55 protein-coding genes and 1 riboswitch (1 of these 56 cut by a window edge) are annotated in these 55,897 nt (G+C 59.2%); of the genes, 31 read left to right on the forward strand and 24 right to left on the reverse strand.

Annotated elements, in window-relative coordinates:
- Positions 1-78: 78 nt before the first annotated feature.
- Positions 79-1,296, reverse strand: coding sequence for an alanine transaminase (gene alaC, locus PMI01S_RS24645; RefSeq protein WP_084322732.1), 1,218 nt, complete (start codon positions 1,294-1,296; stop codon positions 79-81).
- A gap of 139 nt (positions 1,297-1,435) precedes the next feature.
- Between alaC and PMI01S_RS24650 the strand changes: the two genes are divergently transcribed.
- From PMI01S_RS24650 to PMI01S_RS24660, 3 genes are all read left to right on the forward strand, one after another.
- Positions 1,436-2,098 carry a LysE family translocator gene (locus PMI01S_RS24650; protein WP_084322733.1) on the forward strand — a complete coding sequence of 221 codons (663 nt, stop codon included), beginning with the start codon at positions 1,436-1,438 and terminating at the stop codon, positions 2,096-2,098.
- A 68-nt stretch (positions 2,099-2,166) separates the two neighbouring features.
- Complete coding sequence (locus PMI01S_RS24655) at positions 2,167-2,652, forward strand: GyrI-like domain-containing protein (protein ID WP_084322734.1); 486 nt, start codon at positions 2,167-2,169, stop codon at positions 2,650-2,652.
- A 97-nt stretch (positions 2,653-2,749) separates the two neighbouring features.
- Positions 2,750-3,238, forward strand: coding sequence for a GNAT family N-acetyltransferase (locus PMI01S_RS24660; RefSeq protein WP_084322735.1), 489 nt, complete (start codon positions 2,750-2,752; stop codon positions 3,236-3,238).
- 144 nt (positions 3,239-3,382) lie between these two features.
- On the opposite strand, the gene PMI01S_RS24665 is transcribed toward PMI01S_RS24660, so the two are convergent.
- Together PMI01S_RS24665 and PMI01S_RS24670 are read right to left on the reverse strand one after the other, a co-directional pair.
- A complete protein-coding gene (locus PMI01S_RS24665; protein ID WP_084322736.1) occupies positions 3,383-3,988 on the reverse strand; it encodes a pyridoxamine 5'-phosphate oxidase family protein in 606 nt (201 codons plus the stop codon).
- Between the two features lie 7 nt (positions 3,989-3,995).
- The gene (locus tag PMI01S_RS24670) at positions 3,996-4,481 is read right to left on the reverse strand and encodes a GNAT family N-acetyltransferase (protein ID WP_084322737.1); all 486 of its coding nucleotides are present in this window, start codon (positions 4,479-4,481) and stop codon (positions 3,996-3,998) included.
- Positions 4,482-4,623: 142 nt separating this feature from the next.
- Between PMI01S_RS24670 and PMI01S_RS24675 the strand changes: the two genes are divergently transcribed.
- From PMI01S_RS24675 to PMI01S_RS24685, 3 genes are all read left to right on the forward strand, one after another.
- A complete protein-coding gene (locus PMI01S_RS24675) occupies positions 4,624-5,049 on the forward strand; it encodes a YybH family protein (RefSeq protein ID WP_084322738.1) in 426 nt (141 codons plus the stop codon).
- A gap of 66 nt (positions 5,050-5,115) precedes the next feature.
- Entirely contained in the window at positions 5,116-5,460 is a 345-nt protein-coding gene (locus PMI01S_RS24680; protein WP_084322739.1) for a YciI family protein, read from the forward strand.
- 142 nt (positions 5,461-5,602) lie between these two features.
- Positions 5,603-6,838, forward strand: a complete 1,236-nt coding sequence (locus tag PMI01S_RS24685) for an RNA polymerase sigma factor (protein WP_084322740.1) — start codon at positions 5,603-5,605, stop codon at positions 6,836-6,838.
- Between the two features lie 111 nt (positions 6,839-6,949).
- Here the strand turns inward: PMI01S_RS24685 and PMI01S_RS24690 are convergent, their stop codons facing one another.
- On the reverse strand, positions 6,950-7,804 hold the full coding sequence (locus tag PMI01S_RS24690) for a LysR family transcriptional regulator (RefSeq protein ID WP_084322741.1): 855 nt from the start codon (positions 7,802-7,804) through the stop codon (positions 6,950-6,952).
- Positions 7,805-7,893: 89 nt separating this feature from the next.
- Here PMI01S_RS24690 and PMI01S_RS24695 point away from each other — a divergent pair, with 89 nt between their 5' ends.
- Positions 7,894-8,331, forward strand: a complete 438-nt coding sequence (locus PMI01S_RS24695) for a multidrug/biocide efflux PACE transporter (protein WP_084322742.1) — start codon at positions 7,894-7,896, stop codon at positions 8,329-8,331.
- A gap of 51 nt (positions 8,332-8,382) precedes the next feature.
- Here the strand turns inward: PMI01S_RS24695 and PMI01S_RS24700 are convergent, their stop codons facing one another.
- Positions 8,383-9,999: an inorganic phosphate transporter gene (locus PMI01S_RS24700; protein WP_084322743.1), complete on the reverse strand. Its 1,617-nt coding sequence runs from the start codon at positions 9,997-9,999 to the stop codon at positions 8,383-8,385.
- Positions 10,000-10,127: 128 nt separating this feature from the next.
- A complete protein-coding gene (locus PMI01S_RS24705) occupies positions 10,128-11,150 on the reverse strand; it encodes a transporter (RefSeq protein ID WP_084322744.1) in 1,023 nt (340 codons plus the stop codon).
- Between the two features lie 416 nt (positions 11,151-11,566).
- Here PMI01S_RS24705 and PMI01S_RS24710 point away from each other — a divergent pair, with 416 nt between their 5' ends.
- Positions 11,567-13,192: a methyl-accepting chemotaxis protein gene (locus PMI01S_RS24710; RefSeq protein ID WP_084322745.1), complete on the forward strand. Its 1,626-nt coding sequence runs from the start codon at positions 11,567-11,569 to the stop codon at positions 13,190-13,192.
- Positions 13,193-13,254: 62 nt separating this feature from the next.
- On the opposite strand, the gene PMI01S_RS24715 is transcribed toward PMI01S_RS24710, so the two are convergent.
- Complete coding sequence (locus PMI01S_RS24715; RefSeq protein ID WP_084322746.1) at positions 13,255-13,563, reverse strand: PepSY domain-containing protein; 309 nt, start codon at positions 13,561-13,563, stop codon at positions 13,255-13,257.
- A 180-nt stretch (positions 13,564-13,743) separates the two neighbouring features.
- Complete coding sequence (locus tag PMI01S_RS24720; protein ID WP_084322747.1) at positions 13,744-14,871, reverse strand: glycerophosphodiester phosphodiesterase; 1,128 nt, start codon at positions 14,869-14,871, stop codon at positions 13,744-13,746.
- Here PMI01S_RS24720 and PMI01S_RS24725 point away from each other — a divergent pair.
- The gene (locus PMI01S_RS24725) at positions 14,870-15,064 is read left to right on the forward strand and encodes a hypothetical protein (protein WP_084322748.1); all 195 of its coding nucleotides are present in this window, start codon (positions 14,870-14,872) and stop codon (positions 15,062-15,064) included. The two genes, PMI01S_RS24720 and PMI01S_RS24725, sit on opposite strands and share 2 nt — an antisense overlap.
- Before the next feature lie 28 nt (positions 15,065-15,092).
- Entirely contained in the window at positions 15,093-15,419 is a 327-nt protein-coding gene (locus tag PMI01S_RS24730; protein ID WP_084322749.1) for a DUF2025 family protein, read from the forward strand.
- 125 nt (positions 15,420-15,544) lie between these two features.
- On the opposite strand, the gene PMI01S_RS24735 is transcribed toward PMI01S_RS24730, so the two are convergent.
- Both PMI01S_RS24735 and PMI01S_RS24740 read right to left on the reverse strand, forming a co-directional pair.
- Entirely contained in the window at positions 15,545-15,868 is a 324-nt protein-coding gene (locus PMI01S_RS24735) for an antibiotic biosynthesis monooxygenase family protein (protein ID WP_084322750.1), read from the reverse strand.
- The gene (locus PMI01S_RS24740) at positions 15,865-16,572 is read right to left on the reverse strand and encodes a CTP synthase C-terminal region-related (seleno)protein (RefSeq protein WP_084322751.1); all 708 of its coding nucleotides are present in this window, start codon (positions 16,570-16,572) and stop codon (positions 15,865-15,867) included. Before PMI01S_RS24740 ends, PMI01S_RS24735 begins: the two co-directional genes overlap by 4 nt.
- A gap of 15 nt (positions 16,573-16,587) precedes the next feature.
- On the opposite strand from PMI01S_RS24740, the gene PMI01S_RS24745 reads away from it, so the two are divergent.
- Positions 16,588-17,529, forward strand: a complete 942-nt coding sequence (locus PMI01S_RS24745; protein WP_084322791.1) for a LysR family transcriptional regulator — start codon at positions 16,588-16,590, stop codon at positions 17,527-17,529.
- 6 nt (positions 17,530-17,535) lie between these two features.
- Here the strand turns inward: PMI01S_RS24745 and PMI01S_RS24750 are convergent, their stop codons facing one another.
- On the reverse strand, positions 17,536-18,069 hold the full coding sequence (locus PMI01S_RS24750; RefSeq protein WP_084322752.1) for a DUF1003 domain-containing protein: 534 nt from the start codon (positions 18,067-18,069) through the stop codon (positions 17,536-17,538).
- 89 nt (positions 18,070-18,158) lie between these two features.
- Positions 18,159-18,767 carry a TetR/AcrR family transcriptional regulator gene (locus PMI01S_RS24755; protein ID WP_084322753.1) on the reverse strand — a complete coding sequence of 203 codons (609 nt, stop codon included), beginning with the start codon at positions 18,765-18,767 and terminating at the stop codon, positions 18,159-18,161.
- A gap of 211 nt (positions 18,768-18,978) precedes the next feature.
- Between PMI01S_RS24755 and PMI01S_RS24760 the strand changes: the two genes are divergently transcribed.
- Complete coding sequence (locus tag PMI01S_RS24760) at positions 18,979-20,025, forward strand: MBL fold metallo-hydrolase (protein ID WP_084322754.1); 1,047 nt, start codon at positions 18,979-18,981, stop codon at positions 20,023-20,025.
- A gap of 49 nt (positions 20,026-20,074) precedes the next feature.
- Here the strand turns inward: PMI01S_RS24760 and PMI01S_RS24765 are convergent, their stop codons facing one another.
- Together PMI01S_RS24765 and PMI01S_RS24770 are read right to left on the reverse strand one after the other, a co-directional pair.
- Positions 20,075-20,392: a helix-turn-helix domain-containing protein gene (locus PMI01S_RS24765; protein ID WP_084322755.1), complete on the reverse strand. Its 318-nt coding sequence runs from the start codon at positions 20,390-20,392 to the stop codon at positions 20,075-20,077.
- Positions 20,393-20,481: 89 nt separating this feature from the next.
- Positions 20,482-21,252, reverse strand: coding sequence for an AraC family transcriptional regulator (locus PMI01S_RS24770; protein ID WP_084322756.1), 771 nt, complete (start codon positions 21,250-21,252; stop codon positions 20,482-20,484).
- A gap of 112 nt (positions 21,253-21,364) precedes the next feature.
- Between PMI01S_RS24770 and PMI01S_RS24775 the strand changes: the two genes are divergently transcribed.
- A complete protein-coding gene (locus tag PMI01S_RS24775; protein ID WP_084322757.1) occupies positions 21,365-22,180 on the forward strand; it encodes a sulfite exporter TauE/SafE family protein in 816 nt (271 codons plus the stop codon).
- 6 nt (positions 22,181-22,186) lie between these two features.
- On the opposite strand, the gene PMI01S_RS24780 is transcribed toward PMI01S_RS24775, so the two are convergent.
- Positions 22,187-23,176: a hypothetical protein gene (locus PMI01S_RS24780; protein ID WP_084322758.1), complete on the reverse strand. Its 990-nt coding sequence runs from the start codon at positions 23,174-23,176 to the stop codon at positions 22,187-22,189.
- 288 nt (positions 23,177-23,464) lie between these two features.
- Here PMI01S_RS24780 and PMI01S_RS24785 point away from each other — a divergent pair, with 288 nt between their 5' ends.
- Both PMI01S_RS24785 and PMI01S_RS24790 read left to right on the forward strand, forming a co-directional pair.
- The gene (locus PMI01S_RS24785; RefSeq protein ID WP_084322759.1) at positions 23,465-23,710 is read left to right on the forward strand and encodes a type II toxin-antitoxin system Phd/YefM family antitoxin; all 246 of its coding nucleotides are present in this window, start codon (positions 23,465-23,467) and stop codon (positions 23,708-23,710) included.
- Between the two features lie 11 nt (positions 23,711-23,721).
- Positions 23,722-24,093, forward strand: a complete 372-nt coding sequence (locus tag PMI01S_RS24790; protein WP_235864442.1) for a type II toxin-antitoxin system VapC family toxin — start codon at positions 23,722-23,724, stop codon at positions 24,091-24,093.
- Between the two features lie 151 nt (positions 24,094-24,244).
- Here the strand turns inward: PMI01S_RS24790 and PMI01S_RS24795 are convergent, their stop codons facing one another.
- The 7 genes from PMI01S_RS24795 to PMI01S_RS24825 form a co-directional block, all read right to left on the reverse strand.
- Entirely contained in the window at positions 24,245-24,472 is a 228-nt protein-coding gene (locus PMI01S_RS24795; RefSeq protein ID WP_084322761.1) for a hypothetical protein, read from the reverse strand.
- Complete coding sequence (locus tag PMI01S_RS24800) at positions 24,469-25,647, reverse strand: colicin E3/pyocin S6 family cytotoxin (RefSeq protein WP_084322762.1); 1,179 nt, start codon at positions 25,645-25,647, stop codon at positions 24,469-24,471. The genes PMI01S_RS24795 and PMI01S_RS24800 overlap by 4 nt, the downstream gene beginning before the upstream one ends.
- Before the next feature lie 183 nt (positions 25,648-25,830).
- On the reverse strand, positions 25,831-26,544 hold the full coding sequence (locus PMI01S_RS24805; protein WP_084322763.1) for an HNH endonuclease: 714 nt from the start codon (positions 26,542-26,544) through the stop codon (positions 25,831-25,833).
- Between the two features lie 110 nt (positions 26,545-26,654).
- Positions 26,655-27,188, reverse strand: a complete 534-nt coding sequence (locus PMI01S_RS24810) for a BRO-N domain-containing protein (RefSeq protein WP_084322764.1) — start codon at positions 27,186-27,188, stop codon at positions 26,655-26,657.
- Between the two features lie 411 nt (positions 27,189-27,599).
- A complete protein-coding gene (locus PMI01S_RS24815; protein ID WP_084322765.1) occupies positions 27,600-28,850 on the reverse strand; it encodes a ribonucleotide-diphosphate reductase subunit beta in 1,251 nt (416 codons plus the stop codon).
- Between the two features lie 517 nt (positions 28,851-29,367).
- On the reverse strand, positions 29,368-29,682 hold the full coding sequence (locus PMI01S_RS24820; RefSeq protein WP_084322766.1) for a hypothetical protein: 315 nt from the start codon (positions 29,680-29,682) through the stop codon (positions 29,368-29,370).
- A 235-nt stretch (positions 29,683-29,917) separates the two neighbouring features.
- Positions 29,918-30,181 (reverse strand): DUF2790 domain-containing protein, encoded by a 264-nt coding sequence (locus PMI01S_RS24825; RefSeq protein WP_084322767.1) that lies wholly within the window; start codon positions 30,179-30,181, stop codon positions 29,918-29,920.
- A 464-nt stretch (positions 30,182-30,645) separates the two neighbouring features.
- Between PMI01S_RS24825 and acs the strand changes: the two genes are divergently transcribed.
- From acs to argR, 7 genes are all read left to right on the forward strand, one after another.
- Positions 30,646-32,601: an acetate--CoA ligase gene (acs, locus tag PMI01S_RS24830; protein WP_084322768.1), complete on the forward strand. Its 1,956-nt coding sequence runs from the start codon at positions 30,646-30,648 to the stop codon at positions 32,599-32,601.
- Between the two features lie 701 nt (positions 32,602-33,302).
- Complete coding sequence (gene aotJ / locus PMI01S_RS24835) at positions 33,303-34,076, forward strand: L-arginine-binding protein AotJ (RefSeq protein ID WP_084322769.1); 774 nt, start codon at positions 33,303-33,305, stop codon at positions 34,074-34,076.
- Between the two features lie 91 nt (positions 34,077-34,167).
- Positions 34,168-34,857, forward strand: a complete 690-nt coding sequence (locus PMI01S_RS24840) for an ABC transporter permease (RefSeq protein ID WP_017340229.1) — start codon at positions 34,168-34,170, stop codon at positions 34,855-34,857.
- A complete protein-coding gene (locus PMI01S_RS24845) occupies positions 34,854-35,552 on the forward strand; it encodes an ABC transporter permease (RefSeq protein ID WP_084322770.1) in 699 nt (232 codons plus the stop codon). Before PMI01S_RS24840 ends, PMI01S_RS24845 begins: the two co-directional genes overlap by 4 nt.
- 1 nt (position 35,553) lies before the next feature.
- The gene (locus PMI01S_RS24850; RefSeq protein WP_084322771.1) at positions 35,554-36,678 is read left to right on the forward strand and encodes a M14 family metallopeptidase; all 1,125 of its coding nucleotides are present in this window, start codon (positions 35,554-35,556) and stop codon (positions 36,676-36,678) included.
- Positions 36,679-36,705: 27 nt separating this feature from the next.
- A complete protein-coding gene (locus tag PMI01S_RS24855; RefSeq protein WP_008154324.1) occupies positions 36,706-37,470 on the forward strand; it encodes an ABC transporter ATP-binding protein in 765 nt (254 codons plus the stop codon).
- Positions 37,471-37,704: 234 nt separating this feature from the next.
- Positions 37,705-38,685, forward strand: coding sequence for a transcriptional regulator ArgR (argR, locus tag PMI01S_RS24860; protein WP_084322772.1), 981 nt, complete (start codon positions 37,705-37,707; stop codon positions 38,683-38,685).
- Between the two features lie 33 nt (positions 38,686-38,718).
- Here the strand turns inward: argR and PMI01S_RS24865 are convergent, their stop codons facing one another.
- Positions 38,719-43,434: a dermonecrotic toxin domain-containing protein gene (locus PMI01S_RS24865; protein ID WP_084322773.1), complete on the reverse strand. Its 4,716-nt coding sequence runs from the start codon at positions 43,432-43,434 to the stop codon at positions 38,719-38,721.
- Positions 43,435-43,721: 287 nt separating this feature from the next.
- Here PMI01S_RS24865 and PMI01S_RS24870 point away from each other — a divergent pair, with 287 nt between their 5' ends.
- The 7 genes from PMI01S_RS24870 (at position 43,722) to astE (ending at position 51,621) form a co-directional block, all read left to right on the forward strand.
- A complete protein-coding gene (locus PMI01S_RS24870; protein WP_084322774.1) occupies positions 43,722-44,942 on the forward strand; it encodes an aspartate aminotransferase family protein in 1,221 nt (406 codons plus the stop codon).
- A gap of 237 nt (positions 44,943-45,179) precedes the next feature.
- Complete coding sequence (gene aruF, locus PMI01S_RS24875; protein ID WP_025112905.1) at positions 45,180-46,199, forward strand: arginine/ornithine succinyltransferase subunit alpha; 1,020 nt, start codon at positions 45,180-45,182, stop codon at positions 46,197-46,199.
- Positions 46,200-46,269: 70 nt separating this feature from the next.
- A complete protein-coding gene (gene astA, locus PMI01S_RS24880; protein WP_084322775.1) occupies positions 46,270-47,295 on the forward strand; it encodes an arginine N-succinyltransferase in 1,026 nt (341 codons plus the stop codon).
- On the forward strand, positions 47,292-48,761 hold the full coding sequence (gene astD / locus PMI01S_RS24885; protein WP_167362966.1) for a succinylglutamate-semialdehyde dehydrogenase: 1,470 nt from the start codon (positions 47,292-47,294) through the stop codon (positions 48,759-48,761). Before astA ends, astD begins: the two co-directional genes overlap by 4 nt.
- Before the next feature lie 183 nt (positions 48,762-48,944).
- A complete protein-coding gene (gene astB / locus PMI01S_RS24890) occupies positions 48,945-50,291 on the forward strand; it encodes an N-succinylarginine dihydrolase (RefSeq protein ID WP_084322777.1) in 1,347 nt (448 codons plus the stop codon).
- A gap of 19 nt (positions 50,292-50,310) precedes the next feature.
- Entirely contained in the window at positions 50,311-50,598 is a 288-nt protein-coding gene (locus PMI01S_RS24895; RefSeq protein WP_008033108.1) for a hypothetical protein, read from the forward strand.
- Between the two features lie 12 nt (positions 50,599-50,610).
- The gene (gene astE, locus PMI01S_RS24900; RefSeq protein WP_084322778.1) at positions 50,611-51,621 is read left to right on the forward strand and encodes a succinylglutamate desuccinylase; all 1,011 of its coding nucleotides are present in this window, start codon (positions 50,611-50,613) and stop codon (positions 51,619-51,621) included.
- A 111-nt stretch (positions 51,622-51,732) separates the two neighbouring features.
- Here astE and PMI01S_RS24905 read toward each other — a convergent pair whose 3' ends face one another.
- On the reverse strand, positions 51,733-52,242 hold the full coding sequence (locus PMI01S_RS24905; RefSeq protein ID WP_084322779.1) for a 6,7-dimethyl-8-ribityllumazine synthase: 510 nt from the start codon (positions 52,240-52,242) through the stop codon (positions 51,733-51,735).
- 102 nt (positions 52,243-52,344) lie between these two features.
- Positions 52,345-52,515: riboswitch (FMN riboswitch) on the reverse strand.
- Positions 52,516-52,788: 273 nt separating this feature from the next.
- On the opposite strand from PMI01S_RS24905, the gene ltaE reads away from it, so the two are divergent.
- Together ltaE and alaS are read left to right on the forward strand one after the other, a co-directional pair.
- Positions 52,789-53,793 carry a low-specificity L-threonine aldolase gene (gene ltaE, locus PMI01S_RS24910; protein WP_084322780.1) on the forward strand — a complete coding sequence of 335 codons (1,005 nt, stop codon included), beginning with the start codon at positions 52,789-52,791 and terminating at the stop codon, positions 53,791-53,793.
- Positions 53,794-53,939: 146 nt separating this feature from the next.
- Positions 53,940-55,897 carry the 5' portion of an alanine--tRNA ligase gene (alaS, locus tag PMI01S_RS24915; protein ID WP_084322781.1) on the forward strand. It continues 667 nt past the right edge of the window, so only the first 1,958 of its 2,625 coding nucleotides appear in the window; the start codon lies at positions 53,940-53,942; its stop codon lies off the right edge, out of view.

Genomic DNA, 55,897 nt, shown 5'->3' on the forward strand with positions numbered 1-55,897 from the left:
CTTGCTGGCGATGGAATCGACTCGGTCAGGCGTTAATCCGAGTCGCCTGCATCGCCAGCAAGCCGGCTCCTACAGGTGTCAGGCGTTGGTTTTTGCGATCAGCCCATCCGTGCGGAACATCCCGCGAATCCCGCGCACGGCCTGACGAATCCGGTCCTGGTTTTCGATCAACGCGAAGCGCACATGATCATCCCCATACTCACCAAACCCCACGCCCGGCGAGACGCACACCTTGGCTTCGGCCAGCAGTTTCTTGGCGAACTCCAGCGAGCCCAGGTGCGCATACGCCTCAGGGATCTTCGCCCAGACGTACATCGACGCTTTCGGGTTTTCCACCATCCAGCCCAGTTCATGCAGGCCTTTGACCAGCACGTTGCGACGCTGCCGGTACTGCTCGGCGATGTCCTTGACGCACTGCTGATCGCCTTCCAGCGCCGCAATGGCGGCAACCTGCAGCGGGGTGAAGGTGCCGTAGTCGTGGTAACTCTTGATCCGCGCCAGGGCGTTGACCAGTTCCGGGTTGCCGACCATGAAACCGATCCGCCAACCCGCCATGTTGTAGCTTTTGGACAGGGTGAAAAACTCCACCGCGATGTCCTTGGCGCCCGGCACTTGCATGATCGAGGGGGCTTTCCAGCCGTCGTAGACGATGTCGGCGTAGGCCAGGTCATGCACCACCAGCACGTCGTACTGTTTGGCGAGGGCAATCACCCGCTCGAAGAAGTCCAGTTCCACACACTGCGCGGTCGGGTTGGACGGGAAGCCGAGGATCATCATTTTCGGTTTCGGGATGGACCCGCGAATCGCCCGTTCCAGTTCGGCGAAAAAGTCCACGCCCGGAATCAGCGGCACCGAACGCACCTGGGCGCCGGCAATCACCGCGCCGTAAATGTGAATCGGGTAGCTCGGGTTCGGCACCAGCACGGTGTCGCCCTGGTCCAGGGTGGCCAGCATCAAGTGCGCCAGGCCTTCCTTGGAACCGATGGTCACGATGGCTTCGCTTTCCGGGTCGATGTCGACCGCGTAGCGATCCTTGTACCAGTTGGAAATCGCCCGGCGCAGGCGCGGAATCCCTTTGGACGTGGAGTAGCCGTGGGTGTCTTCGCGCTGGGCGACGGTGACGAGTTTTTCGACAATGTGCGGCGGCGTCGGGCCGTCGGGGTTGCCCATGCTGAAGTCGATGATGTCTTCGCCACGACGACGGGCGGCCATCTTCAGCTCGGCAGTGATGTTGAAAACGTAAGGGGGGAGTCGATCTATGCGCGCAAAGCGGCGCGGCGAACCTGGGTTAGCCATTGTTGCCTCGGATAACGTGAGCGCCCGGAACCGTCCGAGCGACGCTGGTCACTGAGGTGACCTGTTGCGGAAGATAAGGGGTGGCATGGCACACTGTCCAGCGAGTGTGTAAACAAATTTTTCCGAAGGAAATCGGTCGATGGAATTTAGCAGCGGCTTCTTGCTGAGCCTTTCTTTGTGCCTGGACATTGGCGTGGCCAATATTGCGATGATCACCCTGGCGATGCAGCGCGGCTATTTTCAAGGCTTTGCGCTGGGGTTGGGCACCTGCGTCGGCGACCTGATTTACGCGGTGCTGGCACTGGCCGGCATGACCGTCCTGCTGCAATACGAAACCGTGCGCTGGGTGCTGTGGATCGGCGGTTCGGCGTTGCTGGTGTACTTCGCGGCGAAGATGATCTATTCGGCCATTCACCATGAGGCACTGCTGGCAGAAACCGCGGAGGTCGGACACAACTCCCACCGCAAAGAATTTTTACGCGGCATTTTCCTCGCGATGTCGTCACCCAGCGCGATTCTCTGGTTTGCCGCGGTAGGCGGCACACTGATTGCGCGTTCCGGCGGCGGTGGTGCCCTCAGTTCGGCGCTGTTTCTTGGCGGTTTTCTCTGCGCCGGCATCCTCTGGTGCGTAGGTTTGTGCTTCGCAGCGAGCCATGGCGGCAAGTTGCTCGGTGACAAACTGCTGCGTTACTCCTACATGGCATCGGCGGCGATCTTCTGCTATTTCGCGGTGTACGTGATTCTATCGGGTTATAACGAGTTCGTTGGCACGGGCGCCGTCGAGGCGTTGCATGCACTGTAATTGGGCGAATCGGGTTTGGCTTCTATACTCCCAGCCGAACCCACTTTTTTGATCCCAGGAGTCGAGTCATGGATGAGCAACCAGACGTAAAACAGGACGAACCACGTTTTGAACACGGGCACTTTCTGCTCATTGCGGGGCTTGGTGGTCGATTTACTCAGGACACATCCAAACAGATCCCCGATCTTTGGGAGAAATTCATTCCCGAAATCGGTAGGATTCCCGGTCAGAAAAGCGAAGTGACCTACGGCATCTGCTGTAACCCGGATGGCAAGGGCGGTTTTGAATACATCGCAGGCGTTGAAATCAGCAAGCTGGACGACTTGCCCGAAAAGTACCGATGGGTCGAAGTTCAGCCTCAGCAATACGCGGTGTTCGAGCACAAAGGCTCGTTGGATACCTTGCCGCAGACCTTTCAATACATTTGGAAAACCTGGCTGCCACAGTCCGGTAAAGAAGCGGCGGACGCCCCGGAATTCGAACGCTACAGCGAAGACTTCAACCCGAAGCTCAACACCGGCAAGCTGGAAATCTGGTTGCCGATCAAGGCGTAATGTCTGGGTCGAGAGGCGGATCAGCGATTCGCCTCTCGATGTCGTGCCGACGCTGATTTATGATCCCCAGCCTTTCCCCCGCTGATTCCGAGCCGCCATGAACACCGTCATCCGCCACGTCATCCCCGCTGACCTGGACCGCTGCTACGCCATCGAAACCGTTGCCTACGAAGGCGACGAAGCTGCCACCCGCGAGAAAATCGCCACCCGCATCGCCACCTGGCCTGAAGGTTTTATCGTCGCCGAAGTGGACGGCGTCGTAGCCGGTTTCATCAACTCCGGGGCGGCGTTTCAGGTCGAGATGTCAGACGAAGCGTTCAAGGAACTGATCGGCCACGACCCGGCCGGCCCGCACGTGGTGATCATGTCGGTGGTGGTGCATCCGGATTATCAGGGGCACGGCCTGGCGAAACGTTTGATGGGCGAGTTCATCGAGCGGATGCGTGCACTGGGCAAGACCAGCATCAACCTGATGTGCAAAGAGCGGCATATTCCGCTGTATGCCGGGTTCGGGTTTGCCTACGTCAAGCCTTCCGCGTCGGATCATGGCGGGATGGCGTGGCATGAGATGGTGCTGACGTTGTAACCAGATTCCATCGAACATCGAAGATCGAGTGTGGGAGCGGGCTTGCTCGCGAAGGCGGTGTGTCAGTCGACATCATGAGTGACTGAGACACCGCCTTCGCGAGCAAGCCCGCTCCCACATTGGATTGTCATCGTGTGAGCGATATCAGTAGAGGCTATCCCGCACCCGGGCCGGCGCTTCCCGGTCATAAGTTTCCGCATCGAATTGCCCATCATTCAACCGCTTGTGAAACGCCCCTGCCGTCGGCAGCGCCGAGCGATCCAGGTGCTTCTCGGGGTTCCACAAATCCGATCGCACGATCGCTTTCGAGCAGTGAAAAAACGCCGCCTCCACGGTCACCAGCATCACCGTGCGCGCAGGTTTGCCGTTGACCGCGAAGCTTTCCAGTAGCCCCGGTTCATTGCTGATCTGCGCCGAGCCGTTGACCCGCAACGTCTCGCCTATCCCCGGGATGATGAACAACAGCGACACCCGTGAATCGAGCACCACATTGCGCAGGGTGTCGATGCGGTTGTTGCCCGGGCGGTCCGGTATCGCCAGGGTGCGCTCATCGATGATTCGCACGAAACCCGGCGTGTCACCGCGCGGCGAGCCGTCCAGGCCGTCGGGGCCGACCGAGCTGATGATCACCAGCGGCGAGGCGCGAACCATCGCTTGATAGTCCTCGTTCAGAAAGGGGATTTGCTTGCGCACGGCGCGGTCGTGGGGCTGGCCGTAGATCGCTTCCAGTGCTTCGATGCTGTCGAGCATAACCACCTCAGAAAATCAGTCCCATGCGCCGTTCGTGACCGATCCGGCCCTTATACGCTTCGCCGCTGTCGACCCAGCCGAATCTGGCATACAGCGCAATGGCGGCCTCGTTGTCCGCGTCCACCGACAACTCCAGCGCCCTGATTTCGGGAAACGCCTGACGCGCCACCTCGGGCAGGGCTTGCAGGCAGGCCTTGCCATGCCCTTTGCCTTGATGACGCTGATCGACTTGCAGCGCGTGCAACGTCGCGCTGTGTTCATCGGCCCAGGCAGGCAGCACCGGCGGGCGTTTGAGCAGCAGGAAGGCAACGGGGATGTCATCGGCCAACAGGGCAAATCCTTTGACGCCGGGGCCGGGTCTGGACAGCACGGTGTGCAACGCACCGTGGATGTCGCCGGAGAATTTGATTTGTTCTTTGTGAACTTCGATGGCCTCGACCTGTTGGCGCTGGAGCGCGTTCAGGCTTTCGTAAGGCACGAGTCGGGTTATCACGGGAGGGTCCTTTTTCCATCGCAAATGAGCCTTGGATTCTAGCGAGTTTGCGCCCATGGATTATTTTTATTTCGACTGTCGATTCGGCATTTCGCCGAACGACTAAGGGTGTCTTCAAAACAAAAAAACACGGAGAACCACCATGAACGCTACTCACGAAATCGAGACCCTGATCGACACCTATCGCCAGGCGGTCATCGCCAAGGATGTCGAAAAAATCATGGCCCTGTATGGCGATGACATCGTCTCCTACGACGCGGTCAAGGCCCTGCAATTGCGCGGCAAGGCCGCCTACCGCGCGCATTGGCTGGAATGCATGGAAATGTGCCAGGGTGCGCACACGTTCGACTTCGACCACATGAACGTCGTGGCGGACGAGCACATCGCCTTTGCCCACTGGCTGGCCCACTGCGGCGGCACCAACGACAAGGGCGAAACCCAGGCCTGCTGGATGCGCGTGACCGCCTGCTATCGTCGCGAGGCCGGGCAATGGCGCATCGTCCACGAACACTGGTCGGCCCCGTTCGACATGACGAGTGGCACCGCGCTGTTCGACCTGCAGCCCTGATCGTCGGGAAGCAGCGCCAAACCCCCAGACTGCAGCCATAGTTGATCAGTTCGATCGGAGAGCCCCATGAAGTACTTATGCCTGGTTTACAGCAACGAACAGGCGTTGCACTCACTGCCCGAAAGTCCCAACGACGCCGAGTGCATGGCCTACGCCGAATCGATCCAGGGCAGCGGCCGCATGATCGCCGCCGAGGCGCTGGAGTCGGTGCAGACCGCCACCACCGTGCGCATGCGCAACGGCAAAATGTCGATCACCGACGGTCCGTTCGCCGAAACCAAGGAGCAGCTGGCGGGCTTCTACCTGATCGACGCCAAAGACCTCAATGAAGCGCTCCAGGTTGCCGGCAACATTCCGGCGGCTCGGGTCGGCTGTGTCGAGGTGCGACCTGTCCGTGAATTGAACCCCTGATGACAATCACAACCCGGGAGATCACCATGAGTTCGCAGCCTTGCAAGAAACTGCCCGCCGAGTTCGAGTCGCCTTTCCATGATGGCCGGCGGCAAAGCCTGGATCGGCGGGTGACGCTGGTGACCGAAGGCACGCAGGACTGATGCCCGGGGTGTCGGTCAAGGCTCGGGTCGAGCAGGTTTACCGCGAGGAGTCGCGGCGGATCCTGGCGACCCTGATCCGTTTGCTCGGCGATTTCGACCTCGCCGAAGAGGCCTTGCACGAGGCGTTCTTTATCGCGGTCGAGCGCTGGCAGCGTGATGGTGTGCCGGACAACCCGCGGGCGTGGCTGGTCTCCACCGGGCGCTTCAAGGCGATCGATGTGTTGCGTCGCCGTGCGCGGTTTGCCGCGTCCCGGCCGATGTTGATCGCTCAACTGGAGGCGCTGGAGCAGGCCGACTGGAGTGACGAAGACGTGGAAGACGATCGCTTGCGCCTGATCTTCACCTGTTGTCACCCAGCCCTGGCGGCGGATGCTCAAGTGCCGCTGACCTTGCGCGAAGTCTGCGACCTGACCACCGAAGAAATCGCCCGGGCCTTTCTATCCGCACCGGCCACCATTGCCCAGCGCATCGTGCGGGCCAAAGCGAAAATCCGCGACGCGAAAATTCCCTATCAAGTGCCGACCCTGGCGGAATTGCCCGAGCGGCTCGACAGCGTGCTGCGGGTGATTTACCTGGTGTTCAACGAAGGTTACTCGGCGTCCGTCGGCACCGAACTCACCCGGGAAGACCTGACCCGCGAGGCGATCCGGCTCGGGCGTTTGCTGATGGAACTGCTGCCCGAGCCCGAGGTGATGGGCCTGCTGGCGCTGATGCTGTTGCATGAATCACGGCGTCCGGCGCGGACGTCTTCGAGTGGTGAACTGATCCTGCTGGATGAGCAGGACCGTTCGCTGTGGGATGCCGGGTTGATTGCCGAAGGTTGTGCGTTGATCGAGCGGGCGCTGGGTACGCGGCGATTCGGTCCTTACTGTTTGCAAGCGGCCATCGCCGCGGTGCATGCCGAAGCGCCGACGGCGGGGGAGACCGACTGGCTGCAGATTGTGGGGCTGTATGACGTGCTGTTGGCGGCTGTGCCTTCGCCGGTGATCGAGTTGAACCGTGCGGCGGCGATCTCCAAGCGCGATGGGCCGTTGGCGGGGTTGACGTTGGTGGAAGGGATTCTGAATCGCGGCGAATTGCTCGATTACCACCTGGCGCATTCGGCTCGGGCGGAGTTCTGTCGGCAGTTGGGCAGGGTAGAGGAGGCGCGGACGGCGTATGAAAGGGCGTTGGAATTGACGCAGCAGGTGCCGGAGCGGCGGTTTATCGAGGCTCGGATCAAGGCGTTAAAGTGATGTGATCTGACGGGCCTTTTCGCGAGCAAGCCCGCTCCCACATTAGACCGAGTCCTTCCTAAATGAACCGGATCGAATGTGGGAGCGGGCTTGCTCGCGAACGCCTCACCACTATTCCAACATCTTGCTGAGCAACCAACTCCCCGCCGGCCCCGGCGGATGCAGCCGCGACCACAGTGCATCGACGAACAGCGGTTTCGGCCACCCGCGCACGTTCAACTCCTGCAATGTCCCGGCGCCGAACCGACCCACCAGCCATCGCGGTAACGGTGCCCAACCGAACCCGCCCTGAGCCATTTCCAGCAACATCAAATAACTCGGTGCCGACCAGACGCGCCCCTTGGCGCGGCTTTCATATGGATTGACGATGGTCGCCAGACGCAACTCCCGATGCTGTTGCAAGGTGTCCTGATCGATGCTCGCCAGTGCTGCCAACGGATGCTCGCGGGACACGAACAAGGCAATTTCCGTACGCTCCTGCACCGTCGAACTGACCAGGTCCGGCGGGTAACTGTCTTGTTGCTCGGCGAACGCCACATGCGCCCGACCGCTTTGCACCAGCGCCACCAGGTCATCGCATTCAGCGATCAGGCATTCGAGTTCCAGGTCCGGGTAGCGCTGCTCGAACGCACTGAGCGCCGCTTCGAAACGGTCGGATTGATAGGTGTCGGAAATCGCCACGGTCAGCTTCGGTTCAACCCCTTGAGCCAACTGGCTGGCGGTCATTTCCAGACGGCTGGTCGCCGCCAGGATCTCCTCGGCCCGTTGCAGCATCACATGCCCGGCCGGTGTCAGGGTCGGCTTGCGGCTACTGCGGTCGAACAGGATCAGATCCAGATCAATCTCCAGGCTCGCCACCGCGGCGCTGATGGTCGACTGACTGCGCCCGAGTTTGCGCGCCGCTGCGGAAAACGAGCCTTGGGTCGCCGCTTGCACAAACGCCTGCAACACTTCCTGGGATGCCATGAACTATCGCCTTGATCGATGGTTATTGGTTATGAAGTATCGGTGTGAGAGTGGATCATCGCAACCACAGTCACTCAGGATCTCTGCTCATGAACATGCAAAAATCCATCACCGAACGTATTTTCCAGGCCATCGGCTTTGAGCTGTTGGCCATTTTGATCTGCACCCCGTTGCTGGCGTGGATCATGGACAAACCGATGCTCGACATGGGCGTCGTCACCGTCGTGATCGCAATGTTGGCGCTGGCATGGAACGTGGTGTTCAACGGGATTTTCGATCGTGTGCTGCAGCGTTTCGACATCGCGCACAACGCTTGGACGCGAGTCGTTCATGCGCTGCTCTTTGAAGGCGGTCTGGTCGCCGTCGGCGTGCCGCTGATTGCCTGGTGGCTGAAGGTCAGCCTGTGGCAGGCGTTCCTGCTGGATATCGGCGTGTTGCTGTTTTTCCTGCCATACACCTACGTTTACCACTGGGCGTACGACGTGGTGCGGGAGCGGGTCCTTCTGCGCCAGGCGTGTGAAGGATAAATGCAAAAGATCGCCGCCTGCGGCAGCTCCTACACCGGGGGTGTGTTGGGGCTAGAAGATTTGGGTGAACAACCAATACAAACTGCCCGACAGCATAATCGCCGCCGGCAGGGTCAGCACCCAGGCCATCAGCAGATTGCGGATGGTCTTCATCTGCAAGCCGCCGCCGTTGGCGACCATGGTCCCGGCCACCCCCGAAGACAGCACGTGGGTAGTCGACACGGGCAGCCCGAACATGTCCGCCGCGCCGATGGTGAGCATGGCCACGGTCTCCGCCGAGGCGCCTTGCGCATAGGTCAGGTGACTCTTGCCGATCTTCTCGCCGACCGTCACCACGATGCGTTTCCAGCCGACCATGGTGCCCAGGCCCAGCGCAATCGCTACCGCGATTTTCACCCACAGCGGGATAAACCGCGTCGAGTTGTCGATTTGCTGCTTGAACAGTTGCAGCTTGTCGCGGGTGTCGGCGTCGAAGTTGCCGACCTTGTTCTTGTCCATCAGGCGAATGGTTTCGCTGGTCAGGTACATGTCGTTACGCACGTTACTCACGGCTTCGGCGGGCACTTTGGACAGCGAGCCGTACCCCTTGACCTCGGCGCCGATACGGCCGGTAAGCGCGGCGAGGGCCGGGATCAGTTGCGGCGTGACCTCCTTGCTGCGCACGTAGTCGGACAGCACCGGACGCGGGTCTGCCGGTGCCGGCAGCGGCGTACTTTTCACCAACGCTTGCTGGGTGACTTCGGCGACGGCGGCGAACTGCAAGGCTTGATCGGCCGGCATGGTGCGGTTCAGCGCATAAGCCATTGGCAGCGTGCCGACCAGAATCAGCATGATCAGGCCCATGCCTTTCTGGCCATCGTTGGAACCGTGGGCGAACGACACGCCCGTGCAGGTCACGATCAGCATGCCGCGAATCCACCACGGTGGCGGCGTGTTGCCTTTCGGCGCCTTGTACAGCGCACGATTCTTGACGAAGGCGCGCAAGGCCAGCAGCAACAGCGCGGCAAAACCAAAACCGACCAGCGGCGAGAGCAGCAGCGCGTAACCGATTTTTATGGCCTGCGCCCAGTCCACGCCGCTGGTGCCGTCGCGGCCATTCATCAGGGCATTGGCCACACCGACACCAATGATCGAACCGATCAGTGTGTGTGATGAAGACGCGGGTAAACCCAGCCACCAAGTGCCGAGGTTCCACAGAATCGCGGCGATCAGCAGGGCGAAAATCATCGCGAACCCGGCGGACGAACCGACTTGCAGAATCAGCTCCACCGGCAGCAGGGCAATGATGCCGAACGCCACTGCGCCGCTGGACAGCAATACCCCGAGGAAATTGAAGAACCCCGACCAGGCCACCGCGACATTCGGTGGCATCGAGTTGGTGTAAATCACCGTGGCCACCGCGTTGGCGGTGTCGTGGAAACCGTTGACGAACTCAAAACCCAGCGCGATCAGCAGCGCCACGCCCAGCAACAGAAATGGCGTCCAGGTGGTGACCACCGTACCGAGTTCGCTCATGTCGTGCATCAGGCTGTACGCGGTGAACAGCAGTCCGCAGGCCAGCACGCCGAAGAAAATTACCAGGGTGAACAGGCCAGGTTTCTTGTCGAACTGCGGTCTGGCGCCGCTGGCGGGAGCCTGAGTCTGGACGGTGTAGGAAGGCGTAGCCATGACGGGCAATCCTGGGGAGGGAAGGAGTGTCGCCCATGATCGTTGCTGGATGTTACAGAGGAGTTGCGTTAAGTCAGGGTTTGGGGTTTTTGTCGTTTCGTTGATCTAAAAGCAGAATCTTTTTGATCTTAATAATCCTGGCGCTTGCGAAACGCCCACCGCCCTGCAATCAAGGTAAACGTCGCGACCAAGGCCACCAGAATCCAGAACCCCTCCGGATCCTGGGAAAGCGGCACGCCCCCCACGTTCATGCCAAAAAAACCGGCAATGATGTTGATCGGCAACGCCAGCACCGTCACCACCGTCAGGGTAAACAGCGTGCGGTTGCTTTGCTCGTTGAGGTTGGCGGCAATCTCTTCCTGCAACAGCTTGATCCGCTCACCCAATGCCGTGAGGTCGTTGATGATCAGTGCGAACTCCTCGGTGGATTTGCGCAACTCCTTCACGTCTTCCTTCTGCAACCATTGCGGCGGGCGATTGAGCAAGCGCAGCAACGAGCCCGGCTCCAGCGCCAGCAGCCGTTGCAAACGCACCAGCACCCGGCGATTGGCGCCCAGCTCGGCGCGGTTGGTCGACAGCCGCGAAGACAGCAACTCATCTTCGATCTGATCGACACTGAGGCTGGTCTTTCGCACGATCTGCGTCAGCACTTCACCCTGATCACGCAGCAAATGCACCAGTAATTCCAGCGGCGAGCGAAAGCATTCACCGGCCTTCACCGACGAACGCAGCTTGTCCACCGAGTGCAGCGGTTGCAGGCGCGCGCTGATGATCAGCCGGCTGCGGGCGCACACCCACAGCGTCGACACATCCGAGGAGACCATACTGCTGAGGTTGAACACCACGTCGTTGACCACCGCCAGCAAGGCCGAATCGACATGCTCGATGCGCGTCGAGCGCGAGCCTTCATGCAAGGCTTCGAAAAACTCGTCGGGCAATTCCAGATGACTTTTCATCCAGCGTTCGCACGCGGCGTGAGCGAGGTTCAGGTGCAACCAGAGAAACTCATCGCTGTCGCCCGGCTGCTGCAGGGACCGCAACGCCATGGCCGAATCGATTTCCCGACCGCGTTCGCCGGGACGAAAACTGAAACCGTACAGCAGACCGAACAGGTCCGGGTCGCGATGGCTTTGGTCGATGCTGTGGTTCATGAGGTCTCGCAAAGGGGGGGCTTTGTCTCTCGTAGGCGCGAGCTTGCTCGCGATGAACGCAAGGACACCGCGTTGATCCTTCTACGCGGTGTTTTCGTTAACGACCATCGCGAGCAAGCCCGCCCGCATCATCGCAAGGCGCCTTGACAGTTTTGTGACAGCTTCGTGGGGCTGGCCAAGTGCCTTCTACCGACGGTCGGAACCGCTCAAGAACGGTCCTGACACGCCGATCTCGTAGGAGCCGGCTTGCTGGCGATAGCGTCCGGCCAGTCGAAAATATGTCGACTGGCCGGACGCTATCGCCAGCAAGCCGGCTCCTACAAAAGCATGCGTTAGACGCTGTAGACAGGGAATGTCCAGACCATTTTCACGCCTCTTCAGGGCGTTCCTCATTCCTGTCATGAGTACCTTTCCCAATGTTTTTGCAAAAGTCCTTGAGAGCGCAAATTCTCGCTCTGCTGAGCGGCAGCCTGTTTGCAATGCTGCTGATCGCTCTGGCCTGCTTTCATTTTCTGTCCGGCGGCGTTCAGAACTACGCGAACCTGATCGACGGCCCGCTGCACACTTCGCAATTGATCGATGAAGCCAACCTGCAATTCAAGGTGCAGGTTCAGGAATGGAAAAACGTCCTGCTGCGCGGCAAGCAACCGGCGGACCTGGACAAGTACTGGAAGCAGTTCGAAGACCGCCAACGCGATGTGCAGGGCATCCTCGGCGAACTGGCCGGGCAAAAGGGCATCGAGCCGCCACTCAAGACCCGCATCGAACGCTTGCGTGAAGAACATCGTCAGTTGGGTTCGGCGTACCAAAAGGGCCGCGATGCCTACGTGGCGGCCGGCGCCGATCCAACCGCGGGCGACACCGCGGTCAAGGGCATGGACCGGGCGACCAGCGATCAGATGAGCGAACTGGTCAGTGAATTGCGCAAGCAGGGCGTCGAACAGTCGAAGCTGATCAGCGCCAGCGCCGATCGCACTGTGTTGCTGGGCAGCATCGTGATGCTCGCATCGGGTCTGTTGATCGGCCTGTTGAGCCTGTGGCTGGTCAACCGCAACCTGGTCGAGCCGATTCGCAAACTGATCGACTACGTGGCGCAACTCAGTCAGGGCAAGTTTGCCGAGCGCGTGGCCAGCACCCGCCAGGATGAGCTGGGCAAACTGGCGATCGCGGCCAACACACTGCGCGATTTCCTTGCTGACACCTTCAGCCGCTTGCAGGTCAGTACCAAGGACCTGGACGGCGCCAGCAGTGAGTTGAAAGCGATCGCCGGCCTCATGGCCAGCGGCACCAACGAGCAGTTCAACCGCACCGATCAGGTCGCCACGGCGATGAACGAAATGTCCGCCACCGCGCAGGAAGTCGCGCGCCACGCCGCCGACGCCGCGCGTGCCGCCGACGATGCCGACCAGTCCGCCCAGCAAGGCGAAAAAGTCATGCAGGGCACCATCCACACCATCACTCGCATGCGCGGTGAAATCGCCAACACGGCGACGGTCATTCGACAGCTGGAAACCGACAGCGGCCGCATCGGCAAGGTACTGGAAGTGATTCGCGGCATCGCCGAGCAGACCAACTTGCTGGCGCTCAACGCCGCCATCGAAGCCGCCCGTGCCGGTGAAGCCGGGCGCGGTTTCGCAGTGGTGGCCGATGAAGTCCGTAGCCTGGCCCAGCGCACGGCGGCGTCGATCATCGAGATCAACCAGATCATCCAGACCGTGCAAACCGGTGCGGTGGACGCGGCGCAGGCGATAGAGAGTGGCCAGTCGCGCAGCGAAGAAAGCGTCCAGCAAGTGACCGAGGCCGGTGCGATGCTGGAGCGTATCACCCACGCCGTGGAAGCCATCCGCGACATGAACCGCCAGATCGCTACCGCTGCCGAAGAGCAGACCTCAGTCGCCGAAGACATCTCGCGCAATCTCACCGAGATCACCAGCATCGCCAGCACCAACCTGGACAACGTTCAACGCACCGAAGCGGCCAGTCACAACTTGCACGGGTTGTCCGGGCAACTGAATGAAGTGACGGCGCGCCTGAGCGCGTAAGGCATTACCGGAACGCAAAAAAGCCGCACGATCCGAAAATCGTGCGGCTTTTTATGTGTGAATCAGTTGTCTTGCTTGTTCTTCAGGACTTCGCCGGTGGCGGCGTTCAGGTCCACGTCCCATTCAACGCCTTTGGCGTCTTTGAGTTCAACTTCGTACTCGTAGAGGGTGGAGTGTTTGTCGAGGTCGCTGTCGGTAATCGTGGCACCCGGGTGCAACTTCAGCACGATCTGGTTCAGCTCTTCCAGCGGCTTGATCTTGCCGTCCTTGACCAGCTGCGGGATCTCATTGACGGGAACATCAGCCGCTTGGGCCAAGCCAGCAGTAAGGGTCAGGGCGGCAGCGGTGAACAGGGCAGTCAAAGTCTTCATGAGGTTCTTTCCTTGGGTGAGCCGTTTAAGTGAGCCCAGATTAACTGTGGCAACTTAATTCAGGCTTAATTCCTGGAGCATCGCCAGCAAGCCGGCTCCTATAGGTCCGTGTCGTTCGTAACTAACGACTCAACCTTGTAGGAGCCGGCTTGCTGGCAATCGCGTCACCTCGTTTCTGGATCAATACCCGTTGTTCTGCAACAACTGCGCAACCGTGCCCGCCGCCGGACGTTTATAGAACTTCAACAATTCGCTGGCGCGGTTGGTGAAGATGCCATCGACCCCGGCGTCCATGACTTTCTGGTAATCCACTGCGTCGTCGACGGTGTAGACGTGCACCAACAAACCCTGATCGTGGGTGTACTGGTTCATCCACGGTTTGACCAGGTCCGAATAGCTTTGATCACCCCCCTTGGTCAGGGCCGCAGAAGGCCCGGTGCCGATCGCGCCCTGGGCCTTGGCGTACTCGACCCATTGCTGGAACTCGGCTTTGTCCTTCGGTTCCTGCTTGGCGTAATACGTGGCTTTGTCCTTGTCGCCAGATTCGGCGAACGTCACCTTGGACTTAGGCTCGATGCTGCCTTCGCCGACCCACAACAGCAGGACCTTCGGCACCTGCGGCATTTCTTTTTCCAGCAGTTCCAGGCTGCTCTTCTCGAACGTTTGCAGCACCACCTTGCCTTTACCCTGGCCGACGGCGAGTTCGCTTTTCGCCAGTTTCGAACCGGCCGGGCTCAACCAGCCGCGGTCCTGAAGTTTTTCCTTGAGGTCACGCTCGATGCCGGGGAATTGCTTGGGTTCTTTGGTTTCGATGTACAAGCCGGGCTTGTGCAACGGGTTGCCCTGGGCGATGTCGATGATTTCGTCGAGGGTCAGGATTTTCAGACCGGCGAAAGCAGGACGCGCGCGGTCCGGGTAAGCGCTGTTGAACCAGCTGCCGGCATCGAGGGTTTTCAGTTCGGCGATGGTGAACGCGTTGGCCGGGCTGTCCTTGCGCTCAGGGAATTTGCTGGCGACGTCGGTGGTGCGTTGCAGGTTGTTGTCGTGCAGGGCAAACAGCACGCCGTCCTTGCTGCGTTGCAGGTCCAGTTCGAGGTAGTCGGCACCCAGGTCGCGCGCCAGTTTGTAGGCGGCGGCGGTGGACTCCGGTGCATCGAAAGACGCACCGCGGTGGGCGATCACTGCCGGGTGAGGGATGCCCGAACGGGTCGCCAGTGAGGTAGGGCTTGGCTCGCTGGCGGCCTGCGCCTGACCGAGGCCGAGCAGCATGCTCAGCAGCAGGGCGCTCTTGGTGAAAGTTACAGGCATGGTCGAGATCCTTTCGCAGAGTGTTTTCAAGACGTCCCTTTTAACAACTGAGCGCCGCTTGCGCTATCGCGAGACCGACATAAACGTGTTTAAAGCGGATTTTTTCAGCGCTTTTGTGCGGTTCTTTGCAGTACTCTTGGCTCCGGCAGTTTCCCCGGCAGAGGGAACGCCCTTCAACTTGCCCGGCGTGTAAACCATTGATCACTTGTGTGAGGTTTATCATGCGCATCACTTCCCAGCTCATCTGCCAGGCCGCCGAACAGCTCAAAGGCTTCGTCGGCCTCAATCGCAAAACCGGCCAGCATATCGTGCGTTTCAGTGAAGATTCCTTCGGCATGGACGTGGCGGATGACGGCATTATTCCAGCGAGTGAATTTGTCTGGGCGCCGGGGCCGGAGCAGGCCATGACGCTCAAGCGTGAGCTGATTCAATTGTTGCTCGATCAGAACATTGATGACCGGATCAACATTACCGAGCCGTTGCGGGTGTATATGAATCGGCGGGAAGTGCCGGAGATTTCGGCGGTGCGCAGTCTAGTGCAGAGTTGAGATTGGCAGTGTTTATGCTGGCCTCATCGCCGGCAAGCCAGCTCCTACAGGGTTTCGCGTCGTACATATAAACCCATGTGGGAGCGGGCTTGCTCGCGATGACGGCCTCAAGAACACCGCATCATCTACTGTTTGAACTCATAAGCCCGCTCAACCCTGCACACCCGCGTATGACACGCCGAGTACCAGGTCGAGCGCCCACGCTCACGAATCGCGCTGTGCTCGGGATGATGTTTCCACGCCAGAATCGCTGCCTCACTGGCCCAATAAGACACCGTAATCCCGAGCCCATCCTCGCCCCGCGCCGATTCCACACCCAGAAACCCCGGCTGCTCGCGCGCCAGTTCAACCATGCGCTCGGCGGCTTCGGCGTAACCCTGATCACCCTCGGTGCGCCGCGAAGTAAAAATCACCGCGTAGTAAGGCGGTTCTGGCATCTGGCCCATCATGATTTCTGCCTCGCACACGCTTCGATCAACGCACTGACCAGCGGCGGCAACAGACCTTTGAGCGCAGCACGTTCAGGTTGAAACAGCGTGGCAACGAAGAACGGATGCCCACGCAATTCCACGGCCCGTAGTTCCCCCGTCGAATCGTGGCCCACAGCGGATAATTCCTGGCTCAGCAAGTCCCGTTCAAAGTCGGGATTCACACCGTAACGGCAGCGATAACCTTCACGAATCTCGGCGCTTTCGTACGCCTTGGCGATCAACGAACCTTCAACCAGATGAATGCTGTCGACGGCTTCCACCAGTGAACAGATCAGTGGCGTGAGTAGCGCTCGCGTTGCATTGGGCGATGTCTCGCCGTGCTCGGCATCTTTCCAGCCGAGCACGTTGCGGGCGTATTCGAGTAGGGCGTGTTGAAAACCGCCACACGTGCCGAGGAACGGTCGCTGTTGTTCGCGGGCAAAGCGGATCGCTCGCAATGCACCGTCCTCATTGCGATAGGGACTGGCTGGCACACACCAGAAGCCATCGAAGTCTTTCAACGGCATGTCATCGTTGATGCGGTCGGTGGCCAACCACTCGAACTGAACGTTCAAACCTGAGTGTTCGGCCACCCTGCCGAGGGCGATGGGAATCGCCTGATGGGCGGTGACTTGCGGGTCGTAATCGCCGATCAGGGCGATGCGGATGACGGTGTATTCCATGAGTGCTCCCGGCGCTTGTTGATTCCTGGAGCCCACTATAGATTGGCGTTCACGCACTCAATATTGGCGTTATCCCAAGTGATCAATGCAACCGCGCACTATCGACTGGATTACCCCGACCTCTCCCTGATCCTCGCGCTGGTGCGCGGCGGTTCGTTGGCCCGGGCGTCGGCGTTGTTGAACGTCGACGTCTCCACCGTGTTTCGCGCCGTGCGCCGACTGGAAGCCGCGCTGGGTCAGCAACTGTTCGAAAAGAGCCGCGCCGGCTATTTGCCCACCAGCCTGGCGCAGACGCTGGCCGAACAGGCCGAGCGCGCCGAACAAGCGCTGGAGGCCGCGCGCATCGGCGTGGAGCAGGGCGCTGAAGTCATCAGCGGCACTGTGCGCCTGACCTGCACCGATTCGGTCCTGCAAGGTTTGCTGGTGCCGGCGCTCGCGCAATTCATGCCCGGCTATCCGGCGCTGACGATCGAGTTGAGCACCTCCAACGACTTCGCCAACCTCAGCCGCCGGGACGCAGACATCGCCTTGCGCATGACTCGAACGCCGCCTGAGCATTTGGTCGGCCGGTGTCTGGCGCAGGTGTCGTACCGAGTGTGTGCGAGTACGGCGTATCTGAAATCGGTCGATGCCGAAGACCTGGCTTCACTCACCTGGATCGCCCCGGACGACTTCCTTCCGGATCACCCCACCGTCGCGTGGCGTCGCCAGCAGTTGCCCGGCGTCACACTGAGTTATCGCTGCAACAGCATGTTGTCGGTGACTGAATTGGCGCGGGCGGGGCTCGGTGTCGCGGTACTGCCGGACTTTTTGATCGGCGACGGGCTGCAGCCGTTGAGCGAACCGCTGCACGGTTACGACACCGCGCTGTGGTTGCTGACCCGGCCCGACTGCCGTGCCTTGCGTTCGGTGGTGACGTTATTCGATGAGTTGGGTCGGATCCTCAAGCGGCCATGAGGCAGCTCAGACCTTCGGCTCATTCTTGTGCTGCACGATGTGCAGGTGCATTTCCGAGGTCAGGTTTTCGATGCGTTCCGAGAGTGTCTTGGTCATCTCGGTGAGGCGGGTGTTCTGTTCAAGCAATTCGAGTAATTGCGCGGTGTGCTTCGCCGCCTGCGCCTGACGTTCACTGTTGGCCACGGCCAAGGCTTCGCGGTGTTGCGCATCGGCTTCGGACTGGGCTTTGTCCCGGGCTGCCTGACGGGTCTGGGCCAGCAGAATCAACGGCGCGGCGTACGCCGCTTGCAGGCTGAACGCCAGGTTGAGCAGGATGAAAGGGTAGGCATCGAAGTGGGTGATGCCAGACACGTTGAGAAAAATCCATAACGCGACGATCAGCGTCTGCGCGCCAAGAAACATCGGCGTGCCGAAGAATCGCGCAAATGCCTCGGCGCGCAGGGCAAACTTGTCATTGCCGAACGTCGGCGCCAAATGAGCGTGAGCGCGGTGAAAACGCAAGTGATCGACGGTCGCGGTGGTCTGGGTTTCGGTGGTCATGATGCTCTCTGTCGGGCGCTGGGACTTGCGTTCACTATAGCGCCGCCCGGTGCCGCGTTGGCTAGACCGTCAGCGCGGCAAGCGCGTCTTCAGCGCTGGTAGCAGGCCAGGAACATGTCGAGCGCCGACTCCGCGACAGTGCTTTGCATTTCGGGCGAAAGGCTGGGCAACCCCATGGAAATCTGCGGCCAGAACGCAAAGGATTTGAGCATGCCTTGAATCTGTTGTGCGGCAAATTCGGGGTCGACCTTCTTCAATCGCCCATCGGCCTGGGCGGCGCGAATCCACACGGTCAGGCCTTCCTCGCGTTTGCCCATCCGCGCGACCATGTCTTGCGCACGCTCCGGTGAATGAATCGCCGCCGCGATGGCCACCCGCGCCAGGTCCAGGAAATTCTCATCGCCGATCATCTTCAATTTCGCCATCAACATCAGGCGCATCTGGTCGCGCAGCGGCAGGTCCGCGCGATAGGCCGTTTCCTGTTCTGCCGTCACCCGCGCCCATAACTGATTGAGGATTTCGGCGAACAACTCTTCCTTGCTGGGGAAGTGGTTGTACACCGTGCGCTTGGACACGCCAGCGGTGGCGGCAATCTTGTCCATGCTGGTGATGTCGAAACCGTGGGCACGGAATTCGGCAATCGCCGCTTGGATGATCGCTTCGCGTTTTCGGTCGGTCAGGCGCTGTGGAGCTGTCATAAGTACGCTTCGGCAGAAGAAATTAAGAATTACACTCAGCAGTTTACTTGTGAACGGGTTTGATGCAACCTAGAAACTACACTGTGCAGTGTAATGTTTCGTTAACCCTGCACAGCCAAAAATAGAGAGCCCGGCTGATGCGTGCGTGCCTTGGCCATTAATCGTCCCACCGCAGAAACCGCGAACCGCACGGTTTCCTGGAGTCATTCACATGGCCAATGCCACTAACGCCTGCGAACCTGAAGCTTCCCGCCAGGTCGACGGGACCTACAAAAACCACGCACCTGTGCAGCGAGAAGGCTTGCGCAAAATGGTGCGCATCATGTGGAACATGATCTTCCACAAACCGCGCAACACCCGGCCAGCCGCTGCCGTTCCGGTGCAACGCCTGAGCCACGATGCGTTGATCGCCGCGCCCAATCACAGCGTCTATCGCCTTGGTCACTCCACTGTATTGCTCAAGCTGCGAGACAAATTCTGGATCACCGACCCCGTCTTCGCCGAACGCGCATCGCCCGTGCAGTGGGCCGGCCCGAAGCGTTTTCACCAGCCGCCCATCAGCCTGGACGAATTGCCACCGATTGAAGCGGTGATCCTGTCCCACGATCATTACGACCACCTCGATTACGAGGCGGTGCTCAAACTGGCGGACAAGACCCACTACTTCCTCGCGCCGCTGGGCGTTGGCGACACCTTGATCAAGTGGGGCGTCGATGCCGGCAAAGTGCGCCAGCTCGATTGGTGGCAGGACACCGAAGTCGCCGGCATCCAATTCATCGCCACCCCGTCACAGCACTTTTCCGGTCGCGGCCTGTTCGATGGCAACAGCACGCTGTGGGCGTCATGGGTCATCATCGACGGTGACACACGGGTCTTCTTCAGTGGCGACAGCGGTTACTTCGACGGCTTCAAACGCATCGGCGAACAACATGGTCCGTTCGACCTGACACTCATGGAAACCGGCGCCTACAACGTCGAGTGGCCACATGTGCACATGCAGCCCGAGCAAACCCTGCAAGCGCACATCGACCTCAGAGGCCGCTGGTTGCTGCCGATTCACAACGGCACGTTCGATCTGTCGATGCACGCCTGGTTCGAGCCGTTCGACCGGATACTGGCCTTGGCCTGGGAGCGCAGTGTGTCGATTACCACACCGCAGATGGGTGAGGCGTTCAATGTCATGTACCCGCAACGCGGCAGTGCATGGTGGTTGGGGATGGAAGACGAGATTGATCAGGTGACGGTTCAGAACGCGTGATGGTGTACCGCCAGGCCGAACCATTGGGTCGGCCCTGGCCGCCGACACCTCACTCAACCATCGCGAAATCAGTCCGCCCTACCGAATTCGATGCAGACCCTTTGACGCTCATCCCCCGACCCGGCGCAAACCCCGGGAAGAACACCAACCCCTCTGACTCGAAGCGATACGCCAACGCCAGCCGATCCGCATCCGGCACATCACGCCGGGCCTCGAATCGCTCAATCGCGTCCATCGAAACGCCGGACTCTCGGCACAGTTCCTCCACGCTCCAACCCAACATCGCCCGGGCCTGGGCGCAATGGGCGGGGGTGAATTGGAAGAGGGCGATACGTTCCAGGGTGATCTTCATCGCATAAGAGGCCATGGTGTTCTCCGGGCTCAAGAGTGCTGATTCAAATGTACTGTGTTTTTGTACAGTTGTTTTGCGCCCGGATCAAACTCATTTTTTGATTTTTACGACTTCGCCCCCTCCAACCAGACGGACGGCGCCTGGCCCAACACTCGGCGAAACATCGTCGAGAACGCCGCCGGGCTTTCGTAGCCGAAATCCAGCGCAATGCGCGTCACCGGCTCACCCACCGCCAACCGCGCAAGCGCCAAAACCACGCAAGCCCGCTGCCGCCACTGGCTGAAACTCAGGTCGGTCTGTTGGCGGAACAGGCGATTGAAGGTGCGTAAACTGATGTGCAACTGATCGGCCCATTGCTGCGGCGACTGATGCGCGTCCGGCCGCTGCAAAAAGCCGCGGCACAGCGCGAGCAGCCGCGTATCGACCGGCAGCGGGATGTGCAACGGTAGCGGGGCACTGCGCACCAGCTCATGCAGCAGCAAAGCGATCAACACCCCATCGCGCCCACCCTCGTCGTACTCCAGCGGTATCTCCACCGCCTCCATCAGCAGCTGCCGCATCAACGGTGAAACGCTGATCACCTGGCAACTATCCCCCAAATCCACCGTCCCCGGCTCGATGTACACACTGCGAGTGCTCACCCCCAGCATCACCACCTCATGCGCCACCCCGGCCGGAATCCACACCGCCCGCTGCGGCGGCACCACCCAATTGCCGTCATGCGTGCCGACCTGCATCACCCCGGTAGCGCCGTACAACAACTGTGCCCGCCGGTGCGTATGACGCGGCAACACCTGACCGTAGGAATAATCCGTACCGATGGCCACCACCGAGCGTGGCGTGTCATCCACTACGTTAATCGAAACATTGCGCATCGAGCGGCTTCCAGCAGTTGGCGTAAACGCAAACATTATTGGCTGACTTGCTGAAGCAGGCCAAGCCACATCGCTCTATCGTCGACCGCTCCCAACCAACGGACGACGCGCAATGTTCTACCTCCTGCTGACACTCTTCGGCTGCATGACCGGCATCACCGCCGTGCTGTTCGGCTTCGGCGGCGGCTTCGTCGTCGTGCCGCTGCTGTATCGGATGCTCATGGCCAGCCACGGTGCCGACGACCCCATCGGCCAATCGGCAATGCACATCGCCGTCGCCACCTCGACCTGCGTGATGATCGTCAACGCACTCGTCGCCAGCGGAAAACATCACCGTGCGGGAAATCTGATTCGCCATTACCTGTGGCCGTTAGGTGGGTATATCGGGTTGGGCGCGGTGGTCGGCGCAGTGGCGGCGATGTGGGTGAGTGGGGAGGTGATTCGGTATGCGTTCATTGCCTACCTGGGCGTGACCATTGTGGATTGCCTGTTCAGACGCGGTTTTCTTACACACGTAGATAACGCAATCCCACGGCGATTGGGGAGGGCGGAAGTGTCTGGAGGCGGCGTAGGAATCGGCACAATCGCCACATTTCTCGGCGTGGGCGGCAGCGTCATGACCGTGCCATTGTTGCGTCGATGCGGGTTGAGCATGTCGCAGGCAACATCCATGGCTAATCCACTAAGCCTGCCCGTTGCGTTGGCCGGGACCGTGACTTACATGGCGATGGCGGGGTTTAGCGATTTTGATTTGGGGGCGTGGTTTGTCGGTTATGTGGATCTGCTGGCGTTTGCGGTTTTGACGATGGGGTCGTTGGTGGGGATTCGATTGGCTACGCCGTGGATCGGGCGGATTCCGGATCGGATACATGCGCGGGTATACATCGGTTTGCTGGTCGTGGTGATGCTCAGCATGTGCCTGAATTGAACACCGTCACTTCGCCTCCAACCCCGGCGCCTCACGAATAATGAAGTGATCCAGGTTCTCGATATTCGCACTGAACACCCCGAACGTCTGCTCGGGGTTTTTCTTGCTCGGCACCTGCTTCAACTCTGGTGTCACGCCATAAAAGAAGCAATACAACTGCGCTTCACTGTCGATGGCATGCTTGATCTCTTCCAGAAACGCTTTGCGCTTGCGGTAGTTCTCGATCAACTTCTTGCTCAAGTAAACGTTGACCGAATAAGGCTTCTTCTTCGCCTCGTCCGGCTGCTTGAACCAGACCTTCTGCTCGAAATCGATACGAAAACTCTGCGTGTAATCCTTGATCTCCTTGATCTTGCCCCAGTAAATCAGCCCCTTGTTGTCCGTCAGGTATTCAATCTTCTTGAAGAACGACCCATAAGGCGCCGTGTGCTCGCCAATCTTCAGCGGCATGCGCTTGAGCAGGTCCTTGTCCTCGAAGTTCGACACAAAACACTCCACCGGATGCGCGAAGACGCTGGTCTTGTCCGGCGCTGATTCGTGGTTTGGGTGCTCGGTATCGCTGGGCTGTGTAAGAGGTTTCGGATCGTCCCGTACTCCATCCGCTGCCACCGCCGGATTCGACGGCTTACGCACATACTGACGCCGAGTCAGCAACAGCTCCGACGGGAAATGCTCCTCGCGACTGTCATCCGTTTCCGCACCGTCCGCGTCCACACCCGACGCCGATGCCTTGAGACTGACATAAGGACAATCCGCCACATGCCGGGTGCTGGGCGTGTTCTTGAAGTGCGGGGTGCGCACGTAATTCACGTTTTTGGCGTTGAACGTCGTCAGCACGTTTGCCGCATCGAAGGCCGCCCGGCAGGCGTCATTGGGGCATTGGAAGTGTTCCTTCGCGGAATCGAACTCCATGGTCTCGTCGAAATTCAAATCGCGCACGTCATAGATCGACAACTTGTCGTCGAGGCTGAGGCAGTAGGCGAAATCGAATTTCATGGTGGGCTCGGGTCCTTGAGTGGGGAAGGGTATTAATAGCGGGAGGCGGGGCGGGTTGCACTGAATGTTTTCAACACAGCGCAAAATCTGCGGCAACCCTTACCGCCCCCTGTAGGAGCGAAGCTTGCTCGCGAAAAACATAAGAGAGCCGCTGGGCAACAGGTTGTACGCGTTATCGTTCACGACCATTGCGGACAAGTTCTCTTTTTGACAAACGGTCAGCTCTACACCTTGCCTATAAAAAAACTCCGGCTTAGGCTAGCTTAGCTAACTCTATGGAGGTGCCATATGAATGAATTGGTGCAAGTAAATATGCACGAAGCAAAATCCCAACTCTCCCAACTTGCTGAGCGTGCATGGCATGGCGACAAGGTGGTGATCGCCAAGGCCGGCAAGCCTTATCTGGATTTGCTGCCTCATGTCGATACACCTCGGGCGCGCAAGCCTGGACGGTTGAAGGGGAAGATTCGGATGTCTGCGGATTTTGACAAAACGCCTGACGACATCATTGATGGATTTGAGGGCAGCCTATGAGGCGCTTGTTGTTGGATACCCATGCGTTTCTGTGGTGGCTTTCCGATGATTCGTCACTGGGCGAAGATGCTCGACAGATGATTGGGGAGCCGCGTAATCAGGTGCTGGTGAGTGCCGCTTCGATCTGGGAGATATCGATCAAACAAGCCAAAGGAATGCTCGAAGCCCCAGAGGATCTTGAGGCGCTGGTTGAAGACGAGGGTTTCACCAAACTGCCGATTTCGCTGTTTCACGGACAGCAGGCGGGTAAGTTACCGGAGATTCATCGCGATCCGTTTGATCGAATGTTGATTGCCCAAGCTCAGGCGGAAGGGTTGGAGTTGGTCACTGCGGACGGGATTATTCCGCAGTATGGGGTACGGGTGGTTTCGGCACGGTTGTGAGGGGGAGGCAGAATACTGATGTTTTCAAACCCATCGCAGATCCCCCTTGGGAGCGAGCTTGAGTTTCATGGCGGGTTCGGACCCTGAGTACGAGCAGAATGTGGGGCGAATGGCACTGCCTGTTTTCAAAACACCGTAAACCCATCACACGTCAATTTTGACTGGTGGTTAAAAAAAGAATGAGATCGGATGGAAACGAAACCGAGCAGGCCTGTTCAATGGCTGTAATTTGCTCCTTCGTCAATTGGTAGTCATACACGTAGTCCTCTTGATCCTTCCAGCCCATCAATACCGCGAGCTCTTCGCTTTTGATCGCAAGCACGTTCTCATAAGAAGCAAAGTCGTCTCCCTCATTGATACCCATCACCGTGTGCTTCATGGCTCTACCGTCCTCGTTGGGTCTGCAGGTTTTGTCTGATTGCCTGATGCGTGATCAAACTCGCCCAAGTGTTTTCCGCGTTTGTTGTATTTCTCCACTGCGCCGTGCTGGAAGTCCCATTCGTAAATCGTGCCTTTTTTATCCTTCCAACGAGGACGTAGGCCCCCGCCCTTCATGCGGGTTTTGCCTGGGGCCCATTTTGCATCCGGAAAGGCCGGCAGGGTATGTGGCTTCGGGTAGTAATGATGAGAAATACTGACAACGACATAGACCGGCCTTACACCCGAATCCGCCGGAAACACCAGAATGAAATCCTTGTACTCCGGCGGATAAACCGGGTTCACGATGATGCTGTCAGCCGCTTTCGTTGGCGGGTAAACCCAGATAGGCGGCGCTTGCGGGGCAGCCTCCAGCGCCGGAATGCCCAGGATGTCGGAACCATCCACGGCCGGCGTCCAGATCAGTTCGATGCCGTCACCCAGGTCAGCCACCTGCTGGCTGCCACGCACTGTGAACTGCACGACATCGACCATTTCCCAATCGCGATGTTTGCCGGTGTAGAAGCCATATCCCTTGAGACTGCCGTCACTCTGTTGTTCGACCCGCAGGCGAACGCGGGTACGGGCCTGTTTGAGCGCACGGAGTTGGTCGTCGGTGTAAAGCGAGCTGTCGCCCAGACTCGATGGTGTGAACAGCACAACAAGGCCAACCAGCGTTGCTGTTACGGCGCTCGCCGCGACCACGGGAGCAGCGGCGAATGCCGAGCCTGCCAAGGCGAGGGCGCCCAGACCCGCAGGAATCGCAGTGCCACTGATCTTCTTCAGTGGTATTGCGCCTGATTGATCCGCTTCTCGAGCACCCAGCAGAATCAGGTCACCGTAGTCTTTCAGGCTATCGGTCGGCACCATCCCTGAGGGGTTCGAGTAATCGATGATGGCGTCCGGCAGCTTGCAGGACTTGGCGAAGACACATCCGGCTTGAGTGGTTCTTTGCTTTTGCGCTATGAGCGGACGGTTGCGTTCGAAGGCGTCTTGCCTGGCCAGCATGGCCTCATAGGCTTTTTGCCTGGCGTCCCGCTCGGCCAACTCGGTGGCGGTCATGTAGCGGTAGGTGACGTGATGCCCATCGCCGGAGGGCGGATTCTTAACCCGCGGAATGTCCTTGTTGCCAGCCACTGATCATCCTTTCGTTCGTCCATCGGCAGCCCCGAAAAAGGGGCTGCGCGACGTTAACGAACGCGGCTAATCGTGGCTGTAGGACGAGTCTTGGATGACTCTAAGCGTTTTCTCTTTTTATCGGGATTGCAGCGCAATCCTCAGGGCCCGGGGCCTTCGGGGGCGTAGGTTTTCCAGGCCCAATCACTCAATCTTCAACCGCTTCACCTTCTGAAACAGCGAAGCAGTGAACTCATCCCGATCACTCGAATGGTGACAACGTCGATGACAATTCGGACACAGCGCTACGGCATTACTCGGGCGATCCGAACCTTCCTGCGCCAAATGCTTAACGTGATGAACCTCAAGAAACGGCCTGCCGTCCTTCTCAAACGGCGCCGGTTTTCCGCAACCCTCGCAGATACCATTGGCTTCTTTCCGCACCCAGGCTCTTACCTCTGGATCGCGTACAAAAGAGTTGCCCGAGCCTGGTACTTGTTGTGGTTTCAAAATCCCCTTCGGCTCGCCTTTGAATGGTTGCTTCTCAAGTTTGGCAGCACGTTGTTCTAGCGTTGCCTCATCGGCGGTCGGGGCAAAGTCTTCCTGCGTTAAAGCACTCGGCGCGTTTAGCGCTTCACGAATGCTGCTCGCAACATTTGCGCCGACGTTTTTGGCGGGTTTGTAGCCCTCAATGCGATCTCGTTTGAGTTCGACCAACACGGTAGAGATGTTCTGCATCCGAAACTCAACCGAACCTTTGGTGCGGCCTGCTAAGGCGCCCTCGCGAAGGACGCGATTCTCGTGAGCCTTATTGACCTTCTGACCGTTCTGCTCGCGTGACAGCATGCTGAGATAGGCGTCGACCGCAGCCTGAATCTCCGCGTCACTCCAGTCGCTGTTGTTCTTTTCCGTGTCCATATAATCGCCGAGGGCTGAAAACCCTCGGACGATACTGAGTGGCCATCACGGATGTCTACGAAAATTCCTACAGTAAATGCCGACGCTTCTTTCAGTCGATCCTACAAAACCTACCCAACAGAATGCTTTGAAGACTGAAACGCCTCCAAAATCTTTCGCCACCAAGGCTTCACCGCTGGCACGCGCCGCCGTGTGCGACCTAGCAACAGATAAGGCATATCCCGCAACCGAATCCAGCCTTCATTCTGCCAATGCAACAGACTCAACGACATCTCCGGCCAATCCAACAAACTCAACATTGGCCGATCTGCATTCTTCGATTGCCCCGCATCGCGCAAGGCTGGGACCACTTGATGGGTCAACCACTCACGCAATAACCGATTCCCGGGCGCGTAGTGATACACCAACAACGCATAAGCACCGGATTCGCTGAGCATTAGTCGCTGCTCAGATTGTCCGTAGTACTCAATCAGCAACGTATGCCGCTGATCCTCGTCCAGTTTATTAACCACGCGATCACTTAGATGGAAGCCCATTAGACGACCGAGATCGCGGGCGCAAAACCATGGCTGGTTTTCCAAAAGGAGGGCATGGAGGTGGAGGTTATGGCGTGCGAAGCGTGTTGGAATGATCGGATCAGGCATGACCGATCTCCGAGATGGAGAATGAGCGGAGTGGTCTTTGTGTCGGCATATCCATTACCTCTACGTGTGAATTTTGAGAGGGCCAAAACCCGACGTAGAGGACTTAAGGAAATCCCAACAAGCATTCTCTTCAAACACAAAGTCGCGCATATGTCTTTGAGACATGCGCGATCACTGCGTGATTGAGTAGCTTCTACGTTGGGCGTTTCTTAGGCACCTGCAATGGAGCTTAGAGGTGCTTTGAATGGGCATCAATGCGGAAGCAGCTGCAAGTGTTGTAGGACTTTTGGCGGTGTAGCGTAGGGATCGAAAAAGCATAATCATTTCCCAATAAAAAAGCCCCGATCAGATCGGGGCTTTTCGTATTTCGATTTGTCGATTTACATCGTCAAATCGCGGCAAGCTTGGAAATCAATCCCAGCTCAACGCCCCACCAGTCTGATACTCAATAACCCGAGTCTCAAAGAAATTCTTCTCTTTCTTCAAGTCCATAATCTCGCTCATCCAAGGGAACGGGTTAGTCGTCCCTGGATACTCTTCCTTCAACCCAATCTGCGACAGACGACGGTTAGCGATGAACTTCAGATAGTCCTCCATCATCGCCGCGTTCATACCCAACACGCCACGAGGCATGGTATCCCGAGCGTATTCAATCTCCAGCTGAGTGCCCTGCAGAATCATCTGCGAAGCCTCTTCCTTCATCTCGGCATCCCACAGGTGCGGGTTTTCGATTTTGATCTGGTTGATCACGTCGATGCCGAAGTTCAGGTGCATGGATTCGTCGCGCAGGATGTACTGGAACTGCTCGGCGACGCCGGTCATTTTGTTGCGGCGGCCCATGGAGAGGATCTGGGTGAAGCCGCAATAGAAGAAGATGCCTTCCAGAACGCAGTAGTAGGCGATCAGGTTGCGCAGCAGTTCTTTGTCGGTTTCGACGGTGCCAGTTTCGAACTTCGGATCGGAGATCGAACGGGTGTACTTCAGGCCCCAGGTGGCTTTTTTCGCGACCGATGGGATCTCGTGGTACATGTTGAAGATCTCGCCTTCATCCATGGCCAGCGATTCGATGCAGTACTGGTAGGCGTGGGTGTGGATCGCTTCTTCGAAAGCCTGGCGCAGGATGTACTGGCGGCATTCCGGGTTGGTGATCAGGCGGTACACGGCCAGGACCAGGTTGTTGGCAACCAGGGAGTCGGCGGTGGAGAAGAAGCCGAGGTTGCGCATGACGATGCGGCGCTCGTCGTCGGTCAGGCCTTCCGGGTCTTTCCAGAGGGCGATGTCGGCGGTCATGTTGACTTCTTGCGGCATCCAGTGGTTTGCGCAACCGTCCAGATACTTTTGCCAGGCCCAGTCGTACTTGAACGGTACGAGTTGGTTGAGGTCGGCGCGGCAGTTGATCATGCGCTTTTCGTCAACGGCGACGCGGGCGGAGGCGCCTTCGAGTTCGGCGAGGCCTTCAGCGATGTCGAGGTTGTCCAGGGCTGCTTTGGCACGGGCGATAGCGGCAGAGTCGGTCGCGGTTACGGCGCGAGCTTCTTGAGCGGCGACACCACCAGCGGTGTCGAGTCGGTCCATGTTGGCTTCAGTCGCGTGGCCGGCGTTGGCGCCTTTTACCACGGTCTCGCCGCTGTCTTCTTTGTCGAATTCGTCCCAGCTCAGCATGACGTGTCGTCTCCTGCGTGAGGGCCAGATGCCCGTGTGAAAACTGATCGGTTGGTTTTTCACACGGCCGTACTGGCCGCGTTGGATAGCGTTTTTTGCAGCGGTACACGCAGGCAAATAAACATAATTTTGTACGGGGTCCGAGAGCCTCTGACGGGCGCAGAAATCGGTGAAGACTTCGGCGTGGGCTTCAGACTGGCTGTTATCCCTGTAAGGGAATATTGCAGGCCCGTTTAAGCCGGCATTATAGGGAAATTTTTGCGGCCGTGGTGGGGCGAATCCGCGCATGGAGCGGTCGAGAAGGCGGGTTTTTCGGTCGGAGCGAGGGTTTACAGGGCTTTGGCTGGAGATCGCGGGCGCAGATTTTTTTTTCTAAATTTTGACGCACTACTTTTTTGTTCAAAAAATAGCCAGAAAAACGGGTTTTTCACTACATGTTGTGTTTTGAGCCGATTTTCGGTGACCCCAGACACAACTAAGCCCGACCGAAGCCGGGCTGTAAAGTCACGCTCGATGATCAGCTCAGGCGAGCTGCACCGACGTGGTCTGCGCCATCGGCGGCGAACCTGGCGGCGCCAACGTGATCGGCACCGTCGGCAGCGACTTTGGCGGCGCCGGTGTGATCAAAACCATCGGAAGCCAGTTTGCCTGCACCGACGTGATCGGCACCATCAGCGGCGACTTTGGCCGAGCCGGTGTGGTCGTAACCGTCAGAAGCGACAGCTGCTTCGGTGGTGAAAGTGGCCGAACCCGTGCGGTCATAACCGTCGGCGGCGAAGGTGTTGGCGGCCAGTACAGACAGGGTCAGGGCGAGGATCAGTTTGGTTTTCATGTCGTTGCTCCAAGTTCGTAGGCGTTGTGTGCCTTGGTGTGGAATTCATACTACGCCGATGAATTCGATTAAAAAGCTCAAATAAGTGCTTAAAATTATCGAATAAATCGATTTATGCGGTTCGGCGCTTCAATAGCTCAAACATCGTGTCGACTGCTATCGCCAGCAAGCCGGCTCCTACAGGTCGGTGTGATGATCGGGCATTGGGTCGAACCGTTTAGGGGGGTGCGGGTGATTAGCCGTTGGTGCAGCCGTTACCCATGACGCTGTAGCGCAGAATGTGGCGTTGGCCTTTGGAGTCGTCGTATTCCATTTTCATGGGGACCACTTCGCACACATTGGGGATTTCACTCATGGAGACAACTTTGGCGATGTCCAGGTGAGTGGAGTAAGTGTATTCCTCGATGACCGGTTGTTGCTGTGCGACATCAGTCGGGACCTCGTCTGCCATGGCGGTTGCGCACAGGCTGGAGAGGGCCAGAACTAATAAAGCTTTCATTTCGTTTTTACCTTTTAGAGGTCGAGTGGGGTCACGCAACCTTTTTGGGGTTGCGTGTGGAACTTGATGACTGGTGTTTTTTGATTAACTGCCTTCGTGGGGGCTGCAACTTGGTTAATCAGGTTTGCCTTGTTGGCGAGGCTGATTTTAGGCGTGAGGGTTGCGTTCATATAGGTGGGGTTTTGATAAACACCTTTGACAGATTTCGTAACAATCGTGGAATACGGTTGTAGGAGCCGGCTTGCTGGCGATTAATCCGAGAGCGCCACGGGGTGTCAGGATGGGTGCGTTATCGTTGACGACCATCGCCAGCAAGCCGGCTCCTACAGGGGGCGCGTGTATCTGAGCGGGCTTATCACGATAATTTGTAGGGGCTTGTTACTACCATCGTCGAATGGTTCTATAGGCCCGGCCCGGCTACAACGGAGTCATACAAAAACAACTATTTCACCGAGGTAAGAAAGATGAGTGCGGCTTCCCTGTATCCCGTTCGTCCCGAGGTTCTGGCCAACACGCTGACTGACGAGGCGACCTACAAGGCGATGTACCAGCAGTCGGTCGTCAACCCGGATGGTTTCTGGCGCGAGCAAGCCAAGCGTCTCGACTGGATCAAGCCATTCACCACGGTGAAGCAGACTTCCTTCGACGATCACCATGTCGATATCAAATGGTTCGCCGACGGCACCCTGAACGTTTCCTACAACTGCCTCGACCGTCATTTGGCCGAGCGCGGCGATCAAGTCGCGATCATTTGGGAAGGGGATGACCCTGCCGAAAGCCGCAACATCACCTACCGCGAGCTGCACGAACAAGTCTGCAAGTTCGCCAACGCCTTGCGCGGCCAGGATGTGCACCGCGGCGATGTGGTGACTATCTATATGCCGATGATTCCCGAAGCCGTGGTCGCCATGTTGGCCTGCACCCGGATCGGTGCGATTCACTCGGTGGTGTTCGGTGGTTTCTCGCCGGAAGCCTTGGCCGGTCGCATCATCGACTGCAAATCCAAGGTGGTGATCACCGCTGACGAAGGCATTCGTGCCGGCAAGAAAATCCCGCTCAAGTCCAACGTCGACGACGCGCTGACCAACCCGGAAACCAGCAGCATCCAGAAAGTCATCGTGTGCAAGCGCACCGGTGGCAACATCAAGTGGAACCAGCATCGCGACATCTGGTTTGAAGACCTGATGAAAGTGGCGGGCAGTGTCTGCGCGCCGAAAGAGATGGGCGCCGAAGAAGCGCTGTTCATCCTTTACACCTCCGGTTCCACCGGCAAGCCTAAAGGCGTTCAGCACACCACCGGCGGCTACCTGCTTTACGCGGCCATGACCCACGAGCGCGTGTTCGACTACCGCCCGGGCGAAATCTACTGGTGCACCGCCGACGTCGGCTGGGTCACCGGCCACAGCTATATCGTCTACGGCCCATTGGCCAACGGCGCGACCACGCTGCTGTTCGAAGGCGTGCCGAACTACCCGGACATCACCCGGGTGGCGAAGATCGTCGACAAGCACAAGGTCAACATCCTCTACACGGCGCCAACCGCCATTCGCGCGATGATGGCCTCGGGTCAAGCCGCGGTCGAAGGTGCTGATGGCAGCAGTTTGCGCCTGCTCGGTTCTGTGGGTGAGCCGATCAACCCGGAAGCGTGGGACTGGTACTACAAGAATGTGGGCAAGTCCCGTTGCCCGATCGTCGATACCTGGTGGCAGACCGAAACCGGCGGCAACATGATGAGCCCGCTGCCGGGCGCTCACGCGCTGAAACCTGGTTCGGCGGCCCGCCCGTTCTTCGGCGTGGTGCCGGCGCTGGTCGACAACCTGGGCAACATCATCGAAGGCGTCGCCGAGGGCAACCTGGTGATTCTCGATTCGTGGCCAGGTCAGGCGCGCACGCTGTATGGCGACCATGATCGTTTTGTCGATACCTACTTCAAGACCTTCCGTGGCATGTACTTCACCGGTGACGGTGCGCGTCGTGACGAAGACGGTTACTACTGGATCACCGGTCGCGTGGATGACGTGCTCAACGTATCCGGCCACCGTATGGGCACCGCCGAAATCGAAAGCGCGATGGTCGCTCACCCGAAAGTCGCCGAGGCGGCCGTGGTCGGCGTTCCGCACGACATCAAGGGGCAGGGCATTTATGTCTACGTCACCCTGAACGCTGGCGAGGAGACGAGCGAGCAACTGCGTCTGGAATTGAAGAACTGGGTGCGCAAAGAGATCGGCCCGATTGCTTCGCCGGATGTGATTCAGTGGGCGCCGGGCCTGCCGAAGACTCGCTCGGGCAAGATCATGCGGCGGATTCTGCGCAAGATTGCGACCGCTGAATATGATGGCTTGGGGGATATCTCGACCCTGGCGGATCCGGGTGTGGTGCAGCATTTGATTGATACGCATAAGACGATGAACGTTGCATAAGTAGCGTTCGGCGTCATCGAAGCCCTGCCAGGTGTTGAGCCTGGTGGGGTTTTTTTATGCCTGAGGGTTTTGTGTTGGTCGTTCGGGCCTCTTCGCGAGCAAGCCCGCTCCCACAGTGGGTTTTGAGTCGGGCACAAATCCCGTATTTGGCGGAGATCCACTGTGGGAGCGGGCTTGCTCGCGAAGGCGATCTGTCAGACACCCCATAAACACCAGCCAATAATTATCGGCTTCCCCCGTAGTCCATTTCCCACTGTTACCCATCCCCCTTCAAGTAACTGAATGTGTAACCGTCCGCGCCGATACGGGGCATTGCGAAACGCCTTAACCCCGCATCAATGCATTTCAGCCCGGCAAAAAAATAAGAACCCACGCTACGCTTGCCGGATTAGAAGGCTTTGCCAATAATAGGCCCGCAATTTGCAATATAGATCGGTTCACTGTCTTTTGCTCTTGCATGAAATTGCAAGGCTGTCAACGTGCCTAAACGGCTTTCTCGGTGCTTCTGTAATTTGTTGTCGCATTGAAGAAATATCGGCTTCGGGCCTGTCGTTAGAATGCCGATCACTCGCTCGTCGTTGCTCGCGTTGAAAACAACGCCGGTTTCCCAGGACGCAGCAACCGCTTTCCGGTTTTACTCATTCGCATATTGGGCTGTCGCTCACTCTGCCGTTTTAGCCCTTTACCGATGGAGTCCCAAGATGAAGAAACTCGTGCTGCTTGGCGCCCTGGCACTGTCCGTGCTGTCCCTGCCAACCTTCGCCGATGAAAAGCCTCTGAAAATTGGCATCGAAGCGGCTTACCCTCCGTTCGCTTCCAAAGCACCGGACGGCAGCATCGTTGGTTTCGACTACGACATCGGCAACGCTCTGTGCGAAGAGATGAAGGTCAAGTGCACGTGGGTCGAGCAAGAGTTCGACGGTCTGATCCCGGCACTCAAAGTGCGCAAGATCGACGCGATCCTGTCGTCCATGTCGATCACTGAAGACCGCAAGAAGTCCGTGGACTTCACCAACAAGTACTACAACACCCCGGCTCGCCTGGTCATGAAGGAAGGTACTCAAGTCAGCGAAGGCCTGACCGAGCTGAAGGGCAAGAACATCGGCGTGCAACGTGGTTCGATCCACGAGCGTTTCGCCCGCGAAGTCCTGGCCCCGCTGGGTGCCGAGGTCAAGCCGTACGGTTCGCAGAACGAAATCTACCTCGACGTGGCTGCCGGTCGCCTCGACGGCACCGTGGCAGACGCTACGCTGCTCAATGACGGTTTCCTGAAAACCGACGCTGGCAAGGGCTTTGCTTTCGTGGGCCCGGCCTTCACCGACGTCAAATACTTCGGCGACGGCGTAGGCATCGCGGTTCGCAAGGGTGACGCGCTGAAAGACAAGATCAACACCGCGATCACCGCCATTCGCGAGAACGGCAAATACAAGCAAATCCAGGACAAGTACTTCGCCTTCGATATCTACGGCAAGTAACACGTCCCGGCGACAAGTCCGAAATGGCGCAAGCAGCAGGATCTCTGAGGTTTGCGCCATTTTTTCATCCCAACTTTCGAGGACCTGAATCATGTTGAAAGGCTACGGGGCTGTCATCCTCGATGGCGCATGGCTGACGCTTCAGCTCGCCTTGTCGTCCATGGCCCTGGCCATCCTTCTGGGGCTGATCGGCGTTGCGCTGCGTCTTTCCCCGGTGCGCTGGCTGGCCTGGCTGGGCGATCTGTATTCCACGGTGATCCGCGGGATTCCCGACCTGGTGCTGATCCTGCTGATTTTCTACGGTGGTCAGGACCTGCTCAACCGCGTCGCACCGATGCTGGGCTATGACGATTACATCGATCTGAACCCGTTGGCCGCCGGTATCGGCACCCTGGGCTTCATCTTCGGTGCGTACCTGTCGGAAACCTTCCGTGGTGCCTTCATGGCGATTCCGAAGGGGCAGGCCGAAGCCGGCATGGCGTACGGCATGAGCAGTTTTCAGGTGTTCTTCCGGGTGTTGGTGCCGCAGATGATTCGTCTGGCGATTCCGGGCTTCACCAACAACTGGCTGGTACTGACCAAGGCTACCGCGCTGATTTCGGTGGTGGGTCTGCAAGACATGATGTTCAAGGCCAAGCAGGCGGCAGATGCCACCCGCGAGCCTTTCACCTTCTTCCTCGCAGTGGCGGCGATGTACCTGGTGATCACCAGTGTCTCGTTGCTGGCATTGCGTCACCTTGAGAAGCGCTACTCGGTAGGCGTAAGGGCGGCTGATCTATGATCTTCGACTACAACGTCATTTGGGAGGCCTTGCCGCTGTACTTCGGCGGCCTGGTAACCACCCTCAAATTGCTCGCGCTGTCGCTGTTTTTCGGTCTGCTGGCGGCCTTGCCGCTGGGGCTGATGCGCGTCTCGAAGAACGCAGTCGTCAACATGACGGCCTGGCTCTTCACCTACGTGATCCGCGGCACGCCGATGCTGGTGCAGCTGTTTTTGATCTACTACGGGCTGGCGCAATTCGAAGCGGTACGTGAAAGCTTCCTGTGGCCGTGGCTGTCCAGCGCGACGTTCTGTGCGTGCCTGGCCTTCGCGATCAACACCAGCGCCTACACCGCGGAAATCATCGCCGGCAGCCTGCGCGCTACGCCGAACGGTGAGATCGAAGCGGCCAAGGCGATGGGCATGTCGCGCTTCAAGATGTACAAGCGGATTCTGCTGCCATCGGCCCTGCGCCGCGCGCTGCCGCAGTACAGCAACGAAGTGATCATGATGTTGCAGACCACCAGTCTGGCGTCCATCGTGACGCTGATCGACATCACCGGCGCCGCGCGCACGGTCAACGCTCAGTTCTACCTGCCGTTCGAAGCCTACATCACCGCCGGCGTGTTCTACCTGTGCCTGACCTTCATTCTGGTGAAGCTGTTCAAACTGGCCGAGCGCCGCTGGCTGGGCTACCTGGCCCCGCGGAAGCACTGATATGGAACGTATCGATCATGCATTGCCGTGGAGCCACCTGGGCAGCGAACGCCAGATTTCGGTGTTCTGTTTTGGCAACAGGGAGCGCAGTGGCGGGCGCAAGGCCTATATCCAGGCCAGCCTGCACGCCGATGAATTGCCGGGGATGCGCACGGCCTGGGAGCTGAAAAAGCGCCTGACCGAGCTCGAAGCCCAAGGCTTGCTCAACGGTGTGATCGAGCTGGTGCCGGTGGCCAATCCACTGGGTCTCGGTCAACTGCTTCAAGGCAATCACCAAGGTCGTTTCGAAGCCGGTAGCGGCAAGAACTTCAACCGGGACTTCGTCGAGCTGAGCGCGCCAGTGGCCGCCGAGCTGGAAGGGCACCTGGGCGATGATCCGCACGCCAATATCCGCTTGATCCGTCAGGCCATGAGCGATCACCTGGCGGCATTGCCGGAGGCGAGCAGCCAGTTGCAAGGCATGCAGCGCGTGCTGCTCAGCCATGCCTGCAGCGCCGACGTCGTGCTTGATCTGCATTGCGACGCCGAAGCAGCGCTGCACATGTACGCCTTGCCGCAACACTGGCCGCAATGGCGTTCGCTCGCCGCGCACCTGAATGTGAAGGTGGGGTTGCTGGCGGAAGATTCCGGTGGCAGCTCTTTCGACGAAGCGTGCTCGCTGCCGTGGCTGCGTTTGTCGCGTCAGTTCCCGGACGCGCAGATTCCACTGGCGTGTCTGGCGACTACCATTGAATTAGGGGGGCAGGCCGACACCGGTCGCGCTGACGCCTGCGCTTACGCTGAAGGCATTCTCGCGTTTCTTGCCGAGCAAGGCCTGATCAGTGGCGAATGGCCCAAGCCTGCGCAAGAAGCTTGCGAAGGCATGCCGTTCGAAGGCACTGAATTGCTGTTTGCGCCGCATCCGGGCGTGATCAGTTTCTTGCGTAAACCCGGCGAGTGGATCGAAGCCGGCGATGAGATTTTCGAAGTGATCGATCCGTTATCGGATCGGGTCAGCACGGTGTGTGCTGGTACGTCCGGGGTGCTGTTTGCCATTGAACGGCTGCGTTATGCCCAACCCGGTTTCTGGCTGGCCAAGGTGGCGGGGCGCGAAGCGCTGCGTCACGGGCGCTTGCTCAACGACTGACTGACTGTTTTTGTGAGAACCGACCGCATGTACAAACTTGAAGTCCAAGACCTGCATAAACGCTATGGCAGTCACGAAGTGCTCAAGGGCGTGTCCCTGAAAGCGGCGGCTGGCGATGTGATCAGCATCATCGGCTCCAGTGGCTCCGGCAAAAGTACCTTTCTGCGCTGCATCAACCTGCTGGAGCAGCCGCACGCCGGCAAGATCCTGCTCAACAACGAAGAGTTGAAGCTGGTGGCGAACAAGGATGGTGCGCTGAAGGCCGCCGACCCGAAACAGCTGCAACGCATGCGTTCGCGCCTGTCGATGGTGTTCCAGCATTTCAACCTGTGGTCGCACATGACTGCGCTGGAAAACATCATGGAAGCGCCGGTCCACGTGCTCGGCATGTCCAAGGCTGAAGCCCGCGAGAAGGCCGAGCACTACCTGAACAAAGTCGGCGTGGCGCATCGTAAAGACGCCTACCCGGGCCACATGTCCGGCGGCGAGCAGCAGCGCGTGGCGATTGCCCGTGCGCTGGCGATGGAGCCTGAGGTGATGCTGTTCGACGAACCGACCTCGGCCCTCGACCCGGAACTGGTCGGCGACGTGCTGAAGGTGATGCAGGCCCTGGCGCTGGAAGGCCGGACCATGGTGGTGGTCACGCACGAAATGGGCTTCGCCCGTGAAGTGTCGAACCAGCTGGTGTTCCTGCACAAAGGTGTCGTCGAAGAAAGCGGCAACCCGCGTGAAGTGCTGGTCAATCCGCAGTCCGAGCGTTTGCAACAATTCCTCTCGGGCAGCCTCAAGTAAAACCGAACTCCCGTTGCGCACCGGGATAGTGCATGCTTCGCAACCTAAAGGCTGGCCCCTATCCCTGTAGGAGCCGGCTTGCTGGCGATGACGGTATGTCTGTGCCGGATATGCAAACTGGCCCGCCGCTATCGCCAGCAAGCCGGCTCCTACAGGTTTTGAGATTTGTGTTCGTTTCCGGGCTAGCATTGGCCCATGCCTTCATCACTGTTCTTCGCTTCGGATCGCTCGCCCATGACTGCCCATCGAATTGGTTTCCTGATTTGGCCCAGCACTAAAGCACTGACGCTTACGCTGGCTGAGGAGGCCTTGCGTGTTGCCCAGCGTGTGCATCCGGACGTGGTCTACGAACTGTCGTTCTTGCAGGCCGAACCGCCGGCCGAAGGCGCCTGGCAATTGCCGGGTGAACCCTGGACCGGCAAGCTCGAAAACTTCCAGAAACTGTTCCTGCTCGCCGATGAGCCGCCGACCACGCTCGCGCCGGCGCTCAGCAGTGCGTTGAAACAACTGGTGCGTGCCGGTTGCGTGATTGGCGGTCTGTCGGCCGGTGTCTACTCGTTGGCGCAGCTCGGTTTGCTCGATGGTTATCGCGCCGCCGTGCATTGGCGCTGGCAGGACGATTTCGCCGAGCGTTTCCCGAAAGTCATCGCCACCAGTCATCTGTTCGATTGGGATCGCGATCGCCTGACCGCGTGCGGCGGCTTGTCGGTACTCGATCTGTTGCTGGCCGTGCTGGCCCGTGATCACGGTGCTGAACTCGCCGGCGCCGTGTCCGAAGAACTGGTGGTCGAACGCATCCGTGAAGGCGGTGAACGCCAGCGCATTCCGCTGCAGAATCGCCTCGGTTCCAGCCATCCGAAGCTCACCCAGGCGGTGTTGCTGATGGAAGCCAACATCGAAGAGCCGCTGACCACCGACGAAATCGCCCAGCATGTGTGCGTGTCCCGTCGGCAGCTGGAGCGCATCTTCAAGCAATACCTCAACCGCGTGCCGAGCCAGTACTACCTGGAACTGCGCCTGAACAAGGCCCGGCAGATGTTGATGCAAACCAGCAAGTCGATCATCCAGATCGGCCTGTCGTGTGGCTTCTCTTCGGGGCCGCATTTCTCCAGCGCCTATCGCAACTTCTTCGGCGCCACGCCGCGGGAAGATCGCAACCAGCGGCGCAGCAGCAGTCCGTTCGAGTTGTCGTCGGTGCCGTCCGAGCGTGGGTGAATAAGCCTTCCGTGCCCGCAACCAAACACTGATTTATGCCTCGATCTCGGAGCTTTCAGAGGTGGAAAGCTCCATTTGACCCTGGTTGATCACCTCTTCCACGCTAAAGTCCACGCGCGAGCGTTCGTAGTAGCTGATCAGCCTCGACAGGCTTTCCTCCGAGAGCGGGTTGTTTCTCAGCGTGATGTTTTCTGCTACCTCCACGGGTAACTCCATCAGGTCGCTGGGCACTTCGGTGATTGCATTGGTGCTCAGGTCAGCCCAGTCCAGGTCCGTCAGTTGCAGCAGGCCATTGGGTATTTCTGTGAGACCGGTGTCATTGAGCAGAACCGTGGCCAGGCCCGGCATCTGACTCAGATCGGGCGTGTATCCGAGAGCGTTGTACCCCAGGTCGAGATAGTCGAGCAGTTCCATTCCGGCCAGCGCGCTGACCGATTCTGCTGACAAACTGACGCGACAGTTGGGAAGCGACAGAGACCTCAGTCGACCCATCTTGAACACCGCTTGCGGAATATTGCCGAGGTAGTAGTCACGCAGCCTCAGGCTCTTCAGGTTGGGGAAGGACTCCAGGAAACGCCCGATGCGCGTAACGCCACCAACACTTTGCAGCTCTAGCGCTGACACATGACTGAAGTCGGCGCTGATTGTCGGCAGTTCCCCATTGATGGGGTAATTGATGGTCAGTTCAAACGTTGGCTCAAGTGCATCATTGAAATCATCCAGTTCGGTCTCGTGTCGCCAGCACCGCTCCAGCGAATCCTTGAACGCGTCGCGGTTTGCTTGCTCGGCAAACAATTGGAAAGCATTGAACGGTTCGCCCGTCACCGGATGAAGCGGCGGCAAATCGGCTGTCCAGGCAGACAGATCATTGCTCAACCGGGCAAGTTCTGATTCCAGCAAGGTCAGCTCTGCCCGGCCATTTTCCAGAGTGCCAGGCAGTTCGTAGACGAACTCGCTGGCCTGCTCGATTTCCATATGCGGATAGAGCGCCCTGACTCGCTCGATATCCGCCTCGGGGGCATAGACGCCCAAATCGTAGGAGGTTTCGAGGTAATGAAGTTTGACGAGTTGCCGTGCGCTTGCGGTCAGCGGGTTGTGCGAAAGGTGCACGCCTCGTTTGTCACATATCGGACTCTCGAACAGCTCGGGAGACAGTTCGGTGATGTTGTTGTTTGTCAGCATGAGGGTGTCGAGCGTCGGGTGGTGCAGGGCGGTACCGGGAATTCCCGTCAGGCCGGTTTCGCTCAAATCCAGGTGCACGAGCTCAGGGAGTGAGTCGATATCGGGGGCTGTGTCGAAAGGATTGCGAAACAGGTCCAGCATCACCAGTTTTTTCAATGAGGACAGTTTTGACCAAGCGACGGCGTCAAACCTGATGCGGCATTCGTTGAGCACCAATGCATCCAGGTTTGTCATTGTCGGGATGGCGTCGGGCAGGGTGGTCAGGGAGAAACGGCGCAAGTCGAGGCGACGCAGATGCGTGAAGCGTGACAGAAAACCGTGAATGCCTTGTTCCGCATGATGGCCTTCGAGGGCAAGCATTGAGACGTGGCTGAAGTCGGCGCTCAGAACGGGCAGCTCGCCGAGAATCGGCTCCTCGAACCTCAGTACATAACGTTCATTGCTTCCAGGAAAGTCCAGGTCCCGGGGGGATTGACGACGCCAGCTGCGCTGGATTTCCTGAGCCAACAGGCGACGATTGTGCTGTTGGGCCTGACGTTGCAGGTCGCTCAGTGGAAGCCCGGTCTCGGGGTGCAGTTGGGGGGAGGCATTTACCCAGGCTTCCAGCTCTACATGCAGGCGCTCGAGTTCCCGGCTGAGACGGGAAAGCTCTACGCGAGCGCCATCAGGGTGGCGTTGCAAATGCGCGACGACGGACTGGAGTTCCTCGGTGTTCAGGCTCGGATACACCTCGCGAACCCTGTCATTGAGGGTCGGCATCGGGCCGGCATTGCGACTGTACCCCTGCGTACCTCCGGGCAGGCGCATGGTCGTCGGATCATAGAACGGTTTCCGATGGGGATGTTTTACAAGCAGTGTGCGCAACTCCGGTTTGCTCAGCGCGTGCTCGGCAATCCGTTGTTTGAATGTCGGGCCGTCGTCGATTGAAAGACCCAGCGCGTCCCGTTCAGCGTCCGGTAACGCCGTGAGGATGGCCTGATAAAAGTCGCCAGCCAATGCCGCATTCTCGTAGACCTGATAAGTGCCGTCCTCCGCGTGCACCACTGTCCTGAGAGTGGGGGCGTCGGTCTGGCCAATGCTGTCGCGCAAGGTCCCGTCATGGGAATACTCCCTGACCTCGATGCGCAAATCAGCAGGCCAGCCGGGCAGCGATTCGAGGCTGTGCAGTGCCAGACGATGGGTGTCTGTCGTGTCCATGTCCTCGATGTAAAACCCTTCGTAAGCTCTGGCGACGCGTACCGCCTCCATGGCTTTGAGTGCCACGTCCTTGAGACGCTGAGGCACTCGGCCGTCGTGCAGTTGCATCAGCTCGGTGCCGGTGGTGTTGCTCACCAGTTCTTGCGCAATGTCTGTCGGTAAGCCGGGTACTTCGCCGAGCAGGAGTTGAACCTGCGGATCATCGGTTTTTTCCTGTTCGCGGTAGCGCGATTCGAACAGCGACTTGCGCTGGTTCAAGGCTTGATAGCGTTCGGGATGGTCGCTGCCGGTTTGCTCGACCAGGGCCTGAATGTCCCGGTCGATTTTGAAACGCTTGATCGTGTCGGTCAGCAGCGAGGGCGGGCGGAGGTTTTCGACGTGCATTTCGCGCAACACATTGTCGTGGAAGCCACTGATCTGCAGGATTTGCTCGCGCTCGGCGCCGCTGAATGATTCGACGCTGTAGCCGAGGCGGCGCAGCACGGTTTCCCGGTCCCACGTCAGGGGCTGGTCCAATGCGGTCTGCCAGGCGCCATGCTGGTTGTGTCGCAGGGGAGGCTGGTAAGCATCATCGCGCTTCGGATGCTCGATCTGGAATTGACCGGTCTCGCTATCCGGTTTGACGCGATAGAGCGTGTCTTCGAGGCGCAGCAGCGTTTTGCCCTCATGTTGATACAGGCCCAGATGATCGGGTCTGGCTTGCGGAGGCAGCGCGACGGATTGCTCGTAAGGCGCGAGATCCGGTCTCCAGTATCGGGTTTTGCCCACGGTTGGCTGGATGGCTTTCAATGGCGCGATCAACTCCAGCGTTTCGCGCGACAGGAGTCGGTTGAACGCACCGGCCGCCATGGCACCGCCCACGGCGAAGGTTCCGAGCTGAACCACGGTCTCGACGATCGACATCAGCTGTTCGAAGGCTTCTGTTTTCAGGCCTTCGGCCCAATCGATGATGCCTTCGAAGGTTTCGTCGAGCACTTGGTAGGCCATGTAGGCCAGCATCAATTCACCCAGGAACGGAACAAAAGGCAGGGCCACGAACGACGCCACTTCAAGAATCGTTTTGGCGACACGACTGAAGGCGTCCCACACCGCCCATCGCGCGGTTCGGTCGGCACTGGCGGTCGAGACCGCGACGGAGCGCGCGTCATTGAGGATCTTGTTCAGTTGCTGTTGATAGAGGTAAGTCCACAGGCCGGCTTTTATCGGAGTCACCGCGAACTGCAGGTTGGGCTTGTCGATGGGCGTGTCGCGCCAGCTCGGCAGTGGATCGCCATGCTGGTGTTCATGCCAGGTCACGGTACTGAGCCGGCGGTTGAGGTCGGCGAAAAAGTAACCCCTTTGCGGGTGGTCGACGAAGCGGCTGAAGAATGTCTGGTAGGTGGGCGAGCGCAGTTTGCGGGTCAGGTCTGTCATGAACGACAGGGTGTCGGGGTACTGTTTGAGCGGATGTTCCGGATCGTCGGGAATGTAAACAATGATCCGCGATGCTTGCGATCTGAGTTCAAGCTTCGGCGCGAAAATGACGATGCCGGTCAGCAATGAGGACATCATGCTCAAGTCATTACAGTGCAGCCGCCAGTTGTCCAGCCACACGTTTTCGTGGCCCTCGACGATGTCGAGAATCGAGCGATACGCATCGATCGGCACATCTTTGCGGGCAAGAGCCAGTTGCAGTGCGGATCGAAGGGCAGCCTTGTGCGTCGCAATGACGCCCGCCTTCAACACCGCGCCTGCGACCGGATTGGTAAACCCCAGATTGTCTTTGAGGTAAGTCTCGTACTGAGCGCCGATATCCAGTTCCCTGCACAACCTTGCGAAGCCCTGAATGGAGAGTCGGCGCTTGATCGCCGGCAATGTATCGAACTGTCCCGTGGGCGAAGGTTGGGTGATGAACGTCGAGGCGGACTCATAAGCATCCGCCTCGGTCTCCGAATCCTGAAAGTTGTGCAGCGCCGCGTCGAGCAGTGAAACCGTCCAGGTGCGCGCAGCACCGGTTTTGATCGGGAACCATGGGATCGTTTGCGGGATGTACAGGCGCAGGAAGGTCGTCTTGACGTCCAGGTCCAGGCCGAAGCGGGTTTTCAGCGCGTCACGCAGAAGCGGTTCGGCAAACTCCTGGGCGTTCTGCAGGTTATCCAGCATTGATTCCAGTCGATTGCGCTGGACAAGGTGTGTCGCGCTGGCGGTTTTTAGTGCCAGGTGTTGCTGGCGGGTCGCCGTAGCGTGCCAGTCAGGTACTTCAATGCGGGCGCTTTTCAGTGCCATGCGTGTTGCGGGTGATGCTTTCAAGACCCAATCGGGCAGATTGTTGAACGCATGCTGGAAATGCGCGTCTGGCTGAGCAATAAGCTCGGGTTCATGCTGAATCATTGCGCTAGTCCCTTAGCGTCTGGATGGAAGCCAAGGAAAACAGACGATGACGCATGACGTGCGGTACATATTTACCGCATCGGTCGACAAGCCTGCCTGTAACCTGTGCCGCCGGTTTAAACTGCGCCTTTGCGACGGTATATGTCGCATTGCCGTAAACCCGGGAAAATCCGGGGTTTGCGCTATAAGAAGTTGTCGCTTGGCGGCAAGGCCGGGCTGAAAACTGTCCTTACAATCCTCACCAAGCTCGCCAGTTTCAGGCGAGTGTTCCTCTTCAGGAGACTCCGATGTCCGTTGAGCACGCTGCGGTAGAACGCGCCGATTTCGACCAGGTAATGGTTCCCAACTATTCGCCAGCCGCTTTCATTCCTGTGCGTGGCGCCGGTTCCCGCGTTTGGGACCAGTCTGGTCGCGAGCTGATCGACTTCGCCGGCGGGATTGCCGTAAACGTATTGGGTCATGCACACCCTGCGCTGGTCGCTGCCTTGACCGAACAGGCAAACAAGCTGTGGCACGTTTCCAACGTGTTCACCAATGAGCCGGCCCTGCGCCTGGCGCATAAGCTGATCAACGCGACCTTTGCCGAGCGTGCGTTCTTCTGCAACTCCGGCGCCGAAGCCAACGAGGCCGCTTTCAAGCTGGCCCGTCGTGTCGGTTTCGATCGGTTCGGCAGCGAGAAGTACGAAATCATCGCCGCGCTCAACAGCTTCCACGGCCGTACCCTGTTCACCGTGAACGTCGGTGGCCAGTCGAAGTATTCCGACGGTTTCGGTCCGAAAATCACTGGCATCACCCATGTGCCCTACAACGATCTGGCCGCGCTCAAAGCCGCCATTTCCGACAAGACCTGCGCTGTGGTCCTGGAACCGATCCAGGGCGAGAGCGGTGTGATCCCGGCCGAACTCCAATACCTGCAAGGCGCCCGTGACCTCTGCACCGCGCACAACGCGCTGCTGATCTTCGACGAAGTGCAGACCGGCATGGGCCGTACCGGCAAGCTGTTCGCCTACCAGCAATACGGCGTGGTCCCGGACATCCTGACCAGCGCGAAGAGCCTGGGCGGCGGTTTCCCGATCGCGGCGATGCTGACCACCGAAGACCTGGCCAAGCACTTGGTCGTCGGCACCCACGGCACCACGTACGGCGGCAACCCGCTGGCGTGTGCAGTCGCCGAAGCGGTAATTGACGTGATCAACACCCCTGAAGTGCTGGCTGGCGTCAAGGCCAAGCACGACAAGTTCAAGGCGCGCCTGGAGCAGATCGGCGAAAAATACGGCCTGTTCACCAAGGTCCGCGGCATGGGCCTGTTGATCGGTTGTGTGCTGAGCGATGCCTGGAAAGGCAAGGCCAAGGACATCTTCAACGCTGCCGAACGTGAAGGCCTGATGGTGCTGCAAGCCGGCCCGGACGTGGTGCGTTTTGCGCCAAGCCTGGTGGTGGAAGATGCGGACATCGACGAAGGTCTGGACCGTTTCGAACGCGCTGCGGCGAAACTGACACAAGCCTGATAGACCCTTCGACGCCTGATGATTTCAGGCGTCGAACCCAATTTTTATGCCGGGTTCGCCCTGACGCATTCCCCCTGTAGGAGCCGGCTTGCTGGCGATGAGGCCCGAAAGCCTTGCGGCGATCAACCGGTCGCATCGCCAGCAAGCCGGCTCCTACAACGGTGTTTCAGCGCCAACCCGGTTTTTTTCCCACGTCGACCAAACGGGTCGACTTGTTTCTGATTAAGGAGTGACACCATGCTGGTGATGCGCCCCGCGCAAATGGCTGATCTGGGCGAGGTACAGCGTCTGGCTGCGGACAGCCCGATTGGTGTCACTTCCTTGCCGGATGACGTTGAGCGCCTGAGCGACAAGATTGCCGCGAGCGAAGCCTCGTTCGCCGCTGAAGTGAGCTTCAACGGTGAGGAGAGCTATTTCTTCGTCCTCGAAGACACCGCCACCGGAAAACTGGTGGGCTGTTCGGCCATCGTGGCGTCGGCCGGTTATTCGGAGCCGTTCTACAGTTTCCGCAATGAAACCTTCGTGCACGCTTCCCGTGAGCTGAAGATTCATAACAAGATTCACGTGCTCTCCCAGTGCCACGACCTGACCGGCAACAGCTTGCTGACCAGTTTCTACGTGCAGCGCGAGCTGGTGGGATCGCCTTGGGCCGAGCTCAATTCCCGTGGCCGCTTGCTGTTCGTGGCCAGCCATCCGGAGCGCTTTGCCGATTCCGTGGTGACCGAGATCGTCGGTTACAGCGACGAAAATGGCGACTCGCCGTTCTGGGACGCCATTGGTCGCAACTTCTTCGACCTTAACTACGCTGAAGCCGAGCGCCTGTGCGGTCTGAAGAGCCGGACGTTCCTCGCCGAGCTGATGCCGCATTACCCGATCTACGTGCCGCTGCTGCCGGACTCCGCGCAAGAGGCGATGGGCCAGGTGCACCCTCGGGCGCAGATCACTTTCGACATACTGATGCGCGAAGGCTTCGAGACCGATCACTACATCGACATTTTCGACGGCGGCCCGACCCTGCATGCGCGTGTTTCGGGGATCCGTTCGATCGCCCAGAGCCGTGTAGTCCCGGTGAAAATCGGCGAGCCGGTCAAGGGCGCCGGTCGTCAGTACCTGGTGGCCAACGCCCAGTTGCAGGATTACCGCGCCGTGTTGCTCGAGCTCGATTACGCGCCGGGCAAACCCGTGACCCTGGACCTGGAAGCAGCCGAAGCCCTGGGCGTCGGTGAAGGTGCGAGCGTGCGCCTGGTGGCGGTTTAACGACTGCTTTTAATGCTTGAAAAGCAGAGAGTTTCGCGGGTGGCGCAAGCGGCCCGTTTGAGGAGATAGCATGATCGTTCGTCCCGTACGCAGCAGCGATTTACCCGCTCTGATCGACCTGGCCCGCAGCACCGGCACCGGCCTGACCACCTTGCCGGCCAACGAAGAACGTCTGGCCCATCGGGTCGGCTGGGCCGAGAAGACCTTTCGCGGCGAAGCCGGGCGGGGCGACGCGGATTACCTGTTCGTGCTCGAAGACGACGACGGCCGCGTGGTGGGGATTTCCGCCATTGCCGGCGCCGTTGGCTTGCGTGAGCCTTGGTACAACTTCCGGGTCGGCCTCACGGTCAGCGCTTCGCAAGAGCTGAACATCTATCGCGAAATCCCGACGCTGTTCCTGGCCAACGACCTGACCGGCAACTCTGAATTGTGCTCGCTGTTCCTGCACGCCGATTACCGCACGGGCCTCAACGGCCGCATGTTGTCCAAGGCGCGAATGCTGTTCATCGCCGAGTTCCCGCAATTGTTCGGCAACAAGATCATTGCCGAAATGCGCGGTGTCTCCGACGAAGCAGGGCGTTCGCCGTTCTGGGAAAGCCTGGGCCGACACTTTTTCAAAATGGAATTCAGCCAGGCCGATTACCTGACGGGCGTGGGCAACAAGGCGTTCATCGCCGAACTGATGCCGAAATTCCCGCTGTACACCTGCTTCCTGTCGCCGGATGCGCGTAACGTGATCGGTCAGGTTCACCCGGACACCGAGCCGGCGCTGGCCATGCTCAAGAGCGAAGGTTTCAGCTATCAGGGCTACGTCGACATTTTCGACGCCGGCCCGGCCATCGAATGCGAAACCGGCAAGATCCGCGCTGTGCGAGACAGTCAGGCGCTGGTGTTGGCCGTTGGCACGCCGGGTGACGACGCCACGCCATTCATCATTCACAACCGCAAGCGCGAAGACTGCCGGATCACTGCCGCTCCCGCACGTCTTGCCGCCGGTACGCTGGTGGTCGATCCGCTGACCGCCAAACGTCTTCAACTCAACGCCGGCGATCAGGTTCGCGCCGTTCCGTTGTCTGCTGCTCGGGAGTCGAAATAATGAATTCGCTATACATCGCAGGTGAATGGCTGGCCGGTCAGGGCGAAGCCTTCCAGTCGCTGAACCCGGTGACCCAGCAAGTTCTATGGGCCGGCGAGGGCGCTACCGCCGCTCAGGTTGAATCGGCCGTGCAAGCTGCGCGTCAGGCGTTTCCGGCCTGGGCCCGTCGCACCCTGGATGAACGCATCACCGTGCTGGAGGCTTTTGCCGCAGCGCTGAAAAACAACGCTGACGAGCTGGCGCGTTGCATCGGTGAAGAAACCGGTAAACCGCTGTGGGAATCGGCGACTGAAGTGACCAGCATGGTCAACAAGATTGCGATCTCGGTGCAGAGCTACCGTGAACGCACCGGCGAGAAGAGCGGCCCGCTGGGCGACGCCACCGCTGTGTTGCGCCACAAGCCACACGGCGTGGTCGCGGTGTTCGGTCCTTACAACTTCCCGGGCCACTTGCCCAACGGCCACATCGTGCCGGCACTGCTGGCCGGTAACAGCGTGCTGTTCAAACCGAGTGAGCTGACCCCGAAAGTCGCCGAGCTGACGGTCAAGTGCTGGATCGAAGCCGGTCTGCCGGCAGGCGTGTTGAACCTGCTGCAAGGCGCTCGCGAAACCGGTATCGCCCTGGCGGCGAATCCGGGCATCGACGGTTTGTTCTTCACCGGTTCGAGCCGCACCGGCAATCATCTGCACCAGCAGTTCGCCGGTCATCCGGACAAGATCCTCGCGCTGGAGATGGGCGGTAACAATCCGCTGGTGGTCGACGAAGTGGCTGATCTTGATGCTGCGGTTTACACCATCATTCAGTCGGCGTTCATCTCCGCCGGTCAGCGTTGCACCTGTGCCCGCCGCTTGCTGGTGCCGCAAGGCGCCTGGGGCGACACGTTGCTGGAACGCCTGGTGGAGGTCAGTTCGAGCATTGAAGTCGGAGCCTTCGATAAGCAACCGGCACCATTCATGGGCTCGGTGATTTCCTTGGGCGCTGCCAAAGCCCTGATGGATGCGCAGGAGCAGTTGCTGGCCAATGGCGCCGTAGCGCTGCTGGAAATGACTCAGCCTCAGGTACAAGCCGCGTTGCTGACCCCCGGCATCCTGGACGTGACGGCCGTGGTCGATCGCCCTGATGAAGAGCTGTTCGGTCCATTGCTGCAAGTGATCCGCTACGCTGACTTTGAGGCGGCGATCGCAGAAGCCAACGACACCCAATATGGTCTGGCAGCCGGTTTGTTGTCCGATTCCCAAGCGCGTTATCAGCAGTTCTGGCTGGAAAGCCGTGCCGGTATCGTCAACTGGAACAAACAGCTGACCGGTGCAGCGAGCAGCGCACCGTTCGGTGGCATCGGCGCCTCGGGCAACCATCGCGCCAGCGCCTATTACGCGGCAGATTACTGCGCGTACCCGGTGGCTTCGCTGGAAACGCCGAGCCTGACGTTGCCAGCGGCCCTTACGCCTGGCGTGAAGATGGCGTGATGCCCAATCGCGGGCAAGTCGAATCGTCGCACCGCCGCTCCCGCAGGATTTGCATCGGACACAAAGTGTATGAACACCTCCGAACCTGTGTGAGCCGGGCTTGCCCGCGATGGCCGCGACTCGGTCGCACTGAACAGTTAGTTACTGATGCCTATAACAACAGATTCTCGTGGAGCCTCGCTGATGAAATCCTATGAAGTCAATTTTGACGGTCTAGTGGGGCCGACCCATAACTACGGCGGCCTGTCCTACGGCAACGTCGCGTCCCAGAGCAACAGCCAGCAGTCTTCGAACCCGAAGGAAGCCGCGCTGCAAGGCCTGGCGAAAATGAAAGCGCTGATGGAAATGGGCTTTCAGCAAGGCGTGCTGGCCCCGCAAGAGCGTCCTGATGTCGCTGCCTTGCGTCGCCTGGGTTTCAGCGGCACCGATGCGCAAGTGATCGAGCGAGCCGCCAAAGACGCGATGCCGTTGCTGGTCGCCAGCTGCTCGGCCTCGAGCATGTGGGTGGCCAATGCCGCCACGGTCAGCCCGAGTGCCGACACCGCCGATGGTCGCGTGCATTTCACCGCCGCCAATCTCAACTGCAAATACCACCGCAGCATCGAGCACCCGACCACCAGTCGCGTGCTGGGCGCGATGTTCGCTGACCAGAAACACTTCGCTCACCATGCCGCGTTGCCGGCCGTGGCGCAGTTCGGTGATGAAGGCGCGGCCAACCACACCCGTTTCTGCCGTGAATACGGTGAAGCCGGCGTCGAGTTCTTTGTGTTCGGTCGCAGCGCGTTCGACACCCGCTACCCGGCACCGCAGAAATACCCGGCGCGCCAGACCCTCGAAGCCTCGCAAGCCGTTGCCCGTCTGCACGGCCTGAGCGATGACGGCGTGGTCTTTGCCCAGCAGAACCCGTTGGTGATCGATCAGGGCGTGTTCCACAACGACGTGATCGCGGTGGGTAACGGCGAAGTGCTGTTCTATCACGAGGACGCGTTCCTCGACACCGACCAGATGCTGGCCGAGCTGCAAGGCAAGCTCGCCAAGGTCGGCGGGAAATTCCAGTCGATCTGCGTTCCGCGTTCTGCGGTCACCGTGGAAGACGCGGTGCGTTCCTACCTGTTCAACAGCCAGCTGCTGTCGCGTCCTGATGGCTCGATGCTGTTGATCGTGCCGGAAGAATGCCGTGGCAACGATCGCGTCTGGCAGTACCTGCAAAGCCTGACCAGTTCTGGCGGCCTGATCCGCGAAGTCAAAGTGTTTGATTTGAAGCAAAGCATGCAGAACGGCGGTGGCCCGGCATGCCTGCGTTTGCGCGTCGCCCTCAACGAAACCGAACTGGCGGCCGTCAACCCAGGGGTTATCATGACGGCACCGTTGTACGGCACGCTGACCGAATGGGTCGACAAGCACTACCGCGACCGCATGACCGAAAACGATCTCGCGGACCCGCAATTGCTGCTTGAGTGCCGGACGGCACTGGATGAACTGACGCAAATCCTTAAACTGGGCGCGGTTTATCCATTCCAGATCAATTGAAAGCCGAGAGCGTAAACACATGAGCGATACCCTGCAGCTGATCCTTGAAGACACCGACGGCACGCAACTGGAAACGTCCTGCACCCGCGTCGCGGTCATTTGGCAAGGCAAAGAGCTGTGGATTCAGCACGACGGCCGCGGCCAACTGCTGATCGGCGTGGACGTCGAAGAAGGTGACGCTGAATACGCAAACCTGCTGCTGCGCCCATTGGCGACTAATCTGGTAAGTCTGCAACTGGAAATGGAGCCGGCTGAAGTCGGTGACGAAGACCACGTGCACGGCCCGGATTGCGCACACGACCACTAAGGAAACCGCTCTATGCTCGCCCTCGGCAAATTGCTTGAACTGACCCTCGCCGGCCGCGAACCGGCGGAGAAGACTCAACTGACTGTCGAAGGCGTGCGGATGCGATGGTTGAGCGAAGGTGCGCTGGAAGTCCGGCCACCTGAAGCTCGGGACAACGGCCTGGACCTGCTGCTGTCAGCCGGCATCCATGGCAACGAAACAGCGCCGATCGAGTTGCTTGATCGCCTGTTGCACGACATCGCCCGCGGTGATTTGAAGCCGCGCGCACGCATTCTGTTCCTGTTCGGCAACCCGGAGGCGATTCGCAAAGGCGAGCGCTTCGTCGAGCAGGACGTCAACCGGCTGTTCAACGGCCGTCACGAACAAACCAGCGGTTCCGAAGCCCTGCGCGCCTGTGAACTGGAGCGGCTGGCGGCCAGTTTCTTCAGCCTGCCGGATCGTGAACGCCTGCACTACGACCTGCACACGGCGATTCGCGGCTCGAAAATCGAGCAATTTGCCCTTTATCCGTGGAAAGAAGATCGCCAGCATTCCCGTCAGGAACTGGCTCGCCTGCGTGCTGCCGGTATGGAAGCGGTGCTGTTGCAAAACAAGCCGTCCATCGTTTTCAGTTCCTACACCTACGACAAGCTCGGCGCCGAGTCTTTCACCCTGGAGTTGGGCAAGGCGCGGCCATTCGGGCAGAACGACGGCGTCAACGTCTCCCTGCTGGAAACCCGCCTTAAACAGATCATCGAAGGCACCGAGCCAGAACTGACCGAAGCGGCGCTGGATGGGTTGCAGCTGTTCAGTGTGGCGCGGGAAATCATCAAGCACAGCGACAGCTTCCGCCTGAACCTGCCGGCGGACATCGAAAACTTTTCGGAACTGGAAGTGGGTTATCTGCTGGCCGAAGACATCGCCCAGACCCGCTGGATCATCGAGGAAGAGGGCGCCCGGATCATCTTCCCGAACCCCAAGGTGAAAAATGGCCTGCGTGCCGGGATCCTGATCGTGCCGACCACCGACGAAAACCTCGCCTGAATATGAAACCTTTGTAGGCGCCGGCTTGCTGGCGATAGCCATCGAACAGTCACATCTTCAGCGACTGTTCGGCCGCCATCGCCAGCAAGCCGGCTCCTACAGGGTTTGCGTTTAGACGGCTACCGCGCGGTGTTCGCTGCGACGCAACACACGCATCTTCTGCAACGTATCCGCACACGTCTTCGCCGCTTCCTGACCCTTATGCACGAAATGCTCGAAGAAGAACTTCTGGTGCTCTTCGCCGGCATGGAAGTGGTGCGGGGTCAACACCACCGAGAACACCGGCACTTCGGTTTCCAGCTGAACCTGCATCAGGCCGCTGATCACCGATTGGGCGACGAACTCGTGACGGTAGATCCCGCCGTCAACCACCAGGCCCGCGGCAACAATGCCGGCATAACGACCGGATTTGGCCAGCAGTTTGGCGTGCAGTGGAATTTCAAAGGCGCCGCCGACTTCGAAGAAATCAATCTCCGACTCCTGATAACCCTGGGCAATCATTTCGGCGACGAAGCCCTTACGGCTCTGATCGACGATTTCCTTGTGCCAGCAGGCCTGGATGAACGCAACGCGCTCGCCCTGATGGTTTTTGCTTTTGCTGTCGATTGCGGTGGGTTGCATGTTCTGACTCCTGTTTATGTAAAAAACAGGGCATATGAATCGAATGGGATTTAAGGGTACGCACGCTCGCACGAATGCCCGCGGACGGCCCTTTGGCGCCAATCCCGTTCTCTCTTCATCCGGACTATGACCGTCGGCCCCGGGATCACACCGGGTCTGCTGACCTTGTCGCCAGTCACCGCCGAAGCCGTGCTGTCGCCAAGCGCTCGCGGGCTATGCGCATTGCGCGCAATTACCGCCGGTGGGGAGTTGCACCCCGCCCTGAGAACGTTTTGCCGTCAGATTGTCTGGCGGCGCAGCGTTTTTAACACATATTTCCTGGCCGTGCATGGCCAAAGTCGACGCGAAACCCTGTGGGAGCGGGCTTGCTCGCGAAGGTGATGTGTCATTCACAATCTTGTCGACTGACACACCACCTTCGCGAGCAAGCCCGCTCCCACAGGGATTTAGACGTATTTTCCTCGTCCAAGGGTTGATTATTCGTCGCCATGACCGCAGTAATTCCATCCTGAACGGGATTTCCCCCTGCTTACCGAGGCCAGATTCATGAGCGTTATCGATCTACGCAGCGACACCGTCACCCAACCGACCTCAGGGATGCTCCACGCGATGGCCAACGCAGCCACCGGTGACGACGTCTACGGCGAAGATCCGACCGTCAATCGACTGGAAGCCGAACTTGCCAATCGACTGGGTTTTGCCGCGGCGCTGTTCGTTCCGACAGGCACCATGAGCAACCTGCTGGGCCTGATGGCCCACTGCGAACGCGGTGACGAGTACATCGTCGGCCAGCAGGCCCACACCTATAAGTACGAAGGTGGCGGTGCGGCGGTGCTCGGATCGATCCAGCCTCAGCCGCTGGAGGTGCAGGCTGATGGCTCGCTGGATCTTTCGCAGGTCGCCGCAGCGATCAAGCCGGACGACTTCCATTTCGCTCGTACCCGCTTGCTGGCGCTGGAAAACACCATGCAGGGCAAGGTTCTGCCGCTGGAATACCTGGCCCGGGCTCGCAACTTCACCCGTGAACACGGTCTGGCCCTGCACCTGGACGGCGCTCGGCTGTATAACGCCGCCGTCAAACTGGGTGTCGATGCCCGTGAAATCACGCAGTATTTCGATTCGGTCTCGGTCTGCCTGTCCAAAGGCCTGGGCGCGCCGATCGGTTCGGTGCTGTGCGGCTCGGTGGAGCTGATCGGCAAGGCACGACGCCTGCGCAAGATGGTCGGCGGCGGCATGCGCCAGGCCGGTATTCTGGCAGCGGCAGCTTTGTATGCCCTGGATAAAAACATTCACCGTCTGGCCGATGACCACGCCCATGCACAGTTTTTGGCCGATGGGTTACGCAAGGCCGGTTACAGCGTCGAGCCGGTGCAGACCAACATGGTTTATGTGCAAATGGGCGATAAGGCCGAGGCGATCAAAGCCTTTGCCGCCGAGCGCGGGATCAAGTTGAGCGCTGCCAGTCGCCTTAGAATGGTCACGCATATGGACGTCAGTCGCGCGCAAATCGAGAAAGTCGTCGCGACATTCGTCGAGTTTTCGCGCAACTGACCGCGTTAGCCGTCCAATTGACCGTTTCTATCGTATAAACACGCTGTACCCCGCGCGCAGGGCCGATATAATGCGGCCCTTTGCCGTCGCTTCGTCTGTTGACGTTTCGCACAGGCCTTTGGCCGCAGCCTCCGTGGAAGAACCTAATGAAAAGCGCAGAAATCCGTGAAGCCTTCCTTCGCTTCTTCGAAGAGCAAGGCCACACCCGTGTAGCCTCCAGCTCTTTGATTCCGGGCAACGACCCAACCCTGCTGTTCACTAACGCGGGGATGAACCAGTTCAAGGACTGCTTCCTGGGCCAGGAAAAGCGCGCGTACACCCGCGCCGTCTCCAGCCAGAAATGCGTGCGCGCCGGCGGCAAGCACAACGACCTGGAAAACGTCGGTTATACCGCCCGTCACCACACCTTCTTCGAAATGCTGGGCAACTTCAGCTTCGGTGATTACTTCAAGCGTGATGCGATCACCTACGCCTGGAACTTCCTGACCTCCGACAAGTGGCTGAACCTGCCGAAAGAAAAGCTCTGGGTCACGGTCTACGCCAGCGATGACGAGGCCTACGACATCTGGACCAAGGAAATCGGCGTTCCAGCTGAGCGCATGGTTCGCATCGGCGACAACAAAGGCGCGCCTTACGCGTCCGACAACTTCTGGACCATGGGCGATACCGGCCCGTGCGGTCCTTGCACCGAGATTTTCTACGATCACGGCGCCGACATCTGGGGCGGCCCTCCAGGCTCGCCGGAAGAAGACGGCGACCGCTACATCGAAATCTGGAACAACGTGTTCATGCAGTTCAACCGCACCGCCGACGGCGTGTTGCACCCGCTGCCAGCACCGTCGGTCGACACCGGCATGGGCCTGGAGCGGATCAGTGCCGTGTTGCAGCACGTTCACTCGAACTATGAAATCGACCTGTTCCAGAGCCTGCTGAACGCATCGGCCAAGGCCATCGGCTGCACCAACGACGCTCAGGCTTCCCTGAAAGTCGTGGCCGACCACATTCGTTCCTGCGGTTTCCTGATTGCCGACGGTGTGCTGCCGTCCAACGAAGGCCGCGGCTACGTGCTGCGCCGGATCATCCGTCGCGCCTGCCGTCACGGCAACAAACTGGGCGCCAAGGGCAGCTTCTTCTACCAGATCGTTGCGGCCCTGGTCGCCGAAATGGGCGAAGCGTTCCCTGAGCTGAAATCCCAGCAAGCGCACATCGAGCGCGTGCTGAAAGCCGAAGAAGAGCAGTTCTCCAAGACCCTGGAACATGGCCTGAAGATTCTCGAGCAGGATCTGGCCGAGCTCAAAGGCGACGTGGTGCCGGGCGACGTGGTGTTCAAACTCTACGACACCTACGGTTTCCCGATGGACCTGACCGGCGACATCGCGCGCGAGCGCAGCCTGACCATCGACGAAGAAGGCTTCGAGCGCGAAATGGAAGCCCAGCGCGTCCGTGCCCGTTCCGCCAGTTCCTTCGGCATGGACTACAACAGCCTGGTCAAGGTTGACGTGGCCACCGAATTCACCGGTTACAAAGCCACCAGTGGTTCGGCGCAAGTCGTTGCTCTCTATAAAGACGGGCAGTCGGTCGACGTTCTGAGCGAAGGCGAAGAGGGCGTGGTCGTTCTCGATCAGACCCCGTTCTACGCTGAGTCCGGCGGTCAGATCGGCGATTGCGGTTATCTGCAATCGAGCAGCGGCCGTTTCGACGTGCGTGACACCACCAAAACCGGCGGCGCATTCCTGCACCACGGCGTACTGGCTTCGGGCAGCTTGCTGATCGGCGCTCCGGTGGAAACCCACGTTGAAGCCGACGTACGTCACGCGACGTCGCTGAACCACTCGGCCACTCACCTGCTGCACGCCGCGCTGCGTAAAGTGCTGGGCGACCACGTTCAGCAGAAAGGCTCACTGGTCGACAGTCAGCGCCTGCGCTTCGACTTCAGCCACTTCGAGGCCATCAAGCCCGAACAACTGAAAGCGCTGGAAGACATCGTCAACGCCGAGATTCGCAAGAACTCCGCCGTTGAAACCGAAGAAACCGACATCGAAACCGCCAAGAAGAAAGGCGCGATGGCGCTGTTTGGCGAGAAGTACGGCGACAATGTGCGCGT

The sequence above is a fragment of the Pseudomonas migulae NBRC 103157 genome (assembly GCF_002091715.1).
In the GTDB taxonomy this organism is placed as follows: Bacteria; Pseudomonadota; Gammaproteobacteria; order Pseudomonadales; family Pseudomonadaceae; genus Aquipseudomonas; species Aquipseudomonas migulae_A.

Coding starts and splice junctions, on each gene's coding strand:
- PMI01S_RS24855 (WP_008154324.1), top strand. CDS start 36,706: ATGTACAAACTTGAAGTCCAAGACCTGCATAAACGCTATGGCAGTCAC.
- PMI01S_RS24820 (WP_084322766.1), bottom strand. CDS start 29,682: ATGAAAACCAAACTGATCCTCGCCCTGACCCTGTCTGTACTGGCCGCC.
- acs (WP_084322768.1), top strand. CDS start 30,646: ATGAGTGCGGCTTCCCTGTATCCCGTTCGTCCCGAGGTTCTGGCCAAC.
- PMI01S_RS24795 (WP_084322761.1), bottom strand. CDS start 24,472: ATGAAGCACACGGTGATGGGTATCAATGAGGGAGACGACTTTGCTTCT.
- PMI01S_RS24715 (WP_084322746.1), bottom strand. CDS start 13,563: ATGAAGACTTTGACTGCCCTGTTCACCGCTGCCGCCCTGACCCTTACT.
- PMI01S_RS24720 (WP_084322747.1), bottom strand. CDS start 14,871: ATGCCTGTAACTTTCACCAAGAGCGCCCTGCTGCTGAGCATGCTGCTC.
- PMI01S_RS24865 (WP_084322773.1), bottom strand. CDS start 43,434: ATGATTCAGCATGAACCCGAGCTTATTGCTCAGCCAGACGCGCATTTC.
- PMI01S_RS24665 (WP_084322736.1), bottom strand. CDS start 3,988: ATGCTCGACAGCATCGAAGCACTGGAAGCGATCTACGGCCAGCCCCAC.
- PMI01S_RS24755 (WP_084322753.1), bottom strand. CDS start 18,767: ATGACAGCTCCACAGCGCCTGACCGACCGAAAACGCGAAGCGATCATC.
- PMI01S_RS24740 (WP_084322751.1), bottom strand. CDS start 16,572: ATGGAATACACCGTCATCCGCATCGCCCTGATCGGCGATTACGACCCG.
- PMI01S_RS24825 (WP_084322767.1), bottom strand. CDS start 30,181: ATGAAAGCTTTATTAGTTCTGGCCCTCTCCAGCCTGTGCGCAACCGCC.
- PMI01S_RS24675 (WP_084322738.1), top strand. CDS start 4,624: ATGAACGCTACTCACGAAATCGAGACCCTGATCGACACCTATCGCCAG.
- PMI01S_RS24760 (WP_084322754.1), top strand. CDS start 18,979: ATGGCCAATGCCACTAACGCCTGCGAACCTGAAGCTTCCCGCCAGGTC.
- PMI01S_RS24660 (WP_084322735.1), top strand. CDS start 2,750: ATGAACACCGTCATCCGCCACGTCATCCCCGCTGACCTGGACCGCTGC.
- astB (WP_084322777.1), top strand. CDS start 48,945: ATGAAATCCTATGAAGTCAATTTTGACGGTCTAGTGGGGCCGACCCAT.
- PMI01S_RS24725 (WP_084322748.1), top strand. CDS start 14,870: ATGGTCGAGATCCTTTCGCAGAGTGTTTTCAAGACGTCCCTTTTAACA.
- PMI01S_RS24690 (WP_084322741.1), bottom strand. CDS start 7,804: ATGGCATCCCAGGAAGTGTTGCAGGCGTTTGTGCAAGCGGCGACCCAA.
- PMI01S_RS24655 (WP_084322734.1), top strand. CDS start 2,167: ATGGATGAGCAACCAGACGTAAAACAGGACGAACCACGTTTTGAACAC.
- PMI01S_RS24785 (WP_084322759.1), top strand. CDS start 23,465: ATGAATGAATTGGTGCAAGTAAATATGCACGAAGCAAAATCCCAACTC.
- PMI01S_RS24775 (WP_084322757.1), top strand. CDS start 21,365: ATGTTCTACCTCCTGCTGACACTCTTCGGCTGCATGACCGGCATCACC.
- PMI01S_RS24700 (WP_084322743.1), bottom strand. CDS start 9,999: ATGGCTACGCCTTCCTACACCGTCCAGACTCAGGCTCCCGCCAGCGGC.
- ltaE (WP_084322780.1), top strand. CDS start 52,789: ATGAGCGTTATCGATCTACGCAGCGACACCGTCACCCAACCGACCTCA.
- astE (WP_084322778.1), top strand. CDS start 50,611: ATGCTCGCCCTCGGCAAATTGCTTGAACTGACCCTCGCCGGCCGCGAA.
- aruF (WP_025112905.1), top strand. CDS start 45,180: ATGCTGGTGATGCGCCCCGCGCAAATGGCTGATCTGGGCGAGGTACAG.
- PMI01S_RS24750 (WP_084322752.1), bottom strand. CDS start 18,069: ATGACCACCGAAACCCAGACCACCGCGACCGTCGATCACTTGCGTTTT.
- PMI01S_RS24705 (WP_084322744.1), bottom strand. CDS start 11,150: ATGAACCACAGCATCGACCAAAGCCATCGCGACCCGGACCTGTTCGGT.
- aotJ (WP_084322769.1), top strand. CDS start 33,303: ATGAAGAAACTCGTGCTGCTTGGCGCCCTGGCACTGTCCGTGCTGTCC.
- PMI01S_RS24850 (WP_084322771.1), top strand. CDS start 35,554: ATGGAACGTATCGATCATGCATTGCCGTGGAGCCACCTGGGCAGCGAA.
- PMI01S_RS24685 (WP_084322740.1), top strand. CDS start 5,603: ATGCCCGGGGTGTCGGTCAAGGCTCGGGTCGAGCAGGTTTACCGCGAG.
- PMI01S_RS24905 (WP_084322779.1), bottom strand. CDS start 52,242: ATGCAACCCACCGCAATCGACAGCAAAAGCAAAAACCATCAGGGCGAG.
- PMI01S_RS24730 (WP_084322749.1), top strand. CDS start 15,093: ATGCGCATCACTTCCCAGCTCATCTGCCAGGCCGCCGAACAGCTCAAA.
- PMI01S_RS24810 (WP_084322764.1), bottom strand. CDS start 27,188: ATGCCTGATCCGATCATTCCAACACGCTTCGCACGCCATAACCTCCAC.
- PMI01S_RS24680 (WP_084322739.1), top strand. CDS start 5,116: ATGAAGTACTTATGCCTGGTTTACAGCAACGAACAGGCGTTGCACTCA.
- PMI01S_RS24870 (WP_084322774.1), top strand. CDS start 43,722: ATGTCCGTTGAGCACGCTGCGGTAGAACGCGCCGATTTCGACCAGGTA.
- alaC (WP_084322732.1), bottom strand. CDS start 1,296: ATGGCTAACCCAGGTTCGCCGCGCCGCTTTGCGCGCATAGATCGACTC.
- PMI01S_RS24650 (WP_084322733.1), top strand. CDS start 1,436: ATGGAATTTAGCAGCGGCTTCTTGCTGAGCCTTTCTTTGTGCCTGGAC.
- argR (WP_084322772.1), top strand. CDS start 37,705: ATGACTGCCCATCGAATTGGTTTCCTGATTTGGCCCAGCACTAAAGCA.
- PMI01S_RS24840 (WP_017340229.1), top strand. CDS start 34,168: ATGTTGAAAGGCTACGGGGCTGTCATCCTCGATGGCGCATGGCTGACG.
- PMI01S_RS24805 (WP_084322763.1), bottom strand. CDS start 26,544: ATGGACACGGAAAAGAACAACAGCGACTGGAGTGACGCGGAGATTCAG.
- PMI01S_RS24845 (WP_084322770.1), top strand. CDS start 34,854: ATGATCTTCGACTACAACGTCATTTGGGAGGCCTTGCCGCTGTACTTC.
- PMI01S_RS24895 (WP_008033108.1), top strand. CDS start 50,311: ATGAGCGATACCCTGCAGCTGATCCTTGAAGACACCGACGGCACGCAA.
- PMI01S_RS24735 (WP_084322750.1), bottom strand. CDS start 15,868: ATGATGGGCCAGATGCCAGAACCGCCTTACTACGCGGTGATTTTTACT.
- PMI01S_RS24815 (WP_084322765.1), bottom strand. CDS start 28,850: ATGCTGAGCTGGGACGAATTCGACAAAGAAGACAGCGGCGAGACCGTG.
- PMI01S_RS24710 (WP_084322745.1), top strand. CDS start 11,567: ATGTTTTTGCAAAAGTCCTTGAGAGCGCAAATTCTCGCTCTGCTGAGC.
- PMI01S_RS24780 (WP_084322758.1), bottom strand. CDS start 23,176: ATGAAATTCGATTTCGCCTACTGCCTCAGCCTCGACGACAAGTTGTCG.
- PMI01S_RS24695 (WP_084322742.1), top strand. CDS start 7,894: ATGAACATGCAAAAATCCATCACCGAACGTATTTTCCAGGCCATCGGC.
- PMI01S_RS24770 (WP_084322756.1), bottom strand. CDS start 21,252: ATGCGCAATGTTTCGATTAACGTAGTGGATGACACGCCACGCTCGGTG.
- astA (WP_084322775.1), top strand. CDS start 46,270: ATGATCGTTCGTCCCGTACGCAGCAGCGATTTACCCGCTCTGATCGAC.
- PMI01S_RS24765 (WP_084322755.1), bottom strand. CDS start 20,392: ATGGCCTCTTATGCGATGAAGATCACCCTGGAACGTATCGCCCTCTTC.